Consider the following 56,509-nt stretch of genomic DNA (forward strand, 5'->3'; position numbering starts at 1 on the left):
AACGTCACCCGCAGCCGCCTCGGACGCCTCGTCCGCCAAGGCTTCCTCACCCAACCCGGACGAGGCCGCTACCAGAAACGGACTTAACGCCCACTGAATCCGCATGCCCGCTGATACGTTTCTGCAGGTCAGAAACCTGCATGGTGGGGCGGGTGGGACTCGAACCCACGGCCGACGGATTATGAGTCCGCTGCCCTTCGGCTCGCCGCTACGCCCGACTCACCCCGAGGAAGCCACCTCTGGACGCGGAATGAGGTCAGGCCCCCGCAAGATACGTGAGACGCACCTTTCGTTGAGGATTATCCTGATTTGTATCGACCAGACATACCGACTGCCAGGTGCCCAGTTCCAGACGGCCGGCGATGACGGGGAGGGTCGCGTGCGGCGGGACGAGGGCCGGCAGGACGTGGTCGCGGCCGTGGCCGGGGCTGCCGTGGCGGTGCTGCCAGCGGTCGTCGGCGGGGAGCAGGGCGTGCAGGGCGGCGAGGAGGTCGTCGTCGCTGCCGGCGCCGGTCTCGATGACCGCGATCCCGGCGGTCGCGTGCGGGGTGAAGACATTGAGCAGCCCGTCACGGCCCGCCGCCGCCTCCCGCAGGAAGTCGTCGCAGTCGGAGGTGAGGTCGACGACGCGCTCCCGCGAGCCGGTGGTGACGTGCAGCGTTCGGGTGGCGAAGGCATCTGGCATGCTCCCATCCTGTCCCATACGCCGGGCTCCCCCCTCGGCGGCGCGACCGGCTGCCGATATCCATGGTCCACAGGGCGAGACACCGTTGACCGTGGACCGTCCATCTGGCTACGTTCAGCCGCATGTTGCGTTCAGCCCTGCTCACCACGCGCGGTCACATCGACCTGCTCTGGGTGGCCTCCGCCGCGTGTCGCCGCGGCTGCTGACGCCCTTTTCCGCTTCACCCTTCCGCTCTCCGGCGCGCTTCGCCGTCGATTCCGCAGACCCGTGGCCGCCTGGTCCGGCTGCTCGCGTACGACGGTGACCGGCCGCTGAGACGGGCCTGAGAGACGGCCCCTTCCTTCCCCGTCTCTCCGCCCGCCCTCTCCCCGAGGAGCCTCCATGAGCATCAGCCATGCACCACCCAACTCCCCTGAACCCGATATTTCCGGTATATCCAAGACTGAGTCGGCCGAGGCGGCGCGGGCGGACGCCACCGGCCTCGACCTCCAACCCGTCGTCCCCGCCTCCTCCCGCTCCCTGCGCCTCCCCCGCTGGCTGCGCCGCACCACAGGCCCGATCCTGCTGCTCGCTCTGTGGCAACTCCTCAGCGCAACCGGCGTCCTGACGCCCGACGTGCTCGCCTCGCCGGGCCGGATCGCGCAGGTCGGCTGGGACCTGATCAGCGACGGATCGCTGCCGTCGGCCATGGGAACCTCGCTCCGGCGCGTCGCGCTCGGCCTGCTCTTCGGCACCGTGACCGGTACCGGACTCGCGCTGGTCTCGGGGCTGTTCCGGATCGGCGAGGACGTGGTGGACGCACCGGTGCAGATGCTGCGGACGGTGCCGTTCGTCGGTCTCATCCCGCTGTTCATCATCTGGTTCGGCATCGGCGAGGCCCCGAAGATCGCCATCATCACGCTCGGCGTGACCTTCCCGCTCTACCTCAACGTGTACGCCGGCATCCGCGGCGTCGACGCCCAACTCATCGAGGCCGGCGAGTCGTTGGGACTCTCCCGCCGGGGGCTGGTGCGGCACGTCGTACTTCCCGGCGCACTGCCCGGCGCGCTGACCGGGCTGCGGTACGCCCTCGGCATCGCCTGGCTCGCGCTGGTCTTCGCCGAGCAGGTCAACGCCGACTCCGGTATCGGCTTCCTGATGGTGCAGGCACGGGACTTCCTGCAGACCGACGTGATCGTGGTCTGCCTGATCGTCTACGCCTTCCTCGGCCTGCTCGCCGACTTCATCGTCCGTTCTCTCGAAAGGGTGTTGCTGCAATGGCGACCGACGTTCACCGGCCGGTGACCCCTCGGACTACCCGGGCCGTGCACGTCGAGGGGCTCACCCGCTCCTTCGACGGCCGCACGGTCATCGACGATCTGCGTCTCGACATCGCGCCCGGCGAGTTCGTCGCCCTGCTCGGCCGCAGCGGCTGCGGCAAGTCGACGCTGCTGCGCATCCTCGCCGGGCTCGACCGCGACATCCGGGGCACCGCACTGGTCCCGCGCCGCAGGGCGGTAGCCTTCCAGGCGCCTCGGCTGATGCCCTGGAAGAAGGTCTGGCGCAACGTCCTGCTCGGTCTGCCGGGCAAGCCCGAACGCACCGTCGCCGAGGAGGCGTTGGCCGAGGTCGGGCTCGGCCACCGGGTCGACGCCTGGCCGAGGACGCTGTCCGGCGGCGAGGCCCAGCGCGCCTCCCTCGCCCGCGCCCTGGTTCGCGAGCCCGATCTGCTGCTGCTCGACGAGCCGTTCGGCGCGCTGGACGCGCTCACCCGGATCAAGGCCCAGCGCCTGGTCGGGGAGTTGTGGCAGCGCCGCGGCTGCGCCGTGCTGCTGGTCACGCACGACGTCGAGGAGGCCGTACTGCTCGCCGACCGCGTCCTGGTGATGGACGACGGCCGCATCGCCCACGAGCAGCACATCGACCTCGACCGGCCGCGCGAGATCACCGACCCCCGGTTCGCCGCACTCCGCGCCGGGCTGCTGGAACGGCTCGGCGTCAACACCGCCGCCGAAGCCGCCTGATCCCTCGATGCGCGCCCGCGTCCCACCGCACTCGACACCCCCGCACACGAACGGAACCGCCATGCGACGACGACTCGTCCCCGCCGCAGCTCTCCTCCCCCTCGCGCTCCTGCTCACCGCCTGCGGCGGGAACTCGTCCGCGAGCACCGGCACCGACGGCACGGGCTCGGTCACCCTCGACGTCGGTGACCAGAAGGGCGGTTCTGAGGCCATCCTGCGCGCCGCGGGAGAGCTGAAGAACCTGCACTACAAGATCAAGTGGTCCACCTTCACCTCCGGCCCGCCCCTGTTGGAGGCCGTGAACGCGCAGGCCGTCGACATCGGCGGCGTCGGCAACACCCCGCCCGTCTTCGCGGCGGGTGCCGGTTCGAAGATCTCCGTCGTGGCCGCCTGGCACGGCATGTCCAAGGGCGACACGATCCTCGTGCCCAGCGACTCCAAGCTGACCGGTCCGAAGCAGCTCAGGGGCAGATCCGTCGCCGTGGCGCAGGGCTCGTCCGCGCACTACCAGCTGATCGCCTCGCTCAGAGCGGCGGGGCTCAGCCTGTCCGACGTCAAGGTCAAGTACCTCCAACCGGCCGATGCGCTCGCCGCGTTCACCTCCGGCAAGGTCGACGCATGGGCGGTCTGGGACCCGTACACCTCCCAGATCCTGCGGGCCAGGCAGGGGCGGGTGCTGACCACGGGCGAGGGCGTCACCAACGGGCTCACCTTCCAGGTGGCCGCGCCCTCCGCGCTGAAGGACCCGAAGAAGGCCGCCGCCGTCAAGGACTACCTGACCCGGCTGCGGCGAGCGACGGCCTGGGTCCACGACCATCAGCAGGAGTGGGCCAGGGTGTGGGCCAAGGACACGGGGCTGCCGTACGACGTGGCGCTTGACTCGGTGAAGCGGACCAACTCCACACGTGTCGCCGTCGCCGTCGACCAACCTCTCGTCGCCTCCGAGCAGCAGATCGCCGACGCCTTCACCGAGTTGAAGCTGATTCCGAAGAAGGTGGACTTCGGCGACTTCGTGGACACCCGCTTCAACACCGGCCTGCCCCCGTCGACGACACCGGCCGAGAAGTGACCTCGGCCGGGGACCGAGAAGGGCACGGGGGACAGCACGGTGTCTCCACCGGAGCAGTTCGGCCGGTGGTTCTCCTCCCAGGGGAGAGCCGGGGCAGGGCGGCCGGTAGGCGGTGCCGGGCAGGTGGCGCCGCCGCTCTGCGTGGGTGATCGTGCGAGGGGTCACGGCGCAGGCCCGGGCGGTGGCCGCGGGTACGGTGGTCTCCCAGATCTGTGCGGTGTGGTCGGAGCCGCCGCCGATCACCCGGGTGCCGTCGGCGCTGAAGGCGACGGACTGGCTTGCACCGGTATCTCCGGTGAGTGTGGCCAGCTGGGCGGGGTGCTGTAGGTCGGCCACATTCCACACGCGTACGGTGCGGTCGTAGCCGGCCGTCACGAGGGTCCGGGCCTCGCGGCTGAACGCCGCGTCGGCGTGCCCCTGAGGATTCCGGCGAGAGCGGGATGCTGCGGGTCGTCGATGTTCCAGAGGCGTACGGTGCGGTCGTCACTGCCGGAGGCGAGAGTGCGTGCGTCCGGGCTGAAGCCACCGAGAAGACGGCCGTGTCCACGCAGGGCAGGACCGTACGGGACCGCGACCCAGCGCCCGGCCCACCGATCCGAACGCCTACGAGCCCTGGAGCCGGCGCGACCGTGCCTGGGGCAGCGAGGACGATACACACGTCGCCCAGCTCCACGACAGCTAGGGCCTGTCGTCACATTCCCGTCGTCCGCCCGAGGCGGGCCGCGCGGCGTTCGGTGCGTGCAGTTGCAAGGCGGAGGAGGGAGTCGACGCGTGAGGGCCCCTCCCGCGCGAGCGAAGCCGAGCGCGGGGAAGTCGGCGACCGACGACAACACGCCTGGAGGTGCCCCCTCCGGGGGAGCGCCTGCCAGACGCCGCACGGCAGGCGGGAATGTGACGACAGGCCCCAGGGCTCAGGCCCGGGAAGATCCCCGCCCCCCTCTCCAGTTAGTAGAAGCGTGAACGAATCGCGCGAGGTCGAGGTTGTCGTCATCGGAGCCGGTCAGGCCGGGCTGTCCAGCGCCTATCACCTGCGGCGCACCGGCTTCGAGCCGGACCGTGACTTCGTGGTGCTCGACCACTCCCCCGCGCCGGGCGGCGCCTGGCAGTTCCGGTGGCCCTCACTGACGTACGGCAAGGTGCACGGAATGCACGCGCTGCCCGGCATGGAGCTGACGGGCGCCGATCCCGCGCGGCCGTCGGCGGAGGTCATCGGCGCGTACTTCGACCGCTACGAGCGCGCCTTCGACCTGCGGGTGCGGCGGCCCGTCGACGTACGGGCCGTCAGGCAGGGCGCCCGCGGCCGGCTGTCCGTGGAGACCTCGGCGGGCACCTGGTCCACGCGAGCGCTGATCAACGCGACCGGCACGTGGGACCGGCCGTTCTGGCCTCGCTGTCCCGGCCAGGAGACCTTCCGGGGACGGCAGTTGCACACCGCCCAGTACGCCGGTCCCGAGGAGTTCGCCGGGAGGCGGGTCGTGGTCGTGGGTGGCGGCGCCTCGGGCACCCAGCATCTGCTGGAGCTGGCCCCCTACGCGGCCGCGACCACCTGGGTCACCCGCCGGCCCCCGGTGTTCCGCGAGGGGCCGTTCGACCAGGAGGCGGGCCGGGAGGCGGTCGCGCGGGTGGAGGAGCGGGTGCGTCAGGGGCTGCCACCGCGCAGTGTGGTCTCCGTCACCGGGCTGCCCCTCAACGACGCCGTCCGGCAGGGCCTCGCGGACGGGGTTCTGGACCGGCAGCCGATGTTCGACCGGATCACCCCGGACGGGGTGGAATGGAGCGATGGCCGCCGCGTCACCGCCGACGTCATTCTGTGGGCCACCGGGTTCCGGGCCGCGCTGGACCACCTCACCCCGCTGCGCCTGCGCGAGCCGGGCGGCGGGATCCGGGTCGAGGGCACCCGGGCCGTCGCCGATCCCCGCGTCCACCTCGTCGGCTACGGCCCCTCGGCCAGCACCATCGGCGCCAACCGGGCCGGACGCTCCGCCGTACGGGACATCAGGCAGTTGCTGTCCGAGGAGCAGCCGGTCGCCGTGTGACACGGCGGCGGACAAGCGGCGCAACCCATCTGCAACGGCATTCCGCCATCCAACCGGTCGAGGACGCCCGGGCGACTTTGCCCCTGTCCGCCTTCGTCGTGACCTCGGCCTGGACAAGGCCCGCGACGGTGGCGGTGGCAGCCTGGTAGCGGAAGCCGAGAACCGTGTCGCCCCTCCCTCCCGGGTTCAGCCGGCCGGCTCCAGCTGCGCGTCCCGGCGCACCAGGGCGGCGTACCGCCCGTCTCGCTCCAGCAGTTCTTCGTGCGTGCCGCGTTCGGCGACGCGGCCGGAGTCCAGCACCACGATCTGGTCGGCGTCTCGGATCGTGGAAAGGCGATGGGCGATGGTGATCGTGGTCCGGTCGGCGGACAGGGCGTCGATGGCCTCCTGGACGGCGGCCTCCGTACGGGTGTCGAGCGCGCTGGTCGCCTCGTCGAGAATGAGGACCGGCGGATCGCGCAGGATGGTGCGGGCGATCGCGAGGCGCTGCTTCTCGCCGCCGGAGAAGCGGTGACCGCGTTCACCGACGACGGTGTCGTAGCCGTCGGGCAGCGCGGCTATGTGGTCGTGTATCTGCGCCGCCTCGGCGGCCGCGTGCAGTTCCTCGTCGGTGGCGTCCGGCTTGGCGAAACGGAGGTTGTCGGCGACGGTGGCGTGGAAGAGGTACGTCTCCTGCGAGACGACGCCGACCGCGCGGGCGAGGGTGTCGAAGTCGAGGTCACGGACGTCGACGCCGTCCAGCGTGACGCGACCGCCGGTGACGTCGTAGAGCCTGGGCACCAGATAGCCGAGCGTGGACTTGCCCGCGCCGGTGGGGCCGACCACGGCGAGCCCGGTGCCCGCGGGCACGGTGATGTCGATGCCGTCGAGGACCGGGCGGACCTTGTCGTCGTTGTCGTAGCGGAACTCGACGTCCTCCAGACGGACTTCGCCCTTGATCTGGTCGAGGTGGACGGGCCGCTCGCGCTCGGTGATGTCGATCGGCAGGTCGAGGTACTCGAAGATGCGCTGGAAGAGCGCGAGGGAGGTCTGGATCTGGACGCCGGTCGCGAGCAGGCTCACGGCCGGGCGGAACAGGCCCTGCTGGAGCGAGACGAAGGCGACGATGGTGCCGAGCGAGACCTTCGGGCCACCGAACTGGAGGGCCAGACCGGCGGTCCAGTAGATGACGGCCGGCATCGCGGCCATGACGATCGTGATCACGGCCATGCGCCAGCGCCCGGCCATGTTCGACCGCACTTCGAGGTCGACCAGGCGCTCTGACTCCTCGGCGAAGGACGCGGTCAGCGAGTCCGACCGGCCCATGGTGCGGCCGAGCAGGATGCCGCTCACCGAGAGCGACTCGGTGACCGTGGCGGCCATGGCGGCCATCTGCTTCTGGCGCTGCGTGGTGATCTTCTTGCGTTCGTTGCCCACGCGGCGGCTGATCCACACGAACACCGGGAGCAGGAGAAGCGAGACGATCGTGAGCCGCCAGTCGAGCGCGATCATCGCGACGATCGTGGCGACCACGCTGGTGGCGTTGGAGACCAGGGAGGTGGCCGTGGAGGTGACGGTGGCCTGCATGCCACCGATGTCGTTGGCTATGCGGGACTGCACCTCGCCCGTGCGGGTGCGGGTGAAGAAGGCGAGCGACATGCGCTGGAGCCGGCCGTAGACGGCCGTGCGCAGGTCGTGCATGACGCGCTGGCCGACGGTGGTCGAGATCAGCGTCTGGAGCACGCCGAAGACGCTGGAGAGGACCGCGCTCAGGATCATGCCGAGCGCGAGCAGGCTCAGCAGGCCGGTCCGACCCTGCGGAATGGCGACGTCGAGGGTCGCCTTCAACAGGAACGGCGTGGCCACCGAGACCAGCGAGGCGGCACCGACCAGCAGGCCGACGACGGCGAGCCGCCCGCGGTAGGGACGGAAGAGCTTCAGGATGCGTCGCACCTGCCGGGGCTGTTCCTTGGCGTCGGCAGGTGGGGTCCAGGACGTTTCACGGTCGGGATGCATGGGCTCCTACGGAGACGGACGGGGGCCGGTCAGGAACCGGCCGACGATGACTGACTGATCGTAGCTCATTGTTACCTATACTCACAATGAATGTCGTCCTGATATTGTTCCCGCATGAGCACCCCCGATTCCGACGGCCTGCTCGCCGAGCAACTGCTGCGGCTCACCCGACGGGTGCACCGCATCCAGAAGCGCCATCTGGAGCGGCGCGATCTGGGCGTCACCCCGGCCCAGTCCCGGCTGCTGCGCACCCTCGCGCACTACCCCTCACCTCCGCGCATGGCCGACCTGGCCGAGCGCCTGGAGGTGGTGCCGCGCGCGGTGACGACGCTGGTCGACGGGCTGGAGGCGAGCGGGAAGGTACGACGGGCGGCAGATCCGGCGAACCGGCGCGTCACGCGGATCGAGCTGACCGACGAGGGGCGCGCGACCCTGCGCGAACTGCGCGGCGCACGCCGGTCGGCGGCCGAGGAAATACTGGCCCCGCTGACCGAGAAGGAGCGCGCGGTGCTCGGCGTACTGCTGGACACGCTGATCGACGGGGAGTCGGCCAGGAGCTGCTGACGGCCGAGCCCGCCCCGTCGGCAGGCCACCGCCCACCGACGGCACGAACTGCGGCACGGGCACTTCCCGGGGACCGCGGGACTCACGGAAGCCGAACGGGACTTCCGTGATGCAGAAGGCGGCTTCCGATGCCGATCATCCCGATGGCGTCATGGATCCCTTCCGCGACACCCGTGTCACAGCCGCGTACATCACCCCGCGCGCGGCGCATCCCGCACGGCCGTGCTCAGCAGCGCTTGCGATCCTCCGTCAGCACTCCCTGCGCCGTGGCCAGTGAACGGTCGTAGCAGCCGTCGGAGCCGTAGCGGCGGTAGCGCTCGCCGGAGGTGCCGACCGCGTGCCGCTGCTCGCGCGGGACGTTGAGCGTGTACGCCGCGTCGCCACTGTAGGTGTCGTCGAGCCGCGACCACGCGACGCGCCGGCCGTCCTGCCGCCGCGTCACCGACGCATGGTCGCCGAGCGTCAACACCGTGCGCAGCCGGTTGTCCGTCCCGACGGTCGTCGTGCCGTTCAAGGTGTACGTGCGCTGCGTGTGCGTCCCCCGGGCGGGGCCGTGTCCGCCGGTGGTGACCGTCTCGTCGTCGGTCCAGGTCGCGTCCAGCCCGTCCGTGTTCTCACCCTCGGTCCAGCGGTGCACGGAGGTGTTGGCGAGGGTGCGGCTGACGGTCGTCGTCACACGGCCGTGCGAGGTGTCGAGGTAGCCGGAGACGGTGAGGCGGTGTCCGGCCCGGGTGTTCACCCGGTTCTCCGAACCCGGCGTGTACGTCGAGGAGTTGACGAGGTTCGTCGCCGTGTCCGCGGTGAGCGCGCCGGTGACCCGGGCACGGTGCGCGTCCTGCCAGACCAGTACGTTCACCGGCGTGCTCCAGCCCGACTGCCCCGCGGGCACGCCGACGACCGAGACCTCGACCTGGTGCGGACGGCCGTCGTTCAGCAGGCCCGCGAAAGGCGTGAGGTCGTACTGGACGGGCCGCACGTCGAAGGCGCCCGGTGCCGGGATGACGTACCAGAGGAAGGGATCGGACCAGCCCCCCGTCCAGACGTTCGGGAACGGTGCGGCGATTCCGGCGAGTCGGCCGTCGACCTTGACCTGCACCTCGCGATAGGGGCCGTGATCGGCCTTGCAGGAGTACGAGGCCGGGTCGGCCACGGTCAGATACCAGAACTCCTCGCAGCCGCCGCCCGAACCGGTCGCGTACACCTCGGCGACGATGCGCTCACTGTTGCGCGGCGTGGTGAGAGTCGTGCCGTGCGGCGTGTCCGTCAGGGTGAGGACCCGGTCGGGGGTGCGCTCGGCGGCGCGGCCCGCGTAGAAGGTCAGCGTGACGTGCACGTCGATGACGCCGGTGTACGTGCCGTCCACCACGTTGCCGATCAGCATCTCGACGTCCTGCGGGCCGCGAAAGGTGTCGCTGTATCGGGTGACGTCCTTCTCGACGTGCCACGCGATGCCGTCGGGCGAGGGCTCCGGGGTGGAGGTGCGCAGGATCTCGACCCCGCCGACGTGCAGATAGCCGAGCCGGTCGTACTGACGGCCCTTCACCTTGCCGTCGAGGCGCAGGACGACCTTGCTCCAGTGGTCGCCACAGCCCTGGGGCGGGGTGTAAGCGCCGCGATAGGGCGTGAAGTCGCGGAACTGGGCGTCGGCCAGGGTGACCTGGCATGACGTGGTGTGCGGCCGGTCGACGGGCGGTGCGGCAGTGACCGGATCGTGCCAGTCGGTGCCGAACTCGGTCGGCACGTCGGCCGCTTGGGCGGTGACGGCCCCTGTGCCGAAGAGCGCGCTTGCCAGGAGGGTCACTCCGGCAAGCATGGACATGACTATCCGTCTTCTCATGGCCCGTGTTCTACGGGCAGTCGGCCCCGCCCCGCAATGACGCCTCGTCGCCTCAGGCGCGCAATTCTCTCTCGTCCCCCATCACCATCATCGGATGCTGAGCCGGGTCGAGCGTGCGCAGCAGGAACTTCATCGCCCCCTTGGGCAGGCTGACACAACCGGACGTGCCGTCGCCGTGATCGAGGTGCAGCCAGATACCGCCGCCTCTGTCCTCACCCAGGGGGCGGGTGGGGTCGTGCGGCACTGTACCCGGCAGGCGGTTGTAGTCGATCGCGATGACATAGTCGAAAACATGGTCGTACGCCACGGCATTGACCGTCGGTGCGTAGGCCACGTAGTCCTGGTCGTACGGCAGCCTGCTGCCGGGGTCGTCGAGCACGCCACCCGCATCGGTGAGGCCGAACACGCCGACAGGACTGCGGTCGTCGCCCGAATAATGCTCCAGGGTCCAGCCCTTCCGGCCATTGTGGGCGGCCCAACGGGCCACCCGCCGCCACTCCGGACCCTCCTTCATGTAGAACACCGCCGTGGCGTCGGGTGAATCCTCGCCCTCGCCGTACACCGCCAGGACCTGACCGGTGTCGGCGGGGATCCGGCGTTGGAGGCCCTCGCCGACGTCCGGGATACGGGTCGGATCGGTCGCGGGCAGCGCCGCCACGCCCGGGGCGCGAAGACCCTGCGCACCGCCGGTGTCGACAGGGCCCGACGATCCGTCACTGCCGCACCCGGAAAGGGTCGCCAGGACAGCCCCGATCGTCACCGCGGCCGCCACGAGCCGCACGCTGTAGATCCTCACACGACCATGGTGGCATCACATAACGATCGATCATGTGACTAATCCTCTCATTTCACCGGGTTGGCCGACAGCACAGCAGCAGTGACCTGCACGGAATCTGATCACCCGGCCGCCGACCACGACCGGGCTCCCGACGTGGATGTCGGCCTCGCCCTCGACCTCATGGATCCGTGGCCGGAAGCCGGTTGATTCGGCCGGTCCGCCGGGAAAACCGTTTGAAATTCACCACTCTGCGACGCGAACCTTTCACGGCTTGTTGGCACACCCCTCCGTCTCCCCCTCCCTGACACGAGCCACTGGGACGTCATGCAGATTCAAGACCTTCCGTATTCCGATCCGGGGGTACCGGACACGCGTTCCGGCCCCCGATTCCTGTGGTGGCTCTGGCGCAACCAGCTGGGCGGACAGCTGAAGGCACTCGCCTGGGGCCTGCTCCACTTCGTCTCCGTCTCGGCCCTGCCCTTCTGTGTCGGCCTGGCCGTGCAGGCCGTCGTCGACCGCTCCGGCACCCGGCTCGCCCTGACGGGCGCTCTGATGCTGCTGTGCGGCACGGGCATCGCCCTCGGCGACACCTTCCTGCACCGGGCCGCGGTCACCAACTGGATCACGGCCGCCGCCCGGGTCCAGCAACTGCTCGCCCGCAAGGCCTCCCAGCTCGGCTCCGCCCTGACCCGGCGGGTCGCCGCCGGCGAAGTAGTGGCCGTGTCCACCGGCGACGTCGAGAAGATCGGCTGGTTCGTCGAGGCGATCTCCCGGTTCACCGCCGCGGCACTCACGGTCGTCGTGGTCGGTGTCGGCCTCCTCGTCTATCAGCCCGCCCTGGGCGTGGTCGTCGCGATCGGACTGCCGATCGTCGCGGTCTCGGTGCTGCCGCTGCTGCCCCGGGCCACACGCCGCGCCGATGTACAGCGCGAGAAGGCGGGCCGGGCCACCGAGCTGGCCTCGGACACGGTCGCCGGACTGCGCGTGCTGCGCGGCATCGGCGGCGAGGAACTGTTCCTCGACCGCTACCGCCGGGCCTCGCAGGAGGTACGGCGCGCCGCCGTGCACAGCGCCCGGATGTGGTCGCTGATCTCCGCCATCCAGGTGCTGCTGCCCGGACTGCTGCTCATCGCGGTCGTCTGGCACGGCATCCACCTGGCCCGCCAGGGCCGGATCACCGTCGGCGAACTCGTCACCGTCTACAGCGCGGTCATGGTCCTCAACTACCCGCTGCGGCACTTCGAGGAAATCGCCATGGCGTACTCCTTCTCCCGCCCGTCGGCCAAACGGGCGGCCCGGGTGCTGGCGCTGGAGCGGTCCACGGCCACCGCCGGCACCCGCGCGGCCGAGGTGCCGACCGGGGATCTGTACGACCCCGACACCAAGCTGCTCGCTCCCGCCGGCCGGCTCACCGCCGTCGTGTGCGGCGACCCCGACGCGGCCGGACGTCTGGCGGAACGGCTGGGCGGCCACCCCGCCGAACCGGGCCGCTCGGTGCTGCTCGGCGGGATCGCCCTGGACGAACTCCCTCTGGACAGCGCCCGGACCGCCGTCCTCGTCCAGGACAAGGACCCGGTGCTGCTCTCAGGCACCCTGCGCGAACTGCTCGACGTGCCCGCCTCCGCGGCGGTGCCGGCCCAGGACGCCCTGGCCGCCGCGCAGTGCGCCGACGTGCTGGACGCGCTCGTCCAGGGATCGGTGGACGCCGCCGACCCGATGGACGCCCGCATCACCGAGCGTGGCCGCTCCCTCTCCGGCGGCCAGCGCCAACGGCTCGCGCTGGCCCGGTCGTTGGTCACCGATCCCGAGGTGCTGGTGCTGGACGAGCCGACCTCCGCGGTCGACTCGCACACCGAGGCCAGGATCGCGGACGGGCTGCACCGGCTGCGCTCGGGCCGGACGACCGTGGTCTTCACCTCCTCGCCGCTGCTGCTCGACCGTGCGGACCGGGTCGCCCTGGTCCATGAGGGCGAGGTCGTGGCGGTCGGCGTGCACCGCGACCTGGTCGACAGCGAGCCGCGGTACCGCGCCGTGGTGACGCGGCAGACGGACGAGGAACTGGCCGCGACCGACGAAGACGTCCTGCTGGACACCCTCCAGGAGCTGGAAGAGATCGAGGAGAGCGCATGATCGGCGTTGCGCCGCCGGCGTACGACCCGGCGGCCCCGACGACCGCCACCACCCTGCCCGTCGGCGCGAGCGCGACCGTGCGCGCCTACGTCACCGAGCTGTTCCGGCGGCACCGGCGGGCCTTCCTGCTGCTCATCGCCGTCAACACGGTCGCCGTGATCGCCTCCATGGTGGGGCCGTACCTGCTCGGCGGCCTGGTCGAGCGGGTGTCCGACCACTCCCGGGATCTCCAACTGGGCCTGACCATCGGACTGTTCGTGCTCGCACTGGCCGTCCAGGCCGTGTTCGTACGCCAGGTGCGGCTGCGGGGTGCGGTACTCGGCGAGCGAATGCTGGCGGACCTGCGCGAGGACTTCCTCGTCCGCTCCGTCGGGCTGCCGCCGGGCGTACTGGAACGGGCGGGCACCGGCGACCTGCTCTCCCGTATCACGACCGACATCGACCGGCTGGCCAACGCGATGCGCGAGGCCGTGCCGCAGCTGGCGATCGGTGTCGTGTGGGCACTGCTGCTGCTCGGCGGGCTCGTCGTGACGGCCCCGCCGCTGGCCGCCGCCGTGCTGCTCGCCGTCCCGGTGCTGCTGGCCGGATGCCGCTGGTACTTCAAGCGGGCGCCCTCCGGCTACCGCTCCGAGGCGGCCGGGTACGCCGCCGTCGCCGCCGCGCTCGCCGAGACCGTGGACGCGGGCCACACCATCGAGGCGCACCGCCTGGGCGCCCGCCGTGTCACCCTGTCGGAGCGGAGGATCAAGGAGTGGACGGCCTGGGAGCGCTACACCCTGTGGCTGCGGTCCGTGCTGTTCCCGGTCATCAACGCCGTCCATGTCATCGTCCTCGGCTCGGTCCTGATGGTCGGCGGGGTCTTCGTGCTGCACGGCTGGCTCGACGTGGGCCGGCTGACCACCGGCGCCCTGATCGCGCAGATGCTGGTCGACCCGGTGAACCTGATCCTGCGCTGGTACGACGAGGTGCAGGTCGCCCAGGTGTCGCTGGCCCGGCTGGTCGGTGTGCGCGACATCGAACCGGATGCCGGGGACGCCTCGCTGGATCCCGAGGGGCGGGACGTGTCCGCCGACCGGGTGCACTTCGGCTACCGCAAGGGTGTCGACGTGCTGCGCGAGGTCTCGCTGGAGGTCGCGCCGGGCACCCGGCTGGCCCTGGTCGGCCCGTCGGGAGCCGGCAAGTCCACGCTGGGCAGGCTGCTGGCAGGGATCTACGCACCCCGGGACGGCACGATCACACTGGGCGGCGCCGAGCTGTCCCGCATGCCGGCCGAACGCGTCCGCTCCCACGTCGCCCTCGTCAACCAGGAGCACCACGTCTTCGTCGGCTCCCTGCGCGACAATCTCCTGCTGGCCCGCACCAGTGCCACCGACGCCGAGCTGTGGGCGGCACTGGGAGCGGTCGACGCGGACGACTGGGCGCGAGCCCTGGACGACGGTCTGGACACCGAGGTCGGCTCGGGCGGCCTGGCGCTCACTCCGGCGCAGGCCCAGCAGATCGCGCTGGCCCGGCTGGTGCTGGCCGATCCGCACACGCTGGTCCTGGACGAGGCGACCTCGCTGCTCGACCCGCGTGCCGCCCGCCATCTGGAGCGTTCCCTGGCCCGCGTCCTGGACGGGCGCACGGTGGTCGCCATCGCCCACCGCCTGCACACCGCCCACGACGCCGACGTGATCGCCGTAGTGGAGAACGGCCGCATCAGCGAGCTGGGCAGCCACGACGAGCTGGTCACGGCCGACGGCGCGTACGCGGCCCTGTGGCGCTCCTGGCACGGATGAGGACTCGCCGGAGCGGCCGGCGATCGGTACCGGGGTGAGGCATCCGCCGCCGGTACCGGTCGCGCCGCCGGTCGCACCGGTCATGGTGCTCACGATGCCTCGGCTGCCCCGGCGGGCCGGGACCGGAGTGGCTTCCGGGACCGCGGTGGCTTCGGTTCCCGGCAAGCGGGGCGGTCGGGCCCTGGCCGGCCGACTCGACGCGGACGCCGCCACAGCCGGAGCCCGGACCGCCCGGGCTCCGGTGCACCGGCCCGCCAGGGGTCCTGCCCCAGCCGAAACACGAGGGGACCGGGACTCGGCGGCCCCCGTCGCGGTGGGCCCTGCCGGGTACCCGTATTCGCACGCAGGCCTCCGCCGGGGGCCGTGCCGTTGCGCGGTCCCGAGCCGGGGTGGAAGGCTGGAGAGCGGCACCGGTTCGGGGAGCGTCGGCGAACCGTCCGGTTCGCGGCGTGTGGCACCCGTGCCGCACGCGTCGGCGGCCCGCCGCCCCGTGCGGTGGCATGCGGCCGTCCTCATCACCCGGAGGTACTCGTGGACAGCGCCGACAGCTGGGGGGACGATGTCTACCAACCCGATCCCTCGGAGATCCGGGAGGACTCGGGGGTGCTCGACGTCGAGGACACACTTGACTTCGACGGCGTCGACGACCCGCTCGACCGTGGCTGGTCCCCTCCCGAGCGGCCGTGGGCGGTGGAACACACCGGTGTGACGGCCGCCGAGCGCCAGGCGGGCGAGACCCTGGACCAGCGCCTCGCCGAGGAGCAGCCCGACCTCTCCGCGCCCGACGGCGACGGCATCGGCGACTGCGACGGCACCGACGGGGAACTCCTGGACAACGAGGTCGGCGACCTCCGCTCCGGCCGACTGGTGGCCCCCGACGAGGGTGCCCACGAGGACGACGAGGCCGCCCTGCTCGCCACCGATGTCGGCATCGACGGTGCCGCCGCCTCCGCCGAAGAGGCAGCGATGCACATCGTCGACGAGGACTCCCTGTCCGGCTGACCCGCAGGCCCCCTGCCCGACCGCCCCGCACGAGGAGCCGCCATGCAGCAGGACAAGCACCCTGACTACCACCCCGTGGTCTTCCGCGACCGCGCCGCCGGATACGCGTTCCTGAGCCGGTCGACGGCGCAGAGCGAACAGACCATCGAGTGGGACGACGGCGAGAGCTACCCGGTGGTCGACGTGGAGATCTCCTCGGAGAGCCACCCGTTCTACACGGGCAGAGCTCGCACGGTCGACGCCGAGGGCCGCATCGCCCGCTTCGAGCGCCGGTACGGCGGAGGAGAGTCCGGCGAGGCAGGCTGACCGGGAGCGGGGCCCCGGCCCCTCCGGGCCGGAGCGACGGAACCGACCGCAGAGCCTGCCCCGGGCCGATGCCCGGGCCGTGCCCGCTGTCAGATCACATTGAGTGCGGCGGCGCAGCCCACCCCGCCGAGCAGCATGAACGCGGGCATCAGGACCTTCAGCTCCACCCAGCTGCCGGCCCGGAACCGTATCGCCTTCGGCGGTCCCACCGGGTACCAGCGCTTGCGGCCCACCGGAATGGGCCACAGGATCGGGCAGCCGGACACGGTCAGCGCGTCCCCGAGGTCGTGCACCAGCGCGCCCAGCACGATCGGCAGCCCCAGCCACAGGTACTGCTGGTCCGGCGCCGTGAACAACCAGTCCGAGCCGTTGCCCGGCTTGTCCAGGATGCCCGCGAGGATCCACGCGCTGGTCCCCGCCAGCAGCCAGACGAGGATGTCGCTGCTGGAACCCCGGGCCGCCCGCCACAGCAGGCCTTCGATTGCCAGCACCATGTGCACGAACAGGATCGCCAGCACCGCCCAGCGGTCGCCCGTGACAGCAGCCGCCGAGGCGCCGGCTCCGAGCAGGACCGCCCACAGCCAGGTGTGCGTCAGCGTGCGGTGGCCGCCGTTGCGTCGCGGGTCGCCCTTCATGCGCGTCGCCTTGTAGACGGCCCAGGACAGCTTGTCGACGATCTCGCAGACCCAGTGGGAGATCGGCCCGAAGGAGCGCGAGATGGTCGCCGCCTTGTGGTCGAGGTCCGGGGCGAGCGCGGCACCGGCGCAGATCAGCGCACCGACGAGAAGGACGGGCCAGGGCATCGGGTGTCCGTACGCCGCGGCGGCCGCTCCGGCCCCGAGCCAGGCCGCGGCCCCCGACAGTGAGTGTGCTGGTCCCATCATGGCCGCTTCCCGCCCCATTCCTCGTGTATCGCTGTCCAGTTGAACCGGTGCGCTGACGCTTCGTCGGCGACACAGCGTAGCTGCCGTGATCTTCGTCGTCGCAGCCGATTCCCCTCTCGGGGGCCAGGCCAGGCAAGATGGGTGCGTGACCCTCATCGATCAGCTGCCGCCGACCGCCGACCCCGACGCCCTGTACGAAGCCTTCGAGTCGTGGGCGCAGGAGCGCGGCCTCACCCTCTACCCGCATCAGGAGGAGGCGCTGATCGAGGTCGTGTCCGGGGCGAACGTGATCGTCTCGACACCCACCGGTTCCGGCAAGAGCATGATCGCCGCGGGCGCGCACTTCGCCGCGCTGGCCCGGGACGAGGTCACCTTCTACACCGCCCCGATCAAGGCACTGGTGTCCGAGAAGTTCTTCGAGCTGTGCAAGATCTTCGGCACCGAGAACGTCGGCATGCTCACCGGCGACGCCTCCGTGAACGCCGATGCCCCCGTGATCTGCTGCACCGCCGAGGTTCTGGCGTCGATCGCGCTGCGCGACGGCAAGGACGCGGACGTCGGCCAGGTCGTCATGGACGAGTTCCACTTCTACGCCGAGGGTGATCGCGGCTGGGCGTGGCAGATCCCGCTGCTGGAGCTCCCCCAGGCGCAGTTCATCCTGATGTCCGCCACTTTGGGCGACATGTCCTTCTTCGAGAAGGATCTCACCCGCCGCACGAGCCGCCCCACGGCGGTGGTCCGCTCGGCGACCCGCCCGGTGCCTCTCTCCTACGAGTACGAGCTCACCCCGCTCACGGAAACACTGACCGATCTGCTGGAGAGCAGGCAGGCCCCCGTCTACATCGTGCACTTCACGCAGGCGCAGGCCGTGGAGCGGGCGCAGGCGCTGATGAGCATCAACATGTGCTCGCGCGAGGAGAAGGACCAGATCGCCGAGTTGATCGGCAATTTCCGCTTCACCACCAAGTTCGGCCGCAACCTCTCCCGCTACGTCCGGCACGGCATCGGCGTCCACCACGCCGGCATGCTGCCCAAGTACCGCCGTCTGGTGGAGAAGCTCGCCCAGGCGGGCCTGCTGAAGGTCATCTGCGGCACGGACACGCTCGGCGTGGGTGTCAACGTGCCCATCCGCACGGTGCTGTTCACGGCGCTGACCAAGTACGACGGCAGTCGCGTCCGCACTCTGCGGGCCCGTGAGTTCCACCAGATCGCGGGCCGGGCCGGACGGGCCGGCTTCGACACCGCCGGACTCGTCGTGGCACAGGCTCCCGAGCACGTCATCGAGAACGAGAAGGCCCTGGCGAAGGCGGGCGACGACCCGAAGAAGCGGCGCAAGGTCGTACGCAAAAAGGCACCGGAGGGCTTCGTCGCCTGGACGGAGAACACCTTCGAGAAGCTGATCGCCTCCGAACCCGAGCCGCTGACCTCGCGCTTCCGGGTGACGCACACGATGCTGCTGTCGGTGATCGCCCGACCGGGCAACGCCTTCGAGGCGATGCGTCATCTGCTGGAGGACAACCACGAGCCGCGCAAGCAGCAGCTGCGGCACATCCGCCGCGCCATCGCGATCTACCGCTCGCTGCTCGACGGCGGGATCGTGGAGAAGCTCGACAAGCCGGACGCCGAGGGGCGCATCGTCCGGCTCACGGTCGACCTCCAGCAGGACTTCGCGCTCAACCAGCCGCTGTCCACCTTCGCGCTCGCCGCGTTCGAACTCCTCGACCCCGAGTCGCCGTCCTACGCGCTCGACATGGTGTCCGTCGTCGAGTCCACCCTTGACGACCCGCGGCAGATCCTCGTCGCCCAGCAGAACAAGGCGCGCGGCGAGGCCGTGGCCGCGATGAAGGCGGACGGCGTCGAGTACGAGGAGCGCATGGAACGCCTCCAGGACATCACGTACCCGAAGCCGCTGGAGGAGCTGCTCTTCCACGCGTACAACACCTACCGCAAGAGCCACCCCTGGGTCGGCGACCACCCGCTCTCGCCCAAGTCCGTCATCCGCGACATGTACGAACGTGCGCTGTCCTTCACGGAGTTGGTGTCCTTCTACGAGCTGGCCCGTACTGAGGGCATCGTGCTGCGCTACCTCGCCAGCGCCTACAAGACACTCGATCACACCATCCCGGACGACCTGAAGTCCGAGGACCTTCAGGATCTGATCGAGTGGCTCGGCGAGATGGTGCGCCAGGTGGACTCCAGCCTGCTCGACGAGTGGGAGCAGCTGGCCAACCCGGAGGAGATGACCGCCGAGGAGGCCCAGGAGAAGGCCGACGAGGTCAAGCCGGTCACCGCCAACGCGCGAGCCTTCCGGGTGCTGGTCCGCAACGCCATGTTCCGCCGCGCGGAGCTGGCCGCCCTCGATCAGGTCGATGAACTCGGCGAGATGGACGCCGACTCCGGCTGGGACGCCGACGCCTGGGGCGAGGCGATGGACAAGTACTGGGACGAGTACGAGGATCTCGGCACCGGCCCCGATGCCCGTGGCCCCAAGCTGCTGATCATCAAGGAGGAGCCGGAGAACGGACTCTGGCGCGTCCGCCAGATCTTCGACGACCCGAACAACGATCACGACTGGGGCATCAGCGCGGAGATCGATCTCGCGGCCTCGGACGCCGAGGGACGTGCCGTCGTGCGCGTCACCGAAGTCGGCCAGCTGTGAGCCGTGCCCGACCAGGTGTGAGCCAAGGAGAGACCCACCGATGACGAACCCTGCCGAGAGACTGGTCGACCTGCTCGACCTGGAGCAGATAGAGGTCAACATCTTCCGTGGCCTCAGCCCGCAGGAGTCCTTGCAGCGGGTCTTCGGCGGCCAGGTGGCGGGCCAGGCGCTGGTCGCCGCCGGCCGCACCACGGAAGGCGACCGCCCGGTGCACTCATTGCACGCGTACTTCCTGCGCCCGGGGCGCCCCGGAGTGCCGATCGTGTACCAGGTGGAGCGCGTCCGTGACGGCCGGTCGTTCACCACGCGCCGGGTCACGGCCGTGCAGCAGGGCCGCACCATCTTCAATCTGACCGCCTCCTTTCACAAACCTGAGGAAGGACCGTTCGAGCACCAACTGCCGCCTGCTCGCAAGGTGCCGGACCCGGAGTCGCTGCCGACGGTCACCGAGGAGATCCGCAAGCACCTCGGCGAGCTGCCCGAGCAGTTGGAGCGGATGGCGCGCCGCCAGCCCTTCGACATCCGGTACGTCGACCGCCTGCGCTGGAACGCCGAGGAGATCCAGGGGGCCGAGCCGCGCAGCGCCGTGTGGATGCGCGCGGTCGGACCGCTGGGGGACGATCCCCTGGTCCACACGTGCGCGCTGACCTACGCCAGTGACATGACGCTCCTCGACGCGGTCCGCATCCCGGTCGAATCCCTGTGGGGCCCGCGGAACTTCGACATGGCCTCGCTGGACCACGCCATGTGGTTCCACCGGCCGTTCCGCGCGGACGAATGGTTCCTGTACGACCAGGAGTCGCCGATCGCCACCGGTGGGCGCGGGCTGGCTCGTGGGCGTATCTACGACCTACAGGGGAGACTGCTGGTCTCGGTCGTCCAGGAGGGTCTGTTCAGGTCCCTGTAGCGACCCGGCGCCCGGACCCTCGGCACGCCGTGGGCCACCGGTCGGGCTCAGCTGCGTTCAGGGCGTGGAGCTCTGCGCCGCAACCAGCCGCGCAGCCCTCGGTTCGTCGGCGCAGGGGCGGCTCGCTCGGGCCGGCGCTCCCGGCGTGCGGGCGGCCCGGCCTGCCGTACCACCGGCGCGCGACCCCACGCGAACGCCTCGCCCGCCGCCCCGTCCTCGGGCCAGGGCGCCCCGAACACCGGACCGTCATGCCTCTCGGACGCCCCGGGAGTCCGCCTGGCGTCCGGCTCGGCCACCGTGGGCGCCTGCTCACCGTCCGGCGCGGCCGCCCATGCCGCCCGCCCCCGCCGTGCGTGCGGAGTCGCGGGCGCCGACCCGGCTTTGGGGGCCGGTTTCCCCGGCGCGGGCTCATCGGGCAGCTCGGATGTCCTCGCCACAGGCGCGCTGTCCACCGCGCACGGCTCCGCCACCGGTTCACCGACCGACTGAGGTGCCCCGACCGCCGGTTCGTCGTCCCGCCTCGGGACCCTCGTGATCATCATGCCCGTCGGCACCCCCGGCTCCATGTCCCGCGTGACCGTTCGGGCCAGGGGCGGGATCGGGCGAGCAGCCGCTCGCACGGAGGGCGCGACATGTCGAGCGGCCGAGCGCGGGGCGGGCGTCGCGCTGCGGGCCTCCTCCAGCACGCGGGCCAGTTCGCCGCGCAGCCAGTCGATCTCGTCCGCATCCTGCGCGATCGTGATCCGCTCGGCGAGTTGCGCCGCGGCCGATCCCGGTAGGCCCTGGCCGAGTGGCGTGGGCCGGAAGCGGTTCACATACGAGCGTTCGTAAGGATCGTTGACGATGCCGGCAATCTCGACGGGTGAGAGGAAGGCCGCCATGGCTCCGGCTCGCACCCACGGTTCCTCGGCCTGCCGCAGCAGGAAGCCGAGGTGGCGTCCGCGCCAGTTGCGCGCCCGCAGGTCGACTCCCGCCTCCAACTGGCCGCGCAGGGTCTCGGGAGTGCGTCCCTTGAGCAGGTGCGCGTTCTCCGGGGCCAGGGTGAAGTTCCGCAGGTCGTCCGCCAGATAGAGCCAGACCACGGCGCGGTAGCGGTTCAGATACCAGCGTACGGGCACGAGGAGTCCCAGGCGGGCGAGGCGGGTGAAGCGGCCGGCCGGGATCTTCATGAGCGCCGCGCCCTCGGTGGTGCCCACCACCTGGACACGCTCGCGCAGGTACTCCGGGAAGTCGCGCCGCTCGCGGAGCCGGTCGAGCTCCGCGCGCTCCACCCGCCGGACTCCTCCCCCTCCCTCGTCGGGAACGGTGCGGATGTGACCGAGACGCAGAGCGAGGTCGAACTCGCTTCGTTTGAGGCCCAGTTCCCGAGCGGCACGGCTCAGGGTGTATGTGGCGGGCCGGGGCGGGCTGATGATGTTTGCCGACATGGTCGTCGCTCCCCCGTGGAGTGAAGGCTCACGCCTTGTGCGCGAACCGTGTACACACCGTAGCCGGTTCGGCGCGACTTGATGCGAGCCTGTGGATAACCCCACGTGGGCAGGCGAACACGCAGCTCAGAGGTCCTGATTGGGGATCCGCTCGGGCTGCCTGGCATCGACGCCGAGGTGTTCGCCGACGCGGTTGACGAGCAGGGTCATCTCGTAGGCGATCTGGCCGATGTCGGCCTCCGCGCCGCTGAGCAGGCACAGGCAGCTGCCGGTGCCCGCCGCGGTCACGAACAGCACGGCGTCGTCGTACTCGATCATCGTCTGGCGCACACTGCCCGCGCCGAAGTGGCGCCCCGACCCCTTGGCCAGGCTGTGCAACCCGGATGCCACGGCAGCCAGGTGTTCGGCGTCCTCACGGCGCAGGCCCGTACTCGCACCCGTGACCAGTCCGTCGTTCGACAGGACCAGCGCGTGCCGCACATGGTCCACCCGCTCGGTCAGATCGTCCAGGAGCCAGCCGAGTCCCTGGTTCTGCGCCATCTCCGTCTCCCCGTGTGACATCCCCCTGACTGGAGGAACTCCCCGCCAGCCTTCACCACGTGCGGCGTCCGGGCAAGCCGGATCGGCGCATGGCACAGAAGATGACCGACGGGCAATGTCGGACCTTCGCCCCGGACGGTACAGATACCGCCAACCTGGCCACGCTTCGCGGCGGCGGAAGCGCTGACACCAGGACCGGCCGACTCCCGCCGGGCGGGAACGGACCGCGTCCGGCTCAGGGCGGGGGCACCTCGACGAGACGCGATCTCACGGCTCAGCCGACCGAGTTGAGGATCCGGGCCGTGTGCATCCGTCCCGCATACTCCACGAGCCGGATCAGGACTTCCTTGCCGGAGTCCCGGTCGCGTGCGTCGCACAGCACCACGGGGGTCCCGTGGTCGAGGGCGAGGGCGCGGGAGACGTCGTGGGCGCCGTAGGTGCGGGCTCCCGCGAAGCAGTTGACGGCCACCACGAACGGGATGCTCCGGTGCTCGAAGTAGTCGACGGCGGGGAAGCAGTCCTCCAGGCGCCGGGTGTCAGCGAGGACGACGGCGCCGAGGGCACCCTGGGACAACTCGTCCCAGAGGAACCAGAAGCGGTCCTGTCCCGGCGTGCCGAAGAGGTAGAGGGACAGGCCCGAGCGGATGGTGATCCGCCCGAAATCCATGGCGACGGTGGTGGTGACCTTGCGGTCCACGCCGTCGGTGTCATCGACCAACTGCCCTGCCTCGCTGAGCAGTTCCTCCGTGCGCAGCGGCCGGATCTCGCTGACGGCCCCGACGAGGGTGGTCTTGCCCACGCCGAACCCTCCGGCGACCAATATCTTCAGCACCAGCGCGGTGTCGCCGGTGACGTCGGAGTGCTCGGCAGCCATGATCACTTCTCTCGGGAGGACCGGTCGCGGTCGGCGCCCGCGCACGTCGGGCGCGGCATCGACACCGTGACAAATAGGGCGGTCTTGTGGATGGTTTGACTGAAATACACCTGATGTGAGTGACTCTCATCCGGTCGGGGGTGCAACGCGCCCGGATGGAGACGGGGTGAGGCGTACGACGCGCTTCGCGCGATCATCTACAGCGCTCGCAATCCGGCGATGACCTCGCGCAGAATCCGCTCGTCGGGCAGGTGTGCCGGGGGCACCGGGCGGCTGATGACCACGCGGCCGAGTTCCAGGAGGTCTCCGAGGAGCACCCTGACCACCCCGACGGGAAGGTCGGCGTCCGCGGCGAGTTCGGCAACGGACTGCGTCTCCGTGCGGCACAGCCGGATCAGGGTCCGGTGTTCGGGGCCGAGCGCCGTGTCGTCGTCGAGGGCAGGGGTCGCGGGGTCGAGGGTGACGAGGGAGATCAGGTCGAAACGCACCCCGGTGGGCCCGGCCTGGGTGCGTCCACCCGTCATGGCGTACGGGCGGACCAGGGGCCCGGCCTCGCCGTCGTACCACTGGCTGCCCGACTCCCGCGGGCCGTCCATCGGGTTCTCGGTCATCGGTGGCGCCTTCCGGCTCATCCGGCGACGGGCGGCTGTGCTGCGGCGCGCGGTGGCGTGTAGAGGTGCTCGCCAACTCGCTTGACCAGGCGCGCCATCTCGTAGGCGACCAGCCCGATGTCCGCGGTGACCGCGGTGAGCACGGCGAGGCAGGAACCGTCACCCGCCGCGGCCACGAACAGGAACGCGTCGTCCATCTCGACCATGGTCTGGCGCACCCCGCCCGCTCCGAAGTGCCGGCCCGTGCCCTTGGCAAGGCTGTTGAAGCCGGAGGCGACGGCAGCGAGATGCTCGGCGTCCTCGCGCGTGAGGCCGGTGGAGGCGCCGACCGCCAGCCCGTCGTTGGAGAGCACGACGGCGTGCCGTACCTCCCTCACGCGCATCACCATGTCGTCGAGCAGCCAGTCCAGTTCGCCGGATCGCCGATCGGCGCTCGTATGGGGGTCCTGGATCATGCCGGGTCTCCTTCGCTACTGTGGTCATTGGCCGTTACGGGGCCCGGAGTGGCTCCGCGTCCGGGCTGTCTGCCGCCGCCGCGCGCCCAGCCGTCGCGGTAGGCCGCCATGCGGTCCCGCACCAGTTCGGGGGTGCGCAGGTCATCACCGCGCCGATCGGGCGCCGCTTCTTCGGTGCGCTGTTGTCGGAGTTGGGGAGCGAGGCTCGCCTGGCGCACGCGGCGTGGAAGGTCACCGGAAGGCTCGGCGTCATGGGGCGGGCGGTGCGGGCGCAAGGCGGTGACTCCTGGGGGCGGGTTCTCGACGGTCGTGCCGTGCCCGCCCTGCACCTCGCCCCTGTCGCGGCGTCCGGGCTCGCCGGCTGTGGTGTGCGGACCGAGCGTGGTGGCCGCGAGGGCGGGGCGGTCCGGCCGTGCGGTGACGGCCTCGTGGAGTCCGCTCGCGCCGGGCACGCGCGCGTACGCGCGTTCCTGCTCGTGGCCGGCCCGTTCGGGGTGCGGAGCGGCGGGTTCCTTCGACGCGCCGTGGAGCAGGGCGGTGGGCAGCAGGACGACGGCGGTCGTGCCGCCGTACGGTGAGGTCCGCAGGTGCACCTTCACTTCGTGCCGCGAGGCGAGCCGGCTGACGACGAAGAGCCCGAGACGGTCGCTGTCGAACAGGTCGAGGGCCTCGGACTGTTCGATGCGTCGGTTGGCCTCCGCGAGGGTCTCGGCGCCCATGCCCAGTCCCCGGTCCTCGATCTCCAGCGCGTAGCCGTTGCCGACGGGTTCGCCGGTGACACGCACGCGTGTGTGCGGCGGGGAGAACTGGGCGGCGTTTTCGACGAGTTCGGCGAGCAGGTGGGTGAGGTCGGCCACGGCGGCACCGATGACGTGCGCCTCGGGGAGTTGGCGGACCTCCACGCGGGCGTAGTCCTCGACTTCCGATACGGCGGCCCGTACGACGTTGGTGAGCGTCACCGGCATGCGCCAGGCGCGGCCGGGTGCCGCACCCGAGAGGATGATCAGGCTTTCGGCGTGGCGCCGCATCCGGGTGGTGAGGTGGTCCAGGCGGAACAGGTCGCTCAGTTCGTCGGGATCGTCGGAACGGCGCTCCATGCTGTCGAGGAGGCTGAGCTGGCGGTGGACCAGCACCTGGCTGCGGCGCGCGAGGTTGACGAAGACCCCGGAGATGCCGCTGGCGAGCTCGGCGCGCTCCACTGCGGCGAGCAGGGCTGCGCGATGGACGGTGGTGAGCGCTTCCGACACCTGGCCCGTCTCGTCCTCGGCCGGCGGTCCCGCGGGGGCCTCCGCCTCGATGTCGAGTTCCTCGCCCACGCGCAGTCTGCGTATCGCTTCCGGGAGTTTGCGACGGGCGATGTCCAGGGCGTCGTTGCGCAGACTCACGAGTTCGACCACGAGTCCGCGTCCGATGCGCACGGAGATGACGAGCGAGGCGGCGACGGCGGCCAGCCCGAGCAGTACGGCGGCACCGGCGGGGCTGAGCAGTCCGCGGGTCACCGGGGCGGCGCGGCCCGCCACATTCCGGCCCGTGTCCGTCGCGATGCTTCGCATGCCGTCCTGCACGCGTACGTGGGCGGCACTCCAGGAAGCCTGCGATGCCACCTCGGCAGACCTGCCGCCCGGCCCGGCGGTGAGGATCTTGTCCTCGGCCGCCCCGAGGGCCGCGTAGGGGCCGCTGCGGGACAGGTCCCGCCAGGCGGCGTGCTGGGCGTCCGGCAGATCGGCGACTGCTGTGTCGGTGAACGTGCGGCGCGCGGCGACGGCGGCGCCGAACAGCCGCAGCCGCTCGCCCTGAAGACCGTCCGCACCGCCGCCGAGCAGCGCGTCCTCCTGGGCCAGCGCCTCGGCGGCCCGGGAGAATTCGAGGAGTACGCGCGCGTCGGAGCCGACGTCGGCCTGCTGGATGCCGGTGAGAGCGCCGTCCACGGCGAAGGCCTCGCCGATGGTCTTCGTGTACTGCGCGTACACCGTGTCCCAGCCGGATCTGTGGTCGAGCACGGCCGTCCGCAGCACGCGCAGGTGCTCGGCACCGGTGACGAAGACGGCGAGGCGCCCGGAGACGTCGGCGGGCAGTTCCTCGCTGTCGGCGACGGTGCTGTCGCCGCCCAGGCGCAGCTCGCCCACGGCCCGGTCGGTGCGGCCGGCCAGACCTTGGAGATCGCCGCCGTCGGCCGCGCCGGGCGAGAGGGCGTGGCGCACGGCCGCGGCGCGCTCGGCCTGGAGGGCGGCGACGGCCGCGGCCACCGGGGTACGCAGTTCGGCGTCGACCTGCTGGGACTGACGCAGCCGGGCGACGTCCTGGGCGGTGCTGACGGTGGCGTAGGCCCACAGGGAGAGCAGGGAGACGACCGGGACCATCAGCAGGCTGACGACCTTGGCGCGCACGGTACGCGGGCGCAGGTACCGGCGGCTCCCACGCGCGCGTGCCTGTGCCGGAGACGCGCCGACGAGCCGGTCGGCGACCTCGTCAGCTGGCGGTCCGGCGTGCGCACGGCGGCCGCGCGGGGGGTGTGCCGAGGCATCGGCTTTCGGGGCGGTACGGGGCGGGCGCATGGCCTCCTCGATCGGGACGTGGGTCGGGGCGCTCTGGCCTGGCTCCCCTTAGCGGGCGACGGTCTCGACGGGCCGTTGGGCGGAGGCGGAGGCCTCGCGCTCGTCGGCCGTGGGCGAGAGGGCGACGAACGCCGAGGTGATGAAGAGATAGGACCCGAGGCCGACGGCGAGGGGGAAGATGAACTGCATCGCCGTGGCCCCGGGCAGGGCCTCGCCGGAGGGGTTCACACGCACGCTCACCGCGAACATCCCGGTGTAGTGCATGCTGCTGACGGCCGCCCCCATGACGAGGGAGGCCACGGTGACCGCACGGGGCGACGTGATGTTGAGGCCGGCCCACAGGGCCGCGGTCGCCGCCACGACGGCGATCAGCACCGACAGTCCGACGAGGACGGGGTCGTACCGGACGTCGCCGTGCAGCCGCACCGCCGCCATGCCCAGATAGTGCATGCTGGCGACGCCCAGCCCGGTGGTGAGTCCGCCGAGCAGCAGCGCCCGGTTGCGGTCGCGACCGTAGCCGACGGCGAAGACACCGGCGCAGACGACGACCATCGCGACGAGGAGGCTGAGGATGGTCAGAGGTACGTCGTAGCGGATGTCCGTGCCGCTGACGCGGAAGCCGAGCATGGCCACGAAGTGCATGGTCCAGATGCCCGTCCCGATCGCGGATGCGGCGGTGACGAGCCAGTTGCGGCGCGAGCGGCCGGTGGTGGCGAGCGCGCGGACGGTGCAGCGCAGTCCGAGTGCGGCGCCCGTGCAGGCCATCAGGTACGACAGCACGGGGGTCAGCCAGCCGAAGGCGGCGTGGTCCAAGTGTCCCATGGCCAAGGGACGCTAGGGGGCACGGGCGCACATGGGGGGCGCATTTCGAAACGTGCTGGAATATGACAGGCGGATGCGCCGGAACGATCGCGTCCGGCCCGAACATGTGCACCTACATATCCCCCGTGACGGTGAGGAATCATGCGGAGCATGAGCGAAGACCACACACGTGTGCAGGAGTTCTTCGGTGCCCGGGCGGCCGGCTGGGACAGCCGGTTCCCCGACGACGGCCCCGCCTACACGGCCGCCGTGACCGATCTCGGACTGCGGAAGGGGGACCGCGTGCTGGACGCCGGCTGCGGCACGGGGCGCGCCCTGCTACCGCTGCGGGCCGCCGTGGGCCCCTCCGGGGTGGTGCTGGGCGCCGACCTGACTCCGGCGATGCTCGAGGCGGCCGCACGAGCGGGCCGGGACCGGGACGGACGGCTGCTGCTCACGGACGTCGGCGCGCTGCCGCTGCGCTCGCGGACCCTCGACGCCGTGTTCGCGGCCGGCCTGATCGGCCATCTGCCGCAACCGGTGGACAACCTGCGGGAGCTGGCGCGCGTGGTACGGCCGGGCGGCGCGCTCGCGCTGTTCCATCCCGTCGGCCGCGCGGCCCTGGCGGCCCGGCAGGGCCGGCAGATCACGGCCGACGACCTGCGTGCCGAGGCCAACCTCGGTCCGCTCCTGGCCGGTTCGGGATGGCGCATGACGTCGTACGTCGACGAGGACGCGCGGTTCCTCGCCCTCGCAACACGCGAGAGCTGACCGGCATGTCGACAATGCTGCTCCGGCTCGGTGCCGTGACGGCGCAGCTGCACCCCTTCCGGCCCGGTGCCCTCACCGCCATGGAACTCGCAATCTGGGCCGAACTCCCCTGGCCGCGCGGCGTGCTCGCGTCACTCGATGGCGTCCGCGGCAGTGACGTCCCGGTGCCGCACCGGGCAGCCACGCAGTCCGGGGGCCGGACGGGTACCCAGGCCCTCGACGCGGTAGCCGTTCGGGTAGCCCTTGATCTCGCGGTTCTGGCGGGCGAAGTGGGGGGCGTTGCGCGGCGGCAGCAGCCGGACGAGCCTGCCACGCGTGCGTACCGCACGGCGCACCAGCGCGGTCGTCGCCGCGCCGGGTGGCGCATAACGGAACGTACGCAGCAGCGGCTCGTCGAGCAGTGCCAGCGTCGCCGTGCGCAGCACCGGCGCCATCGGGCGCGGATACCAGGACGCCATCAGGCCGAGAGTGGCGTCGGAGACCTGCCGGGCCTGCCCGTCCCAGCCGAAGTGATCGCGCTCGTAGGAGTCGAGGAGCGCCTCGAACTCCTCATAGGTCGCGGGGATGCCGGGAATACCCATGTGCCGGCCGAGAGTGCGGTAGTACTCGGTCGCGGCCACGATCTCGTGCCGGGACAGCCGCCGCCATCCGTAGGCGTCGATCCAGCGTCTGGGCACCACGACGAAGGTGCTCAGGACGTAGCGCATGTCGTCGTCGCTGATGTCGTAACTGCGGTGCATCTGGTTGATGCGACGGATCGCCGTGCGGCCCTCCTCGGCGGCGAAGCCGTGCTCGACGACGGTGTCGAGGAGCAGCACGGTGTCGTCGTACCGCTTCTGCGTACGCTCGGTCAGCTCCGCCGTCTCGGCGAGCAGCCGGCCGATGCTCGGCACGGCATAGGTGCGGTACAGGGCCAGTTCAAGGGCGCGTGTGTAGTCCCAGGGGAATTCGAACGCCGTACTCAGGCGGTAGATCTCCACCGCGTCCGCCACCGGATCCAGCCGACGGATCCGACCGAGTCGCTCGAACCGCTTCACCACACTGTCCCCCTTCTTACGGCTCTCCCGAAGAGGGTCCAACTCTACGGTGGGTGACCGCGGATGAGCTATCGGCGACGACCCGATCGGGGCGCGGAGGCGGTCCGCACACAACATGTTCGAGGCAGCGACGACGGAGGCCTGCGATCCGCTCGGGCCGCCCGGACCATGGCGACGACCCTGGTCCGCTGTGGCCGTTTCGCCCACGTCCAGGTGGAAACCAGCAGCTCCGCGTGGTGTGGGCTGTCGTGACAAGGGGCTTGCGCGCGCACTAGGGTGCGCGCCGTTGGACGAACCATTGGGGAGGCTGGGATGGCCGGGACGGACGATGCGGCCGTCGCCGCCGCGGACGATGCGCTGTACGTACTGACGGCGGTGCTGCTGACGCCGGCGCAGTTTCCGAGCGTGCTGGGCGACGACTATCCGGAGGCGTGCATGGCGCTGGGGCTGGCGCCCCTTGCCGACGGGTACGGCCTGGTGCTGGGCCAGGACGGTGACGGCGCCCGCTGGACGGTCGTCATCGACGACGTCTCGCTGGTCGCCGTGGCGATCGCATCCTGGGACTGCGGCATGGAGTACGAACTGTCGCCGGACGAGCGCGCGGTCGTGGCCGCGCTGCCGGGCTGGCCCCTGGCGGTCGCCGTGGCGGCCCCCGGGGTCCCCGCACCGCACGACCCCACTCCCGACGTGGCGGACGGGCCTGCGCTGAGCCCACCGGACACCAGCGCCTGGGGACCTGCCCAGCGCCGCCTGGGCGCCGACGAGATCGCCCTGCAGTGGGCGGCGTGGCGGGACCAGATCAACGACGAGAAGTTCTCCACACCGGACGAGCGGGCGCAGGCCACCGAGTCCTCGGCGCAGGGCGCGGAGGCCGACGAGTCGGGCAGATCCGCCGAATCCGCGCCGGACGGCGAAGGCGTGTCGCACAGCGGTCACCGTGGTGTCAAGCGGGTGCTCGCGGAGGCGCGCGCCTACGTCGACTCGCCGCCACCGCTCGGCCGGGTGCGCTCGTCGTTCGCCCCGGGAGACGCCCGCACACTGCGCGCCGACGGGCCCGGCTGGTCGATGGTGGCCCGCACCGACGACATCGCGTTCGTCCTGCTGGACGAGGAACCCGGCGAGGTCCTGCCGGTGGGCCGGGGCCCCGAGTTGCCGGGGCTGCTGGAGGCGCTCGACAAGATGGCCGTGCGGCCCCGCTAGGGCCTGTTCGAGCCTCTACGCCCGCCCGGAGCCCGGGCGGGCGTCTCCGGCCGTCCGCCGCCGCCTCAGCGGCCGAGTTCCTTGCGGGTCACCCTGCGGAGCCTGCGCCGCTGCGAGGGGTCCAGCGTCAGGTACGCGGCCACCGGGACCCCGACCACGATCAGGAATGACACCCACCAGGGCAGCCATATGAGCAGGACCAGCCCGGCCGCCACGCCTCCTGCGGCGATCTTCGCGTTCTTGGACATGAACGTCGCCTCCTTCGCGGCCACTGCCGCTCTCTGATCAGAAAACGGCCCCGCGCTCCTGGCGGTTCCGGACCCCGACCCTGAGACATCCCCGAAGCCCACCCCCTAATGGTCCCGCCGGGGGCTGCGCACAGTCCGGGCTCTGTTCGCAGTATCGCTCCGCCACGCGCCCTGTGTGGGCCGCCAGTACGAGCAATTTCAACTCTCTCGCCGACACGCCCTCCAGCCCGTCACAGCGCCCGCCGGCCGGCGTGACGCCGGGGCCCACGCCCCGCCCGTGTTCCGCGAACGACCCCGCTGGTCGAACAGATTGTGAAGTGGCCTTGATCACGACGTTGGCGTGCGGGGTGTGCCCACGGCGTGCTGTACCCTCGGGCACCCCATCCATGGTAGTCAAATTTGAGGAGTGCAGGAGAGCTGTGCAGACCATTCCCACGGCACCCCCCTCAGATCTCTCCGAACTGGCCCGCTGTTGCGTCGTGTTCCTGCCGTCCGACCCGGCGCGAGCGGGGAGTTTCGCCTTCTGGCCCCGGGACGGTGAGACTCCGCCTGCCGTCCCGGGCGGCTCCACGACGGAGCTGGACGTCGTACTGCCCGCCGAGAACGGCGGTGTCGAACAGGTCCGAACCCCCGCGGTCCTGCTCCCCGTGCAAGATGCCCTCCCGCTGCTCACACGCGCGCGTGCACTGCCGGAGGGGCACCGCTCGGCCGGCTTCTGGGAAGCTGCCCGCGGATTGGCCCTGCACTTCCTCGCGCGCGGACTGCTGCTGCCGGGTCTGTCCCCGGGCGATCATGACACCTGGCGGGTGGGCCCACTGTCCGCACGGGACGCGGAGCTGGTCCGCGAACTCGCGGCCGGCATGCCCCCGGAGGCCCACGCAGTGCCGCTCACCGCCACGGAGCCGGCCCGGCTGCCCGACCCGGAACGACTACTTCGGGCGTTCCTGGACGCGGTCGCCGACGTGCTCCCACGCTCTCCCGCGGCCTCCTGGGTGACCGGCGGTCCAGCGTACGCGACGCCCGAGCCGCAGCGCCTGCCCGAGCTGCGGTCCTGGGCGGACGACATCGCCGCCGCCCACGACGCCGGCATACGACTGTCGCTGCGTGTCGAGGTCTCCGAGCTCGACCGTGCCGCTGAGCAGAACAACGGCCGGGTCCGGTTCCATGCGGTGCTGCAAGTACACGGGCCGAGCGGGGCGCCGGACGTCATGGACGCCACCGGTCTGTGGAGCGGCACCGGCCAGGGACACGAGTCGTTCGGCACACGCGCGCGTGCGGACGCGCTGCTGGCGCTGCGCCGCGCGGTCCGCGCCTGGCCGCCGTTGACGCCCCTGCTCACCGCCGCCGTGCCCGACACCGTGGACCTCGCCGACGACGAGATCGTCGAACTGCTGGGCGAGGGCAGCCGCGCGCTGGCCGCGGCGGGCGTCGACGTGCACTGGCCGAAGGAACTGTCGCGCGACCTGACCCTGCACGCGACCGTCGGTCCGCCGGACGATGGCAGGTCCGCCCCAGGGGATGCCCCGGCTCCCTCGGCATTCCTCGCCGCAGACGCCTCCGTCGGCTTCTCCTGGGGTTTCACGCTGGGCGGGCGGGAGCTGTCCCGGGCGGAGCTGGACCGCCTCGCGGAGGCCAAACGGCCCCTGGTGCGGTTGCACGACGGATGGGTCCTGGTCGACCCGCGGCAGGCGAACGATGCCCGAACCCAACAGGACCGCTCGGTCGCTCCCGTGGAGGCTCTGGCCGCCGCGCTGACGGGGTCGACGGAGGTCGACGGCCGGCTGGTCGACGTGCGCTCGACGGGGTGGCTGGAACGGCTCCGGGAGCGGCTCACGGACCCCGAGCCGGTACGCGCCGTCGGCCCTCCGCCGGGCCTGTCCGCCACTCTGCGGGACTACCAGCTGCGCGGCCTCGACTGGCTGGCCCGTATGACCTCCCTCGGCCTGGGCTGCTGCCTCGCCGACGACATGGGCCTCGGCAAGACCGTCACACTGATCGCGCTGCATCTGTACCGGCAGACGGACGCCTCGTCCGCCGGCCCGACCCTCGTGGTCTGCCCGGCCTCCCTGCTCGGCAACTGGCAGCGTGAGATCGAGCGGTTCGCTCCCGGTGTGCCGGTACGCAGGTTCCACGGGCCCGGGCGTGATCTCGGCTCCGTCGTGTCCGGGGAGTTCGTGCTCACCACATACGGCACCCTGCGTCTCGACGCGGAGCGGCTCGCGAAGGTGCCCTGGGGTCTGGTCGTGGCCGACGAGGCTCAGCACGTGAAGAACCCCTACGCGGCGACCGCGCGGGCACTGCGCTCGATCGGCGCACGCGCGCGTGTGGCGCTCACCGGCACCCCTGTGGAGAACAACCTCACGGAACTGTGGGCGATCCTCGACTGGACGACACCCGGCCTGCTCGGCAGGCGCGGTGCCTTCCGCGCGCGGTATGCGCAGCCGGTGGAGGGGGGCCTCGATCCGGCCGCCGCGCGGCGGCTCTCGAAGCTCGTGCGGCCGTTCCTGCTGCGGCGGCGAAAGTCGGATCCCGGCATCGCTCCCGAGCTGCCGCCGAAGACCGAGAGCGATCGCCCCGTGGCCCTCACCCCCGAACAGGCGGGGCTGTACGAGGCGTTGGCCCGCGAGACACTGGAACGGATCGCGACCGCCGACACCATGGCCCGCCGGGGTCTGATCGTGCAGCTGCTGACCGGCCTGAAGCAGATCTGCAACCACCCGGCGCAGTTCCTCAAGGAGGACGAACCGCGGCTCACCGGGCGCTCCGGAAAGCTGGAGCTGCTGGACGAACTGCTCGGCACGATCCTCGCGGAGGGGTCGGGCGTGCTCGTCTTCACGCAGTACGTGCGCATGGCTCGGCTGCTCGAACGGCATCTGACGGATCGTGGTGTGACCTCGCTGCTGCTGCACGGCGGGACGCCGGTCACCGCGCGCGAGGCGATGGTCCGGCGCTTCCAGGAGGGTGAAGTGCCCGTCTTCCTGCTGTCCTTGAAGGCCGCGGGGACGGGACTCAACCTCACGCGGGCCGAGCATGTCGTGCACTACGACCGCTGGTGGAATCCCGCGGTCGAGGCGCAGGCCACCGACCGGGCGTACCGCATCGGGCAGACCCGTCCGGTACAAGTCCACCGGCTGGTCGCCGAGGGCACACTGGAGGACCGGATCGCGGAGCTGCTCGCCCGCAAGCGGGAGTTGTCGGACGCGGTGCTCACCACCGGTGAGGCCGCACTGACGGAGCTGACCGACACGGAACTGGCGGCGCTGGTGGAACTGCGCGGGGAGGCGCGATGAACCGTTACGACGAGAAGCACACACGCGTGGCCGGGCGCACGTTCGCCACGCAACCGCCCGCGCGCGGGCAGGCGTTCGCGCGGACCTGGTGGGGCCGCTCCTGGCTGCGAGCGCTGGAGGACGGGGCGTTGGACAACGCGGCGGTCGCGGCGGGGCGCCGCCTCGCGCGCGCGGGCGGCGTGGGCGCGATGACCGTACGGCCGGGCCGGGTCACCGCCGTCGTACGCGAGTCCGGCGGCGCGGCCCACCGGGCCGACGTGCTGCTGCCGGAGCTGTCCGAGGAGGAGTGGGCCCGGTTCCTGGACGTGGCCGTGGAGCAGGCCGGGCACATGGCGGCACTGCTCGACCGGGAGCTGCCGCCACATCTGATCGAGGATGCCGCGGTGAGCGGAATCGACCTGCTGCCGCGCCTCGGAGATCTGGAGCCGGAGTGCGACTGCGGAACGTGGGACCACTGCGGGCACACCGCCGCGCTGTGCCACCAGGTTGCGCGCCTGCTGGACGAAGATCCGTTTCTGCTCCTGCTGCTGCGCGGGCGGGAGCGGGAGGTCTTCCTCGCGGAGCTGCAAGGGCGCGGTAGCGCGTCCGCGCCCCTGACGGAAACCGACGCGCGCGTGGCCGAGGGTGTGGACGCGGCGGAGGCATGGGCGACCGGTGACATCCTGCCCCCGCTCCCCGAGCTGCCCGGGCTTCCCCCGGTACCCGGTACCCCACCTTGTCTCGGCACCGGGGCGGCCGCGGCGCCCGGGATCGATCCTGTGGCACTGGAGCACCTGGCGGACCGCACCGCTGTGGAGGCGTACCGGCTGCTGGCAGAGGCCCTTCGCGGCGACGTGCGGGACGGCACCGCCCTGACAGCGGCACAGGACGCCGTACGCCTCGCCTGCGCGGCGCCTGCGGGCTCGGTCACCGACCGGCTCGTCGAGGGGTCCGGCCGCGGCCGCGAGGGATTGCTGACCGCCGTCCGGGCCTGGCACACCGGGGGCGCGGCGGCCCTGGCCGTGCTGGACGAGGAATGGCCAGTGCGGGATGCGGCGCTCGCACGCGCGCGTGTGGCGCTGGAAGCGGCCTGGGAGGCGGACGAACAGCCGTCGTTCGACCGGAACGGCAACCGATGGACCGTGCCCCGCGAAGGAGTTCAGTTGCGTCTCGGCCCCGACGGCCGCTGGTGGCCGTATCGCGACGGCGGCGGCTGCTGGATCCCGGCGGGCGGGCCCGACCTCGATCCGGCTGCGGCTCTGGCCGTGGCTCGCCTCGACACGGGCACGGAGGCCACGCCGCGCGTGGAGCATGCCGAGGTGAAGTCCACGGAAAACAAGGAATTTTGAGGCACGGTCACCACGGCATCGCCACGATCCGGCGAGCTCCCGATTCCGGCATCGACCTCGTGGCCGGTCGGACCAGGTGGCGACGGGCGAGGGCTGGGGAGAGCAGCGTGTGATGCGGCTGCGCTCCCCAGCCCTTTCTCATGCCCCGGCAAGGGCACGCGCGCGTGCGAACGGTCAGCCGCGCGCTCCGAGCAGGTGGTCCATCGCCAGCTGGTCGAGGCGCTCGAAGGCCATCCCGCGGGTGGCCGCCGCCGCCACGTCGAAGTCCTCGAAGGCCGTACGGTCGGCGAGCAGTGCCTGAAGGCCGTCGGCCGCGGTCGGCTGGGCCAGCTGGTCCAGGCGCGAAGCGCGGAGCGCCTCCCGGACCTCCGGGTCGGCCCGGAAGGCCGCCGCACGCTCCTTCAGGATCAGGTAGTTGCGCATGCAGCCCGCAGCCGACGCCCACACACCGTCCAGGTCCTCGGTCCGCGGCGGCTTGAAGTCGAAGTGGCGCGGTCCCTCGTAACCGGCGCTCTCCAGCAGGTCGACCAGCCAGAACGCCGACCGCAGGTCGCCGGCGCCGAACCGCAGGTCCTGGTCGTACTTGATGCCGGACTGTCCGTTGAGGTCGATGTGGAACAGCTTGCCCGCCCACAGAGCCTGCGCGATGCCGTGCGGGAAGTTCAGGCCGGCCATCTGCTCGTGGCCGACCTCGGGGTTGACGCCGTACAGCTCGGGGCGCTCCAGGCGCTCGATGAAGGCCAAGGCGTGGCCGACGGTCGGCAGCAGGATGTCGCCGCGGGGCTCGTTCGGCTTGGGCTCGATGGCGAAGCGGAGGTCGTAGCCCTGCGCGGTGACGTACTCGCCCAGTAGGTCGAAGGCCTCCTTCATACGGTCCAGGGCGGCGCGCACGTCCTTGGCGGCGCCCGACTCGGCGCCCTCGCGCCCGCCCCAGGCGACGTAGGTCTTCGCGCCCAGTTCGACCGCGAGGTCGATGTTGCGGATGGTCTTGCGCAGTGCGTAGCGGCGCACGTCGCGGTCGTTGGCGGTGAACGCGCCGTCCTTGAACACGGGATGCGTGAAGAGGTTCGTGGTGGCCATCGGGACCGTCATACCGGTGGCGTCCAGAGCCTGGCGGAACCGCTTGACGTGCGACTCGCGCTCGGTGTCCGAGGCGCCGAAGGGGATCAGGTCGTCGTCGTGGAAGGTCACCCCGTGGGCGCCCAGCTCGGCCAGGTGCTGGACCGTCTCGACCGGGTCGAGGGCACGGCGGGTGGCGTCGCCGAACGGATCCCTTCCCTGCCAGCCGACGGTCCACAGGCCGAAGGTGAACCTGTCCTCGGGGGTGGGCTGGTAGCTCATGCCGCGGCTCCCTTGCTGCGTTCTTGCTGCGTGACGACTATTTCGTCATGGCGGTTTACAAATTAGTATGCGCACGCACCTCTGGGAAGAGACAAGATGCAGATACCGCAGAGCCGCGGAAGAGGAGAGCCCGATGTCAGCATCCGAAGGTCCGCTCGTCGTCGGCGTGGACACATCCACCCAGTCCACGAAGGCACTGGTCGTCGACGCGTCGACCGGGCAGGTGGTGGCGAGCGGCCAGGCACCGCACACCGTGTCTTCGGGCGCGGGTCGCGAGAGTGATCCGCGTCAGTGGTGGGGCGCGATGTGCGAGGCGTTGCGCCAGTGCGGTGACGCGGCGCACGAGGCGGCGGCGGTGTCGATCGGCGGCCAGCAGCACGGCCTGGTCACCCTGGACGAGCGCGGCGAGCCGGTGCGTCCCGCGCTGCTGTGGAACGACGTCCGCTCGGCGCCGCAGGCCCGCCGGCTGGTGGAGGAACTGGGCGGGCCCAAGGCCTGGGCGGAGCGCACCGGCAGTGTGCCCGGCGCGTCGTTCACGGTCACCAAATGGGCGTGGCTCGCCGAGCACGAGCCGCAGGCGGTGCGCGCCACGCGCGCGGTACGGCTTCCCCACGACTACCTCACCGAGCGCCTGACGGGACAGGGCACGACGGACCGCAGCGACGCCTCGGGCACCGGCTGGTGGGCGTCCGGGACGGAAGGCTACGACGAGGAGACCCTCGTGCACATCGGGCTCGACCCGGCGCTGCTGCCCCGCGTGGTGCGGCCGGGCGAGGTGGCCGGCACCGTGCGCGACAGCCATGACCTGCCGTTCTCCAAGGGCACGCTGGTCGCCCCGGGTACCGGCGACAACGCGGCGGCTGCGCTGGGCCTCGGTCTGCGGCCGGGCACCCCGGTGCTCAGCCTCGGCACGTCCGGCACGGTCTACGCCGTCTCCCGGCGCCGCCCCGCCGACCCGACCGGCACGGTGGCGGGCTTCGCGGACGCGCACGGGGACTGGCTGCCACTGGCGTGCACCCTGAACTGCACGCTCGCCGTGGACCGTGTCGCGGCCCTGCTGGGCCTGGACCGGGACGCCGTCGAGCCCGGCGGCGCCGCGACGCTACTGCCGTATCTGGACGGCGAGCGCACCCCGAGCCTGCCGCACGCCTCCGGGCTGCTGTACGGACTGCGCCACGACACGACCGCAGGGCAGCTGCTCCAGGCCGCGTACGACGGCGCCGTGCACGCGTTGCTCGGCGCCCTCGACCTGGTCCTGGACCCGGACGCGGACCGCAGCACCCCCCTGCTGCTGATCGGCGGCGGAGCTCGCGGGACGGCCTGGCAGCAGACGGTACTGCGGCTGTCGGGGCGGCCGGTCCAGGTGCCCGAGGCGCGGGAACTGGTCGCCCTCGGGGCCGCCGCACAGGCCGCCGGGCTGCTCACCGGCGAGGACCCGGCCGCGGTGGCACGCCGCTGGAACACGGCCGCGGGTCCGGTACTGGAGGCGGTGGAGCAGGACGAGGCGACGCTGGAACGGATCACCGGGGTACTCTCCGACGCGGCCCCGCTGCTGGAGCGGGGGACGGACACCGGGCCGCAGGCGTGACGCCGGGCGGCGGACAGCGAGGATCGACGCAGGCATGACCGCACCGCTGCACGAGGCCCGCCCGCCTGGCTCCGGGCGCACCCTGCCGGACACCCAGCAGGGCATGCGCCGGCGCAATCTGGCCCGCGTGATGCACGCCGTCAGCGCCGAGGGGTCGTTGTCGCGGGCCGCGGTGGCCTCGCGCATCGGGCTGACGCGGGCGGCCGTGTCGACGCTGGTGGACGAGCTGATCCGCTGGAGGCTGCTGGAGGAGCTGGGGCCGGAGCGGCCCGGACGGGTCGGCCGGCCCGGGTCCGCGCTCGCGGTGAGCGGCCGCGGTCCGGCGGGGATCGGCGCCGAGATCGGCGTCGACCATCTCGCGGTGTGCGCGGTCGACCTGCGCGGCACGGTCCGCGCCCGGGCCGTGCGGCGCGGGGCGAACGGGGACCGGGCGCCCGAGGCAGTGGCCGCGGAGCTGGCGGAACTGGCGTACCGGGTCGTCACGGAGGCACAGCGCGAGGAACTCTGGCCGGCCGGGCTCGCCGTCGCCGTCCCCGGACTCGTGGCCCGGGACGGCCGTACGGTCGTCCGCGCCCCGAACCTCGACTGGCACGACACCGACATCGGCGCCCTGCTGCCCGGCGCATGGCCGCTGACCGTGGACAACGAGGCCAACTACGGTGCCCTCGCGGAACTGTGGCTCGGCGAGGACACCCCGCGCGACTTCCTGCATGTGTCCGCCGAGATCGGCATCGGTGCCGCGGTCGTCGTGGACGGCGGGCTGCTGCGCGGCACCCGGGGCTTCGCGGGCGAGCTGGGCCATATACCCGTACGACCGGACGGGCCGCCCTGCCCGTGCGGCGGCCGGGGGTGCCTGGAGCAGTACGCCGGCGAGGAGGCGGTGCTGCGCGCCGCCGGACTGGAGCCGGGCGAGGACCGGGTGGGCCTGCTCGCGGGACGCGCCGAAGGCGGCGACGAGCGCGTACGGGCCGCTCTGCGGGACGCGGGAGCGGCGCTCGGCATCGCGCTGACCGGAGCGGTGAACCTGCTCGACCCCGAGACGGTGGTCCTGGGCGGTGCCCTGGCCGGCCTCTCCCCCTGGCTGCTGCCGTCCCTGGAGGCGGAACTGACGGGCCGTACTGCGGGCCCGGCCTGCCCGGTGACCGTCTCGCGGCTGGGGCCGGAGGGCCCTTTGCTGGGTGCGGCGCACTCGGTCGTCCGCTCCGTGCTGGACGATCCGGCCGTGGTGGCCGAGCGGTCCTGACCGTATCGGCACCGCGTCAGTACCGTCGCGGCGATCTTCCGAGCCAGGATTCACCCGATCGGGTGACGGAGTTTTCCACAGGCAGCAGGCTGTCCACGGATCCGCTGCGAGCCCTTCTGCGCGCCCCCTCCGCGCCGTACCGTGATTCACGCGAGACGCTGCCGACGATTCGTCATGGATCTGGGTGCGTACGCGAGATGACGGCACTTCACACACGTCGGGTGGCAGCGGGCTGACACGCATCGGGGGACACGCATGCACGGGGAGAGGACCGAGGCGCTGCGGCGCGACGCCATCGGGTTGCGCGAGGTGCTGTTCCAGAGCGTCACGGCGATGGCGCCGGCCGCCGCGGTGGCCGCGTCGATTCCGTCCGGCGCCGCCTTCGCGGGTGGCAGTCTGCCACTGGCGGTGGTGATCGCGCTTGTGGCCTGCCTGTTCACGGCATCGTGCGTGGCCGAGCTGGCCCGGGAGTTACCGGCGGCGGGCTCGGTGGCCACCTATGCGGCGCGGGGGCTGCATCCGGCCGTCGGCTTCCTCGTCGGCTGGGGTTACGTCTTCGTGGAGGCGCTGGTCCCGCCCCTGCTGCTCCTGCAGCTGGGCTTCACGGCGGCCGGCACTCTGCACGAGGAATGGGCCTCGTGCCCGGCCGACCTGTGGTGGCCGTGGTCGCTGGCCGGAGCGGCCGTGATCGCCATCGCCGGATACCTCGGCGTCCGGGCCTCGGCCCGCTTCGGGACGGTCCTCGGTGTCTTCGAGATCCTCGTCTTCCTGGTGTTCGCGGTCCTGCTCATCGGCAAGGCGGGCAGCGCCAACACCCTGTCGGTGTTCGGGACTTCGCACACCGCCGACGGGTACGCCGGGTTCAGCGGTGTGTTCGCCGGATCCGTCTACACGGTGCTGGCCTTCGCCGGATTCGAGGCGGCGGCGCCGCTCGCCGAGGAGACGCGTGACCCCCGGCGGACGATGCACCGCGCGGTGCTCGGGGCGGCTCTGGGGATCGGCCTGTTCTACGTGATCACGACCTATGCGATGACGGTCTACTACGGCCCGGACCGCTTCACGAAGTTCGGCGCCTCGGGCGAAGCCTCCTGGGACGGTGTCGCCCGGGCCTCCTTCGGCCTCTTCTGGGTGCTGGTGTTCCTGGCGGTGATCAACTCCACGATCGCCAACGCCAACGCGTGCGCCAACGTCTCGACCCGCACGGCCTTCGCCCTGGCCCGTATCCGGGTCCTGCCCGGGCTGCTCGCCGCGCTCCATCCCCGGCACCGCTCCCCCGTGGCCGGCATCGCGGTGCAGACCGTCGTGGCGGTCGGGGCCGTGCTGGGGCTCGGCTTCGCATACGACCCGGTGACCGCGTTCCTGCTCCTCGCCACGGTGATCGTCACGGTCGTCGTCGGCGTCTACATCGTCGTGAACCTCGCCTGCGCCGGTTACTTCCTGCGGGCCGGCCGAGCCCTGCTCAAACCGGTGCGGCATCTGCTGTTCCCGGTGCTGGGCATCGTGGCGTTCGTCCCGGCCCTGCTGACGGCCGCCGGCCTCCCGGTGTTCGACTTCGTGACCGCGCTCAAGGCCCCGGTGTCCTACGCCGGCCCGGTCGTCGGCGTCTGGATGGCGGCGGGCGTGGTGGTGCTGCTCCTGCTGATACGGCGGCACCCCGAGCGGATAGCCGAGACCGCGCGGGTGCACCTCGACCAGTACGCCCCGGAAAGCCACCGGCAGGACGGCACCGTGTCCGGCTGACCACCACCGGCCCGCTCGGCAGCCGCGCGGACCGATGCCCTACGAAGGCCTCCGTTCCCCGACCGCCCCTGCCAGAAGGGACCCCTTCACGATGACCGACCCCCGGATCCTCACCGTGCGCCCGGAACCGGATCAGTACGCCTGGACGTTCGGCGGCGCGGCGCCCGTGGCGCGGATCGCGCCCGGCACCGTGCTCGACCTGTACACCGAGGACTGCTTCGCCGGCCGGGTCCGCTCCGAGAAGGACCTCGTCTCCGAGGTGTGCGAGTTCCCCTACCTCAATCCGCAGACCGGTCCCTTCCACATCGAGGGCGCCGAGCCCGGCGACACCGTGGCCGTGCACTTCGTGTCGATCGAACCGGCTCGCGACTGGGCCGCCTCGACGACGGTCCCGCTGTTCGGCGCCCTCACCTCCACGCACACCACGGCCACGCTTCAGCCCCCGCTGGAGGAGCGGGTCTGGATCTGGCACCTGGACCGCACGCGGCGCACCGCCCTGTTCCAGGCGCGCGACAGTGACATCCGGGTGGAACTGCCCATGGATCCGATGCACGGCACGGTGGGCGTCGCCCCCGCCCATCTCGAAGTGCGCTCGGCCCTCGTCCCGGACGCGCACGGCGGGAACATGGACACGCCCGAGATGCGGGCGGGCGTCACCTGCTACCTGGGGGTCAACGTCGAGGGCGCGCTGCTGAGTCTCGGCGACGGGCATGCGCGCCAGGGTGAGGGCGAGACCTGCGGGGTGGCCGTGGAGTGCGCGATGAACACGATGGTGATCGTGGACCTTCTCAAGGACGTCGCCACGCCGTGGCCCCGGCTGGAGTCGGACACTCACATCATCTCAACGGGCTCGGCCCGCCCGTTGGAGGACGCGTTCCGGATATCGCAGCTCGACCTGGTGCAGTGGCTGGCGCGCGACTACGGGTTCAGTGAGCCGGACGCGTATCAATTCGCAACCCAGACGGTCGAATCACCGTTGGCCAACGTATGCGACACGAACTACACGTGCGTGGCCAAGCTCCGTAAGGAGTGGCTGCCCGCGCGCGAGACGTACCGGGGTGTGCACGCGCGGCTGCGTGAGACCGCGCGGACACTGCACGGCTGACACCGGCGCCGGCCTTACGGGCGTCGGCCCCGTCGTCCCGATCCCGCCCCTCCCCGCCCCGTCCTCCCCCCACTCCCCACGACGCTCGAAAGGCACCCGCTCATGGACATGGACCCGCCCGGTTCGGTGCAACCGGAAGAACCAGCCGGATCGGCACCCTCTGCGCGCCCGGCCCCCTCGCCCCTCACGAGGCGGCGGCTTCTGAAGGGCGCCGCGCTGGCCGCCGTGCCCTACGCACTGCTCCCGGACCCGCGGGCCGGCGCACAGACCGAGGCCGTCGACTATCCGCCCGCCGAGTGGCAGCCGGCGAGCAGCTCCAACTACACGGCGTCCGACCGCCCCGGCAGCTACGTGATCGACCGTGTGATCATCCACGTCACGCAGGAGACGTACACCAACACACTGGGGATCTTCGCCAACCCGCAGAAGAAGGTGTCCGCGCACTACCTGGTCCGCTCGGCGGACGGGCACATCGCACAGTGCGTGCACGAGGCCGACATCGCCTGGCACGCGGGCAACTGGGACTACAACACCCGCAGCATCGGCATCGAGCACGAAGGATGGGTGGACCAGCCCTCCTATTTCACCGACTCTCTCTATCAGGAGTCGGCCAAGCTCACCGCGGCGGTCTGTGACAAGCACGGCATCCTCAAGGACCGGGACCACATCATCGGCCACTACGAGGTGCCGGGCACCGATCACACCGACCCGGGGCCCTACTGGGACTGGGTCCGCTACATCCGCCTCGTCAATTTCGCCTAGCGGCCCACCGGGCCGGGACGGAGCGCCCCGCGCCACAGCCCACCACAGAGAAGCGCCGCAGGGCAGACACGGTCAGCGACGAAGCCGAGCCGAACCGAGGTCGAACAGGTTGTCCGCACGAACACTGCGAGTGACGATGGTCCCAGCCGCATTTACGCGTTTTCACGGTCCGGGGAGGCCGAGTTGACCGATCCGTGGGTGGCCCTGGAGCCGGGGGCCGACCCCGCCGAGCGGGTCCGTGTGCTGCGCCGGGCGCACGAGACGTTCACCACCGCGGGTACGGTGCCGCGCCCGGTGCGGTCGGTGGTCGCCGAGTCGTGGCGGCGCAGCGCCCGGGCCGGGGTCGGGCCGGACGGCACCGCCAGCGTGGAGCTGACCGACGGCGACCTCGGCGCCTATCGTGCGGAACACCCGTTGGCCCGGGTGATGCCCCTGTTCCGGGAGCTGATGGGCACCTTCGCCGCGGACGGCGAGCATCTGCTGGCGGTGTGCGACGCGCACGGCAGGCTGCTGTGGGTGGAGGGGCACCGGGCGACCCGGCGCAGAGCGGACGGGATGAACTTCGTGCCGGGGGCGCGCTGGTCGGAGACGGCGGTCGGTACCAACGCGCCGGGGACCGCGGTCGCCGTGGACCGCCCGGTGCAGGTGTTCGCCGCGGAGCACTTCATACGCCGGGTGCAGCCGTGGACGTGTGCGGCCGCCCCGGTGCACGACCCGCGCACCGGCCGGGTGCTGGGCGCCGTGGACATCACCGGTGGTGACGGGCTCGCACATCCGCACAGCCTCGGGTTCGTGCAGGCGGTGGCACGCGCGGCGGAGGCTCAGCTCGCGCTGCTCACGCCACCGTTGAGAGCCCCGGGCATCCCGATGCTCAGCGCCCTGGGCCGGGACGAGGCCGAACTCGTCCTGGACGGTCACCGGACGCGGCTCAGCCGCCGGCACAGCGAGATAGTCGTGCTGCTGGCCCGGCATCCGGAGGGGCTGAGCGGTGACGAGCTGCTGTGCTCGCTCTACGCCGACGAGTCGGTGCCACCGGTGACGCTGCGGGCCGAACTGGCCCGACTGCGCAGGCTGTTGGGGCCAGCGCTGCTCGCCTCGCGGCCGTACCGGTTCACGGCGGCCGTCGAGTCGGACGTCACCGTGGTGGAGCGGCGGCTGGAGGCGGGGGCGGTCACGGCGGCGGCGGAGGCGTACTGCGGCCCGCTGCTGCCCGGTTCGCAGGCGCCCGCGATCGTACGGCTGCGGGGGCGGATGTCCGACGGGCTGCGCACGGCACTGATCGCGCACGGCGACCCGGACCTGTTGGCGGACTGGGCGCACGCGCCCTGGGGGGAGGACGACCTGGTGGTGTGGCGGGCGCTCGCAGCGGTGCGGCCCACGGCCCCGGTGCGGGCCCGGCTCGCCGCGCTGGAGGCCGAGCTGACGGCTCCGGCCGGTCCGGCACCGGGGCGGACCGGCGGCGCAACGTACTTGCAACGTCCGCCCGCCTAGCCTCGCGCCGACAGCTGCCCAACGGCGGGCAGCGCTGCACCGGGAGGCAGACCAGTATGACTCGTTACGCGGCGCCGGGCACCGAAGGCGCGATCGTCTCCTACCAGGCGCGCTACGACCACTTCATCGGCGGGGAGTACGTGCCGCCGGTACGCGGGCAGTACTTCGAGAATCCGTCGCCGGTCAACGGGCAGCCGTTCACCGAGATCGCGCGCGGTACCGCGGAGGACGTGGAGCGGGCACTGGACGCGGCGCACGAGGCCGCGCCCGCGTGGGGCCGTACGTCGGCGGCGGAGCGCAGCGACATCCTCCTGAAGATCGCCGACCGCATGGCGGCGCACCTGGAGCCGCTGGCCGTGGCGGAGAGTTGGGAGAACGGCAAGCCGGTCCGGGAGACGCTGGCGGCGGACATCCCGCTGGCGATCGATCACTTCCGGTACTTCGCGGGGGCGATCCGGGCGCAGGAGGGGTCGCTCGGCGAGATCGACGACGACACGGTGGCGTACCACTTCCACGAGCCGCTCGGGGTCGTCGCGCAGATCATCCCGTGGAACTTCCCGATCCTGATGGCGACCTGGAAGCTGGCGCCGGCGCTCGCCGCGGGCAACGCGGTCGTCCTCAAGCCGGCCGAGCAGACCCCCGCGTCCATCCACTACTGGGTCAGCCTGATCGCGGACCTGCTGCCGCCGGGCGTGCTGAACATCGTCAACGGCTTCGGCGTCGAAGCGGGAAAGCCGCTGGCGTCCAGCCCGCGGGTGGCGAAGGTGGCGTTCACCGGGGAGACCACGACGGGGCGGCTGATCATGCAGTACGCCTCCGAGAACATCAAGCCGGTCACGCTCGAACTCGGCGGCAAGTCGCCGAACATCTTCTTCGACGACGTGTGGGCGCAGGACGACGACTTCCGTGACAAGGCGCTCGAAGGCTTCACCATGTTCGCGCTCAACCAGGGTGAGGTGTGCACCTGCCCGTCCCGTGCGCTGATCCAGCGCGGCCACTACGCCGACTTCCTCCAGGCGGCGGTCGAACGGACGAAGCAGATCAAGCACGGTCACCCGCTCGACACCGACACGATGATCGGCGCGCAGGCCTCCAACGACCAGTTGGAGAAGATCCTCTCCTACCTCGACATCGGCCGCCAGGAAGGCGCGAAGGTACTGACGGGCGGTGAGCGCATCGAGTACGACGGCGAGCTGAAGGGCGGATACTACGTCCAACCGACCATCTTCGAGGGCGACAACCGCATGCGGATCTTCCAGGAGGAGATCTTCGGCCCGGTCGTCTCGGTGGCCTCGTTCGACGACTTCGACGACGCGATCAAGATCGCGAACGACACGTTGTACGGGCTGGGCGCGGGCGTGTGGACGCGGGACGCCAACACCGCGTACCGGGCGGGCCGCGCGATCCAGGCGGGCAGGGTGTGGACCAACTGCTACCACGCCTACCCGGCGCACGCCGCGTTCGGCGGATACAAGCAGTCGGGGATCGGCCGCGAGACGCACAAGATGATGCTGGAGCACTACCAGCAGACCAAGAACCTCCTCGTCTCCTACTCGCCGAAGAAGCTCGGCTTCTTCTAGTGCTCTGAAGGAGCGGCGCCATGCGTGAGCTGTCCGCCCCCGGGGCGTGGCTCAACACCCCGAAGGCCCACACCGATTCGCGCGGCGCCCTGTACGAGGTCTTCCGGGCGGAGGCAGCCGTCGGACACCCGCCGGCCGTGGCCCAGGCAATGTGTGCATGACGCGCCGTGGCGCGATCCGCGGGGTGCACTACGCCGACGTGCCGCCCGGCAAGACGAAGTACGTCTCCTGCCTACGGGGGCCGTTCTCGACGTGATCGTCGACCTGCGCATCAGCTCGCCGTCCTTCGGGCAGTGGGACGCGGTCGAGCTGAGCGAGGAGAACCACCGGTCCGTCTGCCTCGCCGAGGGGCTCGGGCACGCCCTGATGGGACTGACGGCGTCGTCGGCCGTGATGTACCTGTGTTCCGAGCCGTACGCGCCCGCGCGCGAGCACGGCGTCCACCCCCTGGATCCCGCCCTGTCCCTGCCCTGGCCCGCGGACATCCCCGTCCTGCTGTCGGACCGGGACGCGGCGGCTCCCACGCCGGCCGAGGCGGTGCGGCGCGGCGTTCTGCCGCGGTACGACACCTGCTGAAGACGGATTTCCTGAATCCTTTCCTCTTCCCTGCACGGTGGCGAATTACCGGGTGATAATCCTACCAGGACCCGGCCAATCTCCTCCCTTTGAGTGAATTGAACGGTCATGTGACCACGGTATTCTCGATGCGTGATTCAACAGAGGGGGGTCACGTGACAGCACGCATCGACCTGAGCTCCGGGCGGCGTGAGAAAAATTCTGCGGGATATGCGGGATATGCCGACAGCATTCCTTTCTTCAGTCAGGCAGCAGCATTCGCCAGAATGTGGCAGGACATTCAGCGTCAAGTGACCGATGTCCTGGACGACGGCAAATATTCGCACGGCGCGAAGGTCGCCGAATTCGAAACGGCTCTCGCCGACTGGACCGGTGCCCGGTACGCGGTCGGGGTCAACAGCGGCACCGATGCGCTCGTCCTGCTGCTGCGGGCCTGCGGACTGCGGCCGGGGGACGAGGTGGTGGTCCCCGCCTTCACCTTCGTCGCCACTGCGTCGTCCGTGGTGTTGGCGGGCGGCCGACCGGTCTTCGCCGACATCGAACCGGACAGCTACGCACTGGACGCCGACTCGGCTGCCTCGGTGGTCGGGCCGCGCACCCGCATGATCATGCCCGTGCACCTCTTCTGCCAGATGGCGAACATGAACGCCGTCGGCGGCGTGGCCGCACGCCACGGACTCACCGTCCTGGAGGACAGCGCCGAGGCGATCGGCATGCGCTGGGACGGGATCCACGCCGGTCTGCTGGGGGCCGGCGGTGTGCTGTCGTTCTTCCCCACCAAGACGCTGGGCGCCATCGGCGACGCGGGCGCCGTCATCACCGATGACCCCCACGTGGCCGAGACCGCCGCGGCCCTGCGGCACCACGGCCGTCGCGGCCGCACCCTCGCGCACTTCCCGGCCATCTCCAACGCCACCGAACTGACCGGCGTCAACAGCAAGATGGACGACATCCAGGCGGCCGTCCTGCTCACCAAGCTGGCATCGCTGGAGCACGACATCTCCCGGCGTGCCGCGCTGGCCGCCGCCTACGACGAGCGGCTGCGTGACGTCTCCGGCGTCCTCCGGCTGCCCACGCTCGTGCCCCGTGCCGCGTCGACCCGCCCGGTCTTCTACGTCTATCTGATCGAGGCCGACCGGCGCGACGAGCTCGTCGCCCACCTCGCGGCTCGGGGAGTGGAGACCGAGACCTACTATCCACAACCGCTGCACCTCCAGGCGTCCTTCGCCGCGCTGGGCCACCGCCGGGGCGACTTCCCACGCGCCGAGGCCGCCTGCGAACGCACCGTGGCGCTCCCGCTCTACCCGGATCTGCCGCTGTCCGCGGTGGACCGGGTGTGCGCGCTGATCCGCGGCTTCTACGACGGACGAGCCCGCGCGGGAGGCAGGCCGTGACGATCGCCTTCTTCCCTCCCGATCTGTTCGAGGCCGACCGTGCGGCATTGCTCACGATCGTGCGCGAGGTCGGGACGGACCCGCGCCAGAAGTTCATCCTCGGCGAGCACACGGCCCGCTTCGAGCAGGCGCTGCGCGACGAGTTGGGCGTCGCGGACGTCATCGCCTGCTCCAGCGGCACCTCGGCGCTGACGCTCGTTCTCCACGCGATGGGCGTGGGCCCGGACGACGAGGTCGTCGTACCGGCCTACGGGTGTGCCCCGTTGGCGAACACCGTCGTCGGTCTCGGAGCCACGCCCGTCTTCGCCGACATCCAGCCCTGGACGATGGTGGTCGACCCCGAGCAGGTCGAGCGCGCGATCACCGGCCGTACCAAGGCCGTCGTCCCCGCGCACATGTTCTCGGTGATGGCCGACATGCCGGCGCTGCGGCGTCTGGCGCGGCAGCGCGAGGTCCGGCTGGTGGAGGACTCCGCGGTGGCGCAGGGCGCCGTCCTGGACGGACGTCCCGCCGGGAGCTGGGGCGATGCGGGACTCTTCTCGTTCGTCCAGGTCAAGACGTTCGGCACGGCGGGCGAAGGCGGGGCCGTCGTCACCGACGACGCCGCGCTGGGCCGTCTCGTACGGTCGCTGCGCAACCACGGCCAGGGCAGCCGGCGGTTCGTCTACGACCGCATCGGGTACAACAGCCGCTTCGACGAGGTGCTCGCCGCGTTCCAGCTGCACCGGCTTCCGGGCCTGGCCGCACGGCTGGAGCGCCGGGCCGCCATCGCCGAGTACTACACCGAACGCTTCGCACCACTGCGGGACCGCGGAATCCTCGCGCCTCCGCCCGGCCGCAACGGCCGCTGTTATTACGTGTACTCACTCCTCGCCGACGAACGCGACGCGCTCAAGCGGCACCTCGCCGACCGCGGCATCGCCGCCCACGTCTACTACCCGGCCCCCCTGCCGCATCAGCCGGCGTTCCGCCGCTACGCGCCCGAGGGCCGGTCATGGCCGCACGCCGAATCGGCGGCCCGGCGCCAACTGGCCATTCCCGTCTACCCGCACCTGACCGACGCCCAAGTGGAACGGATCGCCGACAGCGTCTGCGAGTTCGCCGCACCGAAGGGAGCTGGATGTCATGGCTGAGGTGAACTCACCGCTCGACCTGTCCGCCCTCGCACACACGGGCCGGATGCACGCCTATCTGCGCCTCGCCAAGCTCGACATCGTCGACTACTACCTGGCGCTGCCCCTCGCCTGGAGCCTCCTGCCCGCCACCGCCCGTACCTCGCCGCACTCGCTCGCGACCCTTGTCGTCTTCCTGCTCGGCGAGGTGTTCGTCATCGCCTCGGCGGTCGCGTTCGACGACGTGACCGGCTTCCGCGACGGAAGCGACGCGATGAACTACGGCGCGGACGCACAACCCCGGCGCATGGCGCGCAAACCCCTGGTGACCGGTGCGCTGCGCGCCGACGAGGCGATCCGGTTCGCGCTGCTCGCCGCCGCCGTGGGCACCGTGCTGTGGACGGTCGCGGCGGAATCGGCCCCCTTCCGGCCGCTGTGGGCCCTCGCCACCGCGGCGGTGTGCCTGTTCACCGCCGTCCAGTACTCGTGGGGGCTGAAGATCAGCTACCACGGCTGGCAGGAGCTCTTCCTCATGGGCTTCGGCGTGGGCATGGTGCTCATCCCGTACGGCCTGGTCAGCGGCCAGTTCACCCTCTTCGTGGCGCTGCAGGCGGTGCTGTTCGGCAGCGGCCCCATGCTCTTCGGCCTGTACTCGAACACCAACGACGCCGACGGTGACGCCCATGTCGGGCGGCGTACGGTCGCCGCGCTGGTGACGCCCGCGGGCAACGCGGCCTTCATCGTCTGCGTCAATCTCGCCCAGGCCGCCCTGATCGCGCTCGCGCCCGTCGTCTTCGCCGCGCCCTGGTGGTTCCCGCTCGCGCTGCTGCCCGTACCGGCCGTACGCCTGGTCGAGCTCACCCTCTTCCTGCGCGACGCGGACGTACTGCGCGCCCGCAGACTGGCCATCCGCACCCACCGTCTGACCGTGGTGCTCCTCCTCGCCGTCAACCTGCTGGCGCCGCTGCTCGACGCCCGGGGCATCGGGGACCTGTCATGACCGCAGATCTCGACATCGCGGTCGTCGGCGCCGGTGTCGCCGGACTCCACACCGCCCGACTGCTGCGCGACGCGGGCCGGGACGTGCAGGTCTTCGAGGCCGCGCAACGGGTCGGCGGCCGGATGAGCACACTGCGGCAGAACGGCTGGATCATCGACGAGGGCGCCGAAGCCATCGCCACGCACGGATTTCCCACCACCTGGAGCCTGATCGACCGGCTGGGTCTGGCAGCGCCCGACGTGCCCCGTATCCACGGCACCATCGCCACCTGGCGGGACGGCCGTCCCCATGGCAACGTGGGCCGGGCCCGCGGCCTGCTCACCGGATGCGGCCTGGGCCTCGGTGCCCGCCTGCAGCTCATGCGCTTCACCGGCCACGGCCTGCGCGCGCGCCGGTCGTTCGACCCGGATCGCCCCGAGGCCACCCCGCTCGGCGAGACGACCGTCGCCGAACTCGCCGACCGCTACGGCGCCGAGCTGGTGGACTGGCTGCTCCAGCCACTGGTCACCGGATTCACCGGCTGGTACCCGCAGCGCTCCGCGGCCGGCCCCTTCGTCGCGCACATGCTGGCCACCCGCTCCTCCGCGCACTGGCACACCTACCGCGACGGCATGGACACCCTGGCCCGCACCCTCGCGGCCGGCCTCCCGGTGACGACGGGCAGCCGGGTGCAGGAGGTGACCCGGTACGGCGGCCACACCCGTCTCACGCTCGCCGACGGCAGCCGGCTCACCGCCCGATGCGCGGTGCTCGCCGTCCCCGCGCCCCTCGCCCGCGAGCTCCACCCGGACATGCCCGACGACGAGGAGCCCTATCTGCGGGCCGCCACCTACTCGGTGCGGCTGCGGGTCAGCTTCGCGCTCCGCGAGCCCCGCTCGATCGCCGGGACCCCCGCCGCCTACGCGCTGATCATCTCCCAGTCGCACGATCCCGCCCTCAGCGCCGTCACCGTGGACCACCGCAAGAACCCATGGCGCGTGCCCCGGGGCGCCGGTCTGGTGTCCGTGCTGACCAGCCCCGACACCAGCCGTGAGCTCATCGGGGCGTCGGACGAGGAGATCGTCGGCGAAGTGACCCGCCGTGCCGAGCAGTACGTACCCGGGCTGCGCGCCGCGACGCTCTTCGCCAACGTCCACCGGTTCCCGCACGGCACGCCGGAGGCGACGGTCGAGTCGCTGCGGCTGCGGCCCGGCTTTCTCGGCCGTCCCGCCCGTGCCGTCGACTACGCCGGGGACTGGCTGGTGCAACGCCCCAGCAGCGAGGGGGCGTTGCGTTCCGCGTTCCTCGTCGTGCCCAGGCTGCTCGCCCACCTCTCGGACACCGCCGCATCGCATCCCAGGCCCGAGGAGGCCGCGCATGAGTGATCGGACCGCCCTCGCGCCGCTGCGCGGCCGGTACGTCTTCGACACGAGCTTTCCCGACGAGGACGAACGACTGCGGCTCGGCGAGGCGTTGTGGGACCCGGGCACCCGCACACGGCTGGCCCGGACCGGCCTGACCGCCGGCTGGCACTGCCTCGAAGTGGGCGCCGGACACGGCTCGGTGGCGGCCTGGATGGCCGAGCGGGCGGGCACGGCCGGCATCGTGGAAGCCGTCGATCTGCGCACCGACCGCCTGGAGTGGCTGACCGAGCACGGCGTGCGGGTCTGGCGGCACGACGTCACCACCGACGAATTCCCGCGTGCCGCTTACGACTTGATCCATGCCCGGCTGGTGGTGCAGCACGTCCTGGACCGGCCGGCGGTCGTACGCCGGCTGTGCCGTGCGCTCAAGCCCGGCGGACACCTGGTCCTGGAGGACACGGACACCGCCTCCCTCTTCAGCCACCCCACCCGCCCGGACTTCCTCCAGGACGTCAAACTCGCCGCGTACCAGGTGATGTCCGACGCCGGCTACCACCCCCGTTGCGGCCTCCTCGACGCCTCGCTGGCCACGGCCGCAGGACTGGTGGACGTCCGCGGCGAAGGCCGTTCCTCGGTGGTGTGCGGCGGCGGCGACGCGGCGCGCTGGTACCTGCTCTGGCTCGCCCATCTGCGTCCGGCCATGCTCGCGTACACCGGCATGACCGCCCACCGACTCGACCAGGCGGCCGCCGAGTTGAACGACCCCGCCAATTCCTGGCTGACGCAGGTGATGGTCACCGTCACCGGTCGCGCACCGTATGAGGAGCGATGAAACCACACGATCTCGGCACCCTCTTCGACACGCTGGCCGAGCAGCACAGCGACACAGTCGTCCATCTCAGCAGGCCCCTGGACATCTCCCCGCGGGCCGAGGTGCGCTACGACATCGGACAGCTCGCCCGGCTCGTCCGGGAGACGGCGGGCCGGCTCGCCGAGGCCGGTGCCCGTCCCGGTGACACGATCGCCGTGGTGAAGCCCAACCACTGGGACTATGCCCTGCTGGCCTGCGCCGCCGCCCGGCTCGGGGCGGTCCCCGCCCTGCTCTCGGACCATCTGGCGCCGCATGCGCTGCACACGCTGCTCACCCGCCTGAACGCCGCCGTGCTCGTCGCCGACGCCCGCATCCTGGCGGCCGCGCGGCGCGCGGGTCGCGATCTGACGGCGCTCGCCGGCCGCACCGTCAGCCTCAAGGGGACGGCGCCCGGCGCCACACCGCTCGGCGAGTTGCGCGGTGGCACGGCACCCTCGCCGCGCCGACCGGCCGCGGGCCGCACCCTCCTGATCACGCACACGTCCGGTACCACGGGTGTGCCCAAGCTCGTCGAGCACACCGCGACGACGATCATCGACCAGCTGGCGGGTTTCGAGGCGACACGGATGCCCGTGATCACCAGTCGCCGCGGCGACACGGTGGCCAACGCCAATCCGTTCTGCCACGGCCGGGCGATCCCGTGGACCGTCAGCGTCTTCCATCTGCGTCCGCGCAAGGTCGTCATCCTCGACAGCTCGGACCCCGCCACCGCGCACCGCACGCTCGCACAGCACCCGCCCACCCTGCTGGAAGCGGCGCCCTCGACCTTCGTGCGATGGCGTGACCTGGCCCAGGACCGGCACGGCGCGGACAACGTCTTCCGCGACGTACGGCTGTACATCAGCACCTTCGACGCGATGCATCCGCCCGCGGTACGGGCGTTCCTCGCGGCCTCACGGCGCCGCCGTCCCCTGTGGATCCAGGCGTGGGGGCAGACGGAGACGGGCCCGCTCACCTTCCGGCCGTTGACGCGCCGTGCGGTGGCACAGGCCGGCGGGCGTCATCCGACGACACGGAACGTCGGCCGGCCGGTTCCCTGGCGCACCCGGCTCCGGATCGTCGATCCGGTGACGTTCCGCCCGGTGCGCCGCGGGCACCCCGGGATCGTCATGGTCCGTACCCGCGCCCGGTGCGCCGGCTACGCCGGGGAACCGGAACGCTGGGCCGCCAAGGCCGACGGGCCATGGTGGAACACCGGCGATCTGGGCGTACTGACGCGCACCGGCTGTCTGCGCCTGCTCGACCGCGAGGTCGACACCGTGCCCGGCATCAGCTGCATGGAACTGGAGGACGTCCTTGAGGACCGGCTGCCGGCGGTACGGGAGGCCACCGTGCTGAGTGTGAAGGGGCGGCCGCCGCAGCCGGTACTCGTCGTCTCGGGCGGGGAGTTGGAGGCCTCCGCATGGCAGCGGGCCACCACCGACCTGCCGGAGCTCGCCGACCCGGTGGTGCTGCCCTGGCAGGAGGTGCCCAGGACCGGAACGGGCAAGGTGCGCCGGCAACTGCTGCGCGAGCACCTCTTCCCGGACACGGCGCTGGAAGGCTACGGCACCGGCCGCTGGACCTGACCGGCCGCGGGTTCTGCCTCCCGCTGCGGAGCGCCCTGTTCGAAGCGAACGGATCCTTCGACCGCGAGCGGCAGTTGCGCTCCGGTCACCGGCTCGGGTGCGGCGATCAGGATGTTGTAGTGGTTCGGCAGGTGGCAGGCGTCGAACCCCAGGACGGTGCCGATGAGGTGGTCGTCGGCCCACACCCGGTCGCCTCGGTCGATGACCCCCGCCGAGCCGATCTCGGCGAATCCCAGGAAGCCGACGCGGTCGATCCGGTCTCCCGGTCCGGCCACCGCCTGGTCCGTCGTCACCAGCTCGTGCACCTCGCCGCGGCGTACGCAGCGGGAGGCGAAGGGTTCGAGCGTCATACCGCGGTCCTCGCACCGATGGACGAGCACCTTCACCACCCGGGCCGACACGGTGCGCTTGGGCCCGTCCTCGTCCGGGTTCACCGTACGTCTCCTCGCACCGGCCGGCGCTCGGCCGCGTAGCCGGCGGCGACGAGCTCCGCGACCGCCGGCCCGTCCGGGCCCGTCGGCCCGTCGGGCCCCGGTGTGGTCAGCCGGTGCGCGAAGTCCCCCAGCACGCCGACGTATTCGTGCCACAGCGACTCCTTGAAGCCATGGTGGCCCGCGAGCATGTCCGCCGCGTCGACGGCTCCGTCGGCCGTCCGCACCTCGACCTCCTTGCGCTCCCCCGGATACGACCAGTCCAGGTCCACCACCGCCTCGGTCCCGCCGTGCCCGCGCAGCACCACGCGCGCCTGCCGGTCCACACCGCGCGCGTCGCGCTGGACGGCCGCGTCCACGACCCGCACATCGCCCAGGAAGTACCGCACCAGGTCGAACGCGTTGGGGCCGTTGTCGGCGAGACAGCCACCCCCGCACCGCGCGGGATCGAGGTACCAGCGGTCGCGGCCCGCGTGCTCTTCGATGAGCTCGTGATAGCGCACCGTCAGCTGCCGCACCGGCTTGCCCGCCAGCACGGTCCTGGCGCGCAGGTGACGTACCTCGTCGTTGTAGCGGCGGTGGAAGGAGGTGAACAGAGGTGTTCCGTTGCGACGGGCCAGCCGCGTCAGGCGGTGTGCTTCCGCCGGCCGTGTCGTCAACGGCTTCTCGACGCAGACCGCGACGCCGGCCTCGATCGCGTCCCGGCACACGGCGTAGTGCAGGTCGTTGGGCACGTTGACGATCACGGCGTCCACGCGTGCCTCGGCCAACAGCTCCCGGTGGTCGCGGTGGACCGACACCGGTGCGGTGTCCGTACCCGAGTCCGCCGGGCGCCGGGCGTCCGCCAGCCTGGTGACGTCCGGATCGCACAGCGCGGTGAGGGTGAAGGACGGGGCGCTGTCCAAGGCGGCCAGGTAGAACCGCGAGATCACACCGAGTCCGATGATTCCGACGCGGATACGGCTCATGACGGGTCCTCCGTGCCCGGGAACGGCAGCGCGTGCCGACGCGCCACCCGCTGCAGATCACGGTGGACCGCTCGGGCCAGCGGCACTCCATGGCGCAGCCGTTCGTCGGCACGCCGGGCCTCCGGCAGGCCGGGGTAGGTGACCGGTGCGTCCGCGCGCACCGGTACGCAGCTCGTCAGCGCCCCGAACAGACCCTGGGACTGGCCGAGGAATTCCGCCTCCCCGCGCAGCCGTCCCGGAGCGATCGCAAGGGTCAGATAGCCGATGTCGTCGTCACGCCGCTGCCCCGATGCTCCGTCCGGCCCGATGCGCGGCCCCACCCCCGCGCCCGGTACCAGCGCGGAGACCACCTCCACCAGCAGCGCGAGACCGAACCCCTTGTAGACGCCGGTCTCCGGCTCGCCGCCCAGCCAGCGCAGGCGTGCTTCGCCGCGGTCGAACGCCGCGGGGTCGGTCACCGGGCGGCCGGACGCGTCCTCCAGCCAGCCGTGGGGAATGCGGTCGCCGTCACGAGCCGCCGACCGCACCTTGCCCGTGGGCACCACGGTGGTGCTCATGTCGAGGACGAACGGCGGCAGTTCGCCCGCGGGTGCGGCGAAGGCCAGCGGGTTGGTGCCCAGCATCGG

At 71.6% G+C, this 56,509-nt stretch carries 49 protein-coding genes, 1 tRNA gene and 1 pseudogene (1 of these 51 cut by a window edge); 30 read left to right on the plus strand and 21 right to left on the minus strand.

Features of this window, described 5'->3' with window-relative positions; translation table 11 throughout:
• Positions 1-141: 141 nt before the first annotated feature.
• Together ACZ4MF_RS22715 and ACZ4MF_RS22720 are read right to left on the minus strand one after the other, a co-directional pair.
• A tRNA-Ile gene (locus tag ACZ4MF_RS22715) sits at positions 142-226 on the minus strand.
• 30 nt (positions 227-256) lie between these two features.
• Positions 257-685 carry a secondary thiamine-phosphate synthase enzyme YjbQ gene (locus ACZ4MF_RS22720; RefSeq protein WP_467493755.1) on the minus strand — a complete coding sequence of 143 codons (429 nt, stop codon included), beginning with the start codon at positions 683-685 and terminating at the stop codon, positions 257-259.
• A 381-nt stretch (positions 686-1,066) separates the two neighbouring features.
• On the opposite strand from ACZ4MF_RS22720, the gene ACZ4MF_RS22725 reads away from it, so the two are divergent.
• The 3 genes from ACZ4MF_RS22725 (at position 1,067) to ACZ4MF_RS22735 (ending at position 3,757) form a co-directional block, all read left to right on the plus strand.
• Positions 1,067-1,969, plus strand: a complete 903-nt coding sequence (locus ACZ4MF_RS22725; RefSeq protein WP_467493756.1) for an ABC transporter permease — start codon at positions 1,067-1,069, stop codon at positions 1,967-1,969.
• Entirely contained in the window at positions 1,942-2,688 is a 747-nt protein-coding gene (locus ACZ4MF_RS22730) for an ABC transporter ATP-binding protein (RefSeq protein ID WP_467493757.1), read from the plus strand. Before ACZ4MF_RS22725 ends, ACZ4MF_RS22730 begins: the two co-directional genes overlap by 28 nt.
• Positions 2,689-2,749: 61 nt before the next feature.
• Positions 2,750-3,757, plus strand: a complete 1,008-nt coding sequence (locus tag ACZ4MF_RS22735) for an ABC transporter substrate-binding protein (RefSeq protein ID WP_467493758.1) — start codon at positions 2,750-2,752, stop codon at positions 3,755-3,757.
• A gap of 216 nt (positions 3,758-3,973) precedes the next feature.
• Here ACZ4MF_RS22735 and ACZ4MF_RS22740 read toward each other — a convergent pair.
• Both ACZ4MF_RS22740 and ACZ4MF_RS22745 read right to left on the minus strand, forming a co-directional pair.
• Positions 3,974-4,222 (minus strand): annotated as a pseudogene (locus ACZ4MF_RS22740) (WD40 repeat domain-containing protein); the annotation flags it as partial.
• The gene (locus tag ACZ4MF_RS22745) at positions 4,129-4,635 is read right to left on the minus strand and encodes a hypothetical protein (protein WP_467493759.1); all 507 of its coding nucleotides are present in this window, start codon (positions 4,633-4,635) and stop codon (positions 4,129-4,131) included. The gene ACZ4MF_RS22745 and the pseudogene ACZ4MF_RS22740, both read right to left, overlap by 94 nt.
• A gap of 78 nt (positions 4,636-4,713) precedes the next feature.
• Between ACZ4MF_RS22745 and ACZ4MF_RS22750 the strand changes: the two genes are divergently transcribed.
• Positions 4,714-5,793 carry an NAD(P)-binding domain-containing protein gene (locus ACZ4MF_RS22750; RefSeq protein WP_467493760.1) on the plus strand — a complete coding sequence of 360 codons (1,080 nt, stop codon included), beginning with the start codon at positions 4,714-4,716 and terminating at the stop codon, positions 5,791-5,793.
• 186 nt (positions 5,794-5,979) lie between these two features.
• On the opposite strand, the gene ACZ4MF_RS22755 is transcribed toward ACZ4MF_RS22750, so the two are convergent.
• Positions 5,980-7,788 carry an ABC transporter ATP-binding protein gene (locus ACZ4MF_RS22755; RefSeq protein WP_467493761.1) on the minus strand — a complete coding sequence of 603 codons (1,809 nt, stop codon included), beginning with the start codon at positions 7,786-7,788 and terminating at the stop codon, positions 5,980-5,982.
• A gap of 114 nt (positions 7,789-7,902) precedes the next feature.
• On the opposite strand from ACZ4MF_RS22755, the gene ACZ4MF_RS22760 reads away from it, so the two are divergent.
• Complete coding sequence (locus tag ACZ4MF_RS22760; protein ID WP_467493762.1) at positions 7,903-8,352, plus strand: MarR family winged helix-turn-helix transcriptional regulator; 450 nt, start codon at positions 7,903-7,905, stop codon at positions 8,350-8,352.
• A 226-nt stretch (positions 8,353-8,578) separates the two neighbouring features.
• Here the strand turns inward: ACZ4MF_RS22760 and ACZ4MF_RS22765 are convergent, their stop codons facing one another.
• Together ACZ4MF_RS22765 and ACZ4MF_RS22770 are read right to left on the minus strand one after the other, a co-directional pair.
• Positions 8,579-10,189, minus strand: a complete 1,611-nt coding sequence (locus ACZ4MF_RS22765) for a peptide-N4-asparagine amidase (RefSeq protein WP_467493763.1) — start codon at positions 10,187-10,189, stop codon at positions 8,579-8,581.
• Positions 10,190-10,241: 52 nt separating this feature from the next.
• On the minus strand, positions 10,242-10,961 hold the full coding sequence (locus ACZ4MF_RS22770) for a hypothetical protein (protein WP_467493764.1): 720 nt from the start codon (positions 10,959-10,961) through the stop codon (positions 10,242-10,244).
• A gap of 330 nt (positions 10,962-11,291) precedes the next feature.
• Here ACZ4MF_RS22770 and ACZ4MF_RS22775 point away from each other — a divergent pair, with 330 nt between their 5' ends.
• The 4 genes from ACZ4MF_RS22775 (at position 11,292) to ACZ4MF_RS22790 (ending at position 16,183) form a co-directional block, all read left to right on the plus strand.
• On the plus strand, positions 11,292-13,097 hold the full coding sequence (locus ACZ4MF_RS22775; RefSeq protein WP_467493765.1) for an ABC transporter ATP-binding protein: 1,806 nt from the start codon (positions 11,292-11,294) through the stop codon (positions 13,095-13,097).
• Positions 13,094-14,875, plus strand: coding sequence for an ABC transporter ATP-binding protein (locus ACZ4MF_RS22780; protein ID WP_467493766.1), 1,782 nt, complete (start codon positions 13,094-13,096; stop codon positions 14,873-14,875). Before ACZ4MF_RS22775 ends, ACZ4MF_RS22780 begins: the two co-directional genes overlap by 4 nt.
• A 531-nt stretch (positions 14,876-15,406) precedes the next feature.
• Positions 15,407-15,877 carry a DUF5709 domain-containing protein gene (locus ACZ4MF_RS22785; protein ID WP_356023362.1) on the plus strand — a complete coding sequence of 157 codons (471 nt, stop codon included), beginning with the start codon at positions 15,407-15,409 and terminating at the stop codon, positions 15,875-15,877.
• A 42-nt stretch (positions 15,878-15,919) separates the two neighbouring features.
• Positions 15,920-16,183 (plus strand): type B 50S ribosomal protein L31, encoded by a 264-nt coding sequence (locus tag ACZ4MF_RS22790; protein ID WP_467493767.1) that lies wholly within the window; start codon positions 15,920-15,922, stop codon positions 16,181-16,183.
• Positions 16,184-16,272: 89 nt separating this feature from the next.
• Here the strand turns inward: ACZ4MF_RS22790 and ACZ4MF_RS22795 are convergent, their stop codons facing one another.
• Entirely contained in the window at positions 16,273-17,067 is a 795-nt protein-coding gene (locus ACZ4MF_RS22795; protein ID WP_467493768.1) for a metal-dependent hydrolase, read from the minus strand.
• A 145-nt stretch (positions 17,068-17,212) separates the two neighbouring features.
• Between ACZ4MF_RS22795 and ACZ4MF_RS22800 the strand changes: the two genes are divergently transcribed.
• On the plus strand, positions 17,213-19,726 hold the full coding sequence (locus ACZ4MF_RS22800; RefSeq protein ID WP_467493769.1) for a DEAD/DEAH box helicase: 2,514 nt from the start codon (positions 17,213-17,215) through the stop codon (positions 19,724-19,726).
• Positions 19,727-19,766: 40 nt separating this feature from the next.
• Complete coding sequence (locus ACZ4MF_RS22805; RefSeq protein ID WP_467493770.1) at positions 19,767-20,633, plus strand: acyl-CoA thioesterase; 867 nt, start codon at positions 19,767-19,769, stop codon at positions 20,631-20,633.
• A gap of 47 nt (positions 20,634-20,680) precedes the next feature.
• On the opposite strand, the gene ACZ4MF_RS22810 is transcribed toward ACZ4MF_RS22805, so the two are convergent.
• The 7 genes from ACZ4MF_RS22810 to ACZ4MF_RS22840 all read right to left on the minus strand — a co-directional run bounded on the left by ACZ4MF_RS22810 (position 20,681) and on the right by ACZ4MF_RS22840 (position 27,917).
• Positions 20,681-22,060 carry a DUF6397 family protein gene (locus tag ACZ4MF_RS22810; protein WP_467493771.1) on the minus strand — a complete coding sequence of 460 codons (1,380 nt, stop codon included), beginning with the start codon at positions 22,058-22,060 and terminating at the stop codon, positions 20,681-20,683.
• Positions 22,061-22,186: 126 nt separating this feature from the next.
• On the minus strand, positions 22,187-22,600 hold the full coding sequence (locus ACZ4MF_RS22815) for a roadblock/LC7 domain-containing protein (RefSeq protein ID WP_467493772.1): 414 nt from the start codon (positions 22,598-22,600) through the stop codon (positions 22,187-22,189).
• Positions 22,601-22,874: 274 nt separating this feature from the next.
• Positions 22,875-23,474, minus strand: coding sequence for a GTP-binding protein (locus ACZ4MF_RS22820; protein ID WP_467493773.1), 600 nt, complete (start codon positions 23,472-23,474; stop codon positions 22,875-22,877).
• 197 nt (positions 23,475-23,671) lie between these two features.
• Complete coding sequence (locus tag ACZ4MF_RS22825; protein WP_467493774.1) at positions 23,672-24,085, minus strand: DUF742 domain-containing protein; 414 nt, start codon at positions 24,083-24,085, stop codon at positions 23,672-23,674.
• Between the two features lie 17 nt (positions 24,086-24,102).
• On the minus strand, positions 24,103-24,540 hold the full coding sequence (locus ACZ4MF_RS22830; RefSeq protein ID WP_467493775.1) for a roadblock/LC7 domain-containing protein: 438 nt from the start codon (positions 24,538-24,540) through the stop codon (positions 24,103-24,105).
• Positions 24,537-27,095 (minus strand): sensor histidine kinase, encoded by a 2,559-nt coding sequence (locus ACZ4MF_RS22835; RefSeq protein WP_467493776.1) that lies wholly within the window; start codon positions 27,093-27,095, stop codon positions 24,537-24,539. The genes ACZ4MF_RS22830 and ACZ4MF_RS22835 overlap by 4 nt, the downstream gene beginning before the upstream one ends.
• Positions 27,096-27,143: 48 nt before the next feature.
• Entirely contained in the window at positions 27,144-27,917 is a 774-nt protein-coding gene (locus ACZ4MF_RS22840) for an MHYT domain-containing protein (RefSeq protein ID WP_467493777.1), read from the minus strand.
• Between the two features lie 150 nt (positions 27,918-28,067).
• On the opposite strand from ACZ4MF_RS22840, the gene ACZ4MF_RS22845 reads away from it, so the two are divergent.
• A complete protein-coding gene (locus tag ACZ4MF_RS22845) occupies positions 28,068-28,667 on the plus strand; it encodes a class I SAM-dependent methyltransferase (RefSeq protein ID WP_467493778.1) in 600 nt (199 codons plus the stop codon).
• 131 nt (positions 28,668-28,798) lie between these two features.
• Here ACZ4MF_RS22845 and ACZ4MF_RS22850 read toward each other — a convergent pair whose 3' ends face one another.
• Positions 28,799-29,704 (minus strand): oxygenase MpaB family protein, encoded by a 906-nt coding sequence (locus tag ACZ4MF_RS22850; RefSeq protein ID WP_467493960.1) that lies wholly within the window; start codon positions 29,702-29,704, stop codon positions 28,799-28,801.
• 312 nt (positions 29,705-30,016) lie between these two features.
• Between ACZ4MF_RS22850 and ACZ4MF_RS22855 the strand changes: the two genes are divergently transcribed.
• Positions 30,017-30,904 (plus strand): hypothetical protein, encoded by an 888-nt coding sequence (locus ACZ4MF_RS22855; protein ID WP_467493779.1) that lies wholly within the window; start codon positions 30,017-30,019, stop codon positions 30,902-30,904.
• A gap of 65 nt (positions 30,905-30,969) precedes the next feature.
• Here the strand turns inward: ACZ4MF_RS22855 and ACZ4MF_RS22860 are convergent, their stop codons facing one another.
• The gene (locus tag ACZ4MF_RS22860; RefSeq protein ID WP_467493781.1) at positions 30,970-31,152 is read right to left on the minus strand and encodes a hypothetical protein; all 183 of its coding nucleotides are present in this window, start codon (positions 31,150-31,152) and stop codon (positions 30,970-30,972) included.
• Positions 31,153-31,538: 386 nt separating this feature from the next.
• On the opposite strand from ACZ4MF_RS22860, the gene ACZ4MF_RS22865 reads away from it, so the two are divergent.
• Both ACZ4MF_RS22865 and ACZ4MF_RS22870 read left to right on the plus strand, forming a co-directional pair.
• Complete coding sequence (locus tag ACZ4MF_RS22865) at positions 31,539-34,442, plus strand: DEAD/DEAH box helicase (RefSeq protein ID WP_467493782.1); 2,904 nt, start codon at positions 31,539-31,541, stop codon at positions 34,440-34,442.
• Positions 34,439-35,770, plus strand: a complete 1,332-nt coding sequence (locus ACZ4MF_RS22870) for an SWIM zinc finger family protein (RefSeq protein WP_467493783.1) — start codon at positions 34,439-34,441, stop codon at positions 35,768-35,770. Before ACZ4MF_RS22865 ends, ACZ4MF_RS22870 begins: the two co-directional genes overlap by 4 nt.
• Positions 35,771-35,944: 174 nt before the next feature.
• On the opposite strand, the gene xylA is transcribed toward ACZ4MF_RS22870, so the two are convergent.
• Complete coding sequence (gene xylA, locus ACZ4MF_RS22875) at positions 35,945-37,111, minus strand: xylose isomerase (protein WP_467493784.1); 1,167 nt, start codon at positions 37,109-37,111, stop codon at positions 35,945-35,947.
• Between the two features lie 133 nt (positions 37,112-37,244).
• Between xylA and xylB the strand changes: the two genes are divergently transcribed.
• The 15 genes from xylB to ACZ4MF_RS22950 all read left to right on the plus strand — a co-directional run bounded on the left by xylB (position 37,245) and on the right by ACZ4MF_RS22950 (position 54,484).
• A complete protein-coding gene (gene xylB / locus ACZ4MF_RS22880; protein ID WP_467493785.1) occupies positions 37,245-38,699 on the plus strand; it encodes a xylulokinase in 1,455 nt (484 codons plus the stop codon).
• A gap of 34 nt (positions 38,700-38,733) precedes the next feature.
• The gene (locus ACZ4MF_RS22885) at positions 38,734-39,942 is read left to right on the plus strand and encodes an ROK family protein (protein ID WP_467493786.1); all 1,209 of its coding nucleotides are present in this window, start codon (positions 38,734-38,736) and stop codon (positions 39,940-39,942) included.
• 255 nt (positions 39,943-40,197) lie between these two features.
• Positions 40,198-41,682, plus strand: a complete 1,485-nt coding sequence (locus ACZ4MF_RS22890; RefSeq protein WP_467493787.1) for an APC family permease — start codon at positions 40,198-40,200, stop codon at positions 41,680-41,682.
• A 91-nt stretch (positions 41,683-41,773) separates the two neighbouring features.
• Complete coding sequence (locus ACZ4MF_RS22895; RefSeq protein ID WP_467493788.1) at positions 41,774-42,787, plus strand: acetamidase/formamidase family protein; 1,014 nt, start codon at positions 41,774-41,776, stop codon at positions 42,785-42,787.
• A gap of 108 nt (positions 42,788-42,895) precedes the next feature.
• Positions 42,896-43,549: an N-acetylmuramoyl-L-alanine amidase gene (locus ACZ4MF_RS22900; protein WP_467493961.1), complete on the plus strand. Its 654-nt coding sequence runs from the start codon at positions 42,896-42,898 to the stop codon at positions 43,547-43,549.
• Positions 43,550-43,732: 183 nt separating this feature from the next.
• Positions 43,733-45,040, plus strand: a complete 1,308-nt coding sequence (locus ACZ4MF_RS22905) for a winged helix-turn-helix domain-containing protein (protein ID WP_467493789.1) — start codon at positions 43,733-43,735, stop codon at positions 45,038-45,040.
• A 56-nt stretch (positions 45,041-45,096) separates the two neighbouring features.
• A complete protein-coding gene (gene adh, locus ACZ4MF_RS22910) occupies positions 45,097-46,620 on the plus strand; it encodes an aldehyde dehydrogenase (protein ID WP_402065167.1) in 1,524 nt (507 codons plus the stop codon).
• A gap of 20 nt (positions 46,621-46,640) precedes the next feature.
• Complete coding sequence (locus tag ACZ4MF_RS22915) at positions 46,641-46,781, plus strand: hypothetical protein (RefSeq protein WP_467493790.1); 141 nt, start codon at positions 46,641-46,643, stop codon at positions 46,779-46,781.
• Positions 46,782-46,872: 91 nt separating this feature from the next.
• Entirely contained in the window at positions 46,873-47,196 is a 324-nt protein-coding gene (locus ACZ4MF_RS22920) for a dTDP-4-dehydrorhamnose 3,5-epimerase family protein (protein ID WP_467493791.1), read from the plus strand.
• A 266-nt stretch (positions 47,197-47,462) separates the two neighbouring features.
• On the plus strand, positions 47,463-48,590 hold the full coding sequence (locus ACZ4MF_RS22925; RefSeq protein WP_467493792.1) for a DegT/DnrJ/EryC1/StrS family aminotransferase: 1,128 nt from the start codon (positions 47,463-47,465) through the stop codon (positions 48,588-48,590).
• Positions 48,587-49,723, plus strand: a complete 1,137-nt coding sequence (locus tag ACZ4MF_RS22930; RefSeq protein WP_467493794.1) for a DegT/DnrJ/EryC1/StrS family aminotransferase — start codon at positions 48,587-48,589, stop codon at positions 49,721-49,723. Before ACZ4MF_RS22925 ends, ACZ4MF_RS22930 begins: the two co-directional genes overlap by 4 nt.
• Positions 49,716-50,702 carry a UbiA family prenyltransferase gene (locus ACZ4MF_RS22935; RefSeq protein WP_467493795.1) on the plus strand — a complete coding sequence of 329 codons (987 nt, stop codon included), beginning with the start codon at positions 49,716-49,718 and terminating at the stop codon, positions 50,700-50,702. The genes ACZ4MF_RS22930 and ACZ4MF_RS22935 overlap by 8 nt, the downstream gene beginning before the upstream one ends.
• Positions 50,699-52,066: a protoporphyrinogen/coproporphyrinogen oxidase gene (locus ACZ4MF_RS22940; RefSeq protein ID WP_467493796.1), complete on the plus strand. Its 1,368-nt coding sequence runs from the start codon at positions 50,699-50,701 to the stop codon at positions 52,064-52,066. Before ACZ4MF_RS22935 ends, ACZ4MF_RS22940 begins: the two co-directional genes overlap by 4 nt.
• On the plus strand, positions 52,059-52,877 hold the full coding sequence (locus ACZ4MF_RS22945; protein ID WP_467493797.1) for a class I SAM-dependent methyltransferase: 819 nt from the start codon (positions 52,059-52,061) through the stop codon (positions 52,875-52,877). The genes ACZ4MF_RS22940 and ACZ4MF_RS22945 overlap by 8 nt, the downstream gene beginning before the upstream one ends.
• Positions 52,874-54,484 (plus strand): class I adenylate-forming enzyme family protein, encoded by a 1,611-nt coding sequence (locus ACZ4MF_RS22950; RefSeq protein ID WP_467493798.1) that lies wholly within the window; start codon positions 52,874-52,876, stop codon positions 54,482-54,484. Before ACZ4MF_RS22945 ends, ACZ4MF_RS22950 begins: the two co-directional genes overlap by 4 nt.
• Here ACZ4MF_RS22950 and ACZ4MF_RS22955 read toward each other — a convergent pair.
• The 3 genes in view from ACZ4MF_RS22955 to ACZ4MF_RS22965 are tightly spaced (each overlapping or abutting the next) and all read right to left on the minus strand, a layout consistent with a single transcriptional unit that may run on beyond the window.
• On the minus strand, positions 54,460-54,918 hold the full coding sequence (locus ACZ4MF_RS22955) for a DUF6917 domain-containing protein (protein ID WP_467493799.1): 459 nt from the start codon (positions 54,916-54,918) through the stop codon (positions 54,460-54,462). The genes ACZ4MF_RS22950 and ACZ4MF_RS22955 overlap by 25 nt on opposite strands.
• A complete protein-coding gene (locus ACZ4MF_RS22960; RefSeq protein WP_467493800.1) occupies positions 54,915-55,883 on the minus strand; it encodes a Gfo/Idh/MocA family protein in 969 nt (322 codons plus the stop codon). Before ACZ4MF_RS22960 ends, ACZ4MF_RS22955 begins: the two co-directional genes overlap by 4 nt.
• On the minus strand, positions 55,880-56,509 hold the 3' portion of the coding sequence (locus ACZ4MF_RS22965) for an Ldh family oxidoreductase (protein WP_467493801.1). 516 nt of this gene lie beyond the right edge of the window; 630 of the gene's 1,146 nt are visible here — the last part of the coding sequence; its start codon lies beyond the right edge, outside the window — the gene reads right to left on this strand; the stop codon is at positions 55,880-55,882. Before ACZ4MF_RS22965 ends, ACZ4MF_RS22960 begins: the two co-directional genes overlap by 4 nt.

It is taken from the genome of Streptomyces sp. NPDC025793, from assembly GCF_055558375.1.

Coding starts and splice junctions, on each gene's coding strand:
- ACZ4MF_RS22895 (WP_467493788.1), top strand. CDS start 41,774: ATGACCGACCCCCGGATCCTCACCGTGCGCCCGGAACCGGATCAGTAC.
- ACZ4MF_RS22945 (WP_467493797.1), top strand. CDS start 52,059: ATGAGTGATCGGACCGCCCTCGCGCCGCTGCGCGGCCGGTACGTCTTC.
- ACZ4MF_RS22840 (WP_467493777.1), bottom strand. CDS start 27,917: ATGGGACACTTGGACCACGCCGCCTTCGGCTGGCTGACCCCCGTGCTG.
- ACZ4MF_RS22960 (WP_467493800.1), bottom strand. CDS start 55,883: ATGAGCCGTATCCGCGTCGGAATCATCGGACTCGGTGTGATCTCGCGG.
- xylB (WP_467493785.1), top strand. CDS start 37,245: ATGTCAGCATCCGAAGGTCCGCTCGTCGTCGGCGTGGACACATCCACC.
- ACZ4MF_RS22815 (WP_467493772.1), bottom strand. CDS start 22,600: ATGGCGCAGAACCAGGGACTCGGCTGGCTCCTGGACGATCTGACCGAG.
- ACZ4MF_RS22765 (WP_467493763.1), bottom strand. CDS start 10,189: ATGAGAAGACGGATAGTCATGTCCATGCTTGCCGGAGTGACCCTCCTG.
- ACZ4MF_RS22720 (WP_467493755.1), bottom strand. CDS start 685: ATGCCAGATGCCTTCGCCACCCGAACGCTGCACGTCACCACCGGCTCG.
- ACZ4MF_RS22760 (WP_467493762.1), top strand. CDS start 7,903: ATGAGCACCCCCGATTCCGACGGCCTGCTCGCCGAGCAACTGCTGCGG.
- xylA (WP_467493784.1), bottom strand. CDS start 37,111: ATGAGCTACCAGCCCACCCCCGAGGACAGGTTCACCTTCGGCCTGTGG.
- ACZ4MF_RS22795 (WP_467493768.1), bottom strand. CDS start 17,067: ATGATGGGACCAGCACACTCACTGTCGGGGGCCGCGGCCTGGCTCGGG.
- ACZ4MF_RS22855 (WP_467493779.1), top strand. CDS start 30,017: ATGGCCGGGACGGACGATGCGGCCGTCGCCGCCGCGGACGATGCGCTG.
- ACZ4MF_RS22810 (WP_467493771.1), bottom strand. CDS start 22,060: ATGTCGGCAAACATCATCAGCCCGCCCCGGCCCGCCACATACACCCTG.
- ACZ4MF_RS22805 (WP_467493770.1), top strand. CDS start 19,767: ATGACGAACCCTGCCGAGAGACTGGTCGACCTGCTCGACCTGGAGCAG.
- ACZ4MF_RS22900 (WP_467493961.1), top strand. CDS start 42,896: ATGGACCCGCCCGGTTCGGTGCAACCGGAAGAACCAGCCGGATCGGCA.
- ACZ4MF_RS22725 (WP_467493756.1), top strand. CDS start 1,067: ATGAGCATCAGCCATGCACCACCCAACTCCCCTGAACCCGATATTTCC.
- ACZ4MF_RS22885 (WP_467493786.1), top strand. CDS start 38,734: ATGACCGCACCGCTGCACGAGGCCCGCCCGCCTGGCTCCGGGCGCACC.
- ACZ4MF_RS22870 (WP_467493783.1), top strand. CDS start 34,439: ATGAACCGTTACGACGAGAAGCACACACGCGTGGCCGGGCGCACGTTC.
- ACZ4MF_RS22890 (WP_467493787.1), top strand. CDS start 40,198: ATGCACGGGGAGAGGACCGAGGCGCTGCGGCGCGACGCCATCGGGTTG.
- adh (WP_402065167.1), top strand. CDS start 45,097: ATGACTCGTTACGCGGCGCCGGGCACCGAAGGCGCGATCGTCTCCTAC.
- ACZ4MF_RS22865 (WP_467493782.1), top strand. CDS start 31,539: ATGGTAGTCAAATTTGAGGAGTGCAGGAGAGCTGTGCAGACCATTCCC.
- ACZ4MF_RS22925 (WP_467493792.1), top strand. CDS start 47,463: ATGTGGCAGGACATTCAGCGTCAAGTGACCGATGTCCTGGACGACGGC.
- ACZ4MF_RS22950 (WP_467493798.1), top strand. CDS start 52,874: ATGAAACCACACGATCTCGGCACCCTCTTCGACACGCTGGCCGAGCAG.
- ACZ4MF_RS22935 (WP_467493795.1), top strand. CDS start 49,716: ATGGCTGAGGTGAACTCACCGCTCGACCTGTCCGCCCTCGCACACACG.
- ACZ4MF_RS22830 (WP_467493775.1), bottom strand. CDS start 24,540: ATGATCCAGGACCCCCATACGAGCGCCGATCGGCGATCCGGCGAACTG.
- ACZ4MF_RS22860 (WP_467493781.1), bottom strand. CDS start 31,152: ATGTCCAAGAACGCGAAGATCGCCGCAGGAGGCGTGGCGGCCGGGCTG.
- ACZ4MF_RS22735 (WP_467493758.1), top strand. CDS start 2,750: ATGCGACGACGACTCGTCCCCGCCGCAGCTCTCCTCCCCCTCGCGCTC.
- ACZ4MF_RS22775 (WP_467493765.1), top strand. CDS start 11,292: ATGCAGATTCAAGACCTTCCGTATTCCGATCCGGGGGTACCGGACACG.
- ACZ4MF_RS22845 (WP_467493778.1), top strand. CDS start 28,068: ATGAGCGAAGACCACACACGTGTGCAGGAGTTCTTCGGTGCCCGGGCG.
- ACZ4MF_RS22915 (WP_467493790.1), top strand. CDS start 46,641: ATGCGTGAGCTGTCCGCCCCCGGGGCGTGGCTCAACACCCCGAAGGCC.
- ACZ4MF_RS22730 (WP_467493757.1), top strand. CDS start 1,942: ATGGCGACCGACGTTCACCGGCCGGTGACCCCTCGGACTACCCGGGCC.
- ACZ4MF_RS22820 (WP_467493773.1), bottom strand. CDS start 23,474: ATGGCTGCCGAGCACTCCGACGTCACCGGCGACACCGCGCTGGTGCTG.
- ACZ4MF_RS22780 (WP_467493766.1), top strand. CDS start 13,094: ATGATCGGCGTTGCGCCGCCGGCGTACGACCCGGCGGCCCCGACGACC.
- ACZ4MF_RS22825 (WP_467493774.1), bottom strand. CDS start 24,085: ATGACCGAGAACCCGATGGACGGCCCGCGGGAGTCGGGCAGCCAGTGG.
- ACZ4MF_RS22755 (WP_467493761.1), bottom strand. CDS start 7,788: ATGCATCCCGACCGTGAAACGTCCTGGACCCCACCTGCCGACGCCAAG.
- ACZ4MF_RS22790 (WP_467493767.1), top strand. CDS start 15,920: ATGCAGCAGGACAAGCACCCTGACTACCACCCCGTGGTCTTCCGCGAC.
- ACZ4MF_RS22835 (WP_467493776.1), bottom strand. CDS start 27,095: ATGCGCCCGCCCCGTACCGCCCCGAAAGCCGATGCCTCGGCACACCCC.
- ACZ4MF_RS22940 (WP_467493796.1), top strand. CDS start 50,699: ATGACCGCAGATCTCGACATCGCGGTCGTCGGCGCCGGTGTCGCCGGA.